Annotated in this window: 53 protein-coding genes (1 of these 53 only partly in view); 24 read left to right on the forward strand and 29 right to left on the reverse strand. The window is 36.3% G+C overall.

The features are described 5' to 3' along the window. The first annotated feature begins 31 nt into the window (after positions 1 to 31). The 5 genes from Fsol_RS03330 to Fsol_RS03350 all read left to right on the forward strand — a co-directional run bounded on the left by Fsol_RS03330 (position 32) and on the right by Fsol_RS03350 (position 6,729). Complete coding sequence (locus Fsol_RS03330) at positions 32 to 1,408, forward strand: M23 family metallopeptidase (protein WP_108673465.1); 1,377 nt, start codon at positions 32 to 34, stop codon at positions 1,406 to 1,408. A gap of 27 nt (positions 1,409 to 1,435) precedes the next feature. After that, entirely contained in the window at positions 1,436 to 3,316 is a 1,881-nt protein-coding gene (mnmG, locus tag Fsol_RS03335; RefSeq protein ID WP_108673466.1) for a tRNA uridine-5-carboxymethylaminomethyl(34) synthesis enzyme MnmG, read from the forward strand. A 112-nt stretch (positions 3,317 to 3,428) separates the two neighbouring features. Continuing rightward, on the forward strand, positions 3,429 to 4,439 hold the full coding sequence (locus Fsol_RS03340) for an NAD(P)/FAD-dependent oxidoreductase (protein ID WP_108673467.1): 1,011 nt from the start codon (positions 3,429 to 3,431) through the stop codon (positions 4,437 to 4,439). Further along, positions 4,436 to 5,137 (forward strand): ribonuclease III, encoded by a 702-nt coding sequence (rnc, locus tag Fsol_RS03345; protein ID WP_108673468.1) that lies wholly within the window; start codon positions 4,436 to 4,438, stop codon positions 5,135 to 5,137. The genes Fsol_RS03340 and rnc overlap by 4 nt, the downstream gene beginning before the upstream one ends. Before the next feature lie 242 nt (positions 5,138 to 5,379). After that, positions 5,380 to 6,729: a hypothetical protein gene (locus Fsol_RS03350; RefSeq protein WP_145958136.1), complete on the forward strand. Its 1,350-nt coding sequence runs from the start codon at positions 5,380 to 5,382 to the stop codon at positions 6,727 to 6,729. Positions 6,730 to 6,882: 153 nt separating this feature from the next. On the opposite strand, the gene fusA is transcribed toward Fsol_RS03350, so the two are convergent. The 5 genes from fusA to Fsol_RS03375 are packed head-to-tail and all read right to left on the reverse strand — an operon-like array spanning position 6,883 to position 11,647. Further along, positions 6,883 to 8,982, reverse strand: a complete 2,100-nt coding sequence (gene fusA / locus Fsol_RS03355) for an elongation factor G (protein WP_108673470.1) — start codon at positions 8,980 to 8,982, stop codon at positions 6,883 to 6,885. 41 nt (positions 8,983 to 9,023) lie between these two features. After that, on the reverse strand, positions 9,024 to 9,497 hold the full coding sequence (gene rpsG / locus Fsol_RS03360) for a 30S ribosomal protein S7 (protein ID WP_108673471.1): 474 nt from the start codon (positions 9,495 to 9,497) through the stop codon (positions 9,024 to 9,026). Between the two features lie 27 nt (positions 9,498 to 9,524). Beyond that, the gene (gene rpsL, locus Fsol_RS03365) at positions 9,525 to 9,902 is read right to left on the reverse strand and encodes a 30S ribosomal protein S12 (protein WP_108673472.1); all 378 of its coding nucleotides are present in this window, start codon (positions 9,900 to 9,902) and stop codon (positions 9,525 to 9,527) included. A 9-nt stretch (positions 9,903 to 9,911) separates the two neighbouring features. Next, positions 9,912 to 10,403: a hypothetical protein gene (locus tag Fsol_RS03370; protein WP_108673473.1), complete on the reverse strand. Its 492-nt coding sequence runs from the start codon at positions 10,401 to 10,403 to the stop codon at positions 9,912 to 9,914. A 41-nt stretch (positions 10,404 to 10,444) separates the two neighbouring features. Continuing rightward, positions 10,445 to 11,647 carry a cation:dicarboxylate symporter family transporter gene (locus Fsol_RS03375; RefSeq protein ID WP_233485212.1) on the reverse strand — a complete coding sequence of 401 codons (1,203 nt, stop codon included), beginning with the start codon at positions 11,645 to 11,647 and terminating at the stop codon, positions 10,445 to 10,447. 106 nt (positions 11,648 to 11,753) lie between these two features. Between Fsol_RS03375 and cutA the strand changes: the two genes are divergently transcribed. Genes cutA through lnt form a run of 3 tightly spaced genes read left to right on the forward strand, consistent with a single transcriptional unit; the run spans position 11,754 to position 14,328 of the window. After that, positions 11,754 to 12,086: a divalent-cation tolerance protein CutA gene (gene cutA, locus Fsol_RS03380; protein WP_108673475.1), complete on the forward strand. Its 333-nt coding sequence runs from the start codon at positions 11,754 to 11,756 to the stop codon at positions 12,084 to 12,086. Between the two features lie 21 nt (positions 12,087 to 12,107). Further along, positions 12,108 to 12,716 (forward strand): recombination mediator RecR, encoded by a 609-nt coding sequence (gene recR / locus Fsol_RS03385; RefSeq protein WP_108673476.1) that lies wholly within the window; start codon positions 12,108 to 12,110, stop codon positions 12,714 to 12,716. A 4-nt stretch (positions 12,717 to 12,720) separates the two neighbouring features. Beyond that, complete coding sequence (gene lnt, locus Fsol_RS03390; RefSeq protein WP_108673477.1) at positions 12,721 to 14,328, forward strand: apolipoprotein N-acyltransferase; 1,608 nt, start codon at positions 12,721 to 12,723, stop codon at positions 14,326 to 14,328. Here lnt and Fsol_RS03395 read toward each other — a convergent pair. The 3 genes from Fsol_RS03395 to pdxY form a co-directional block, all read right to left on the reverse strand. Next, positions 14,291 to 15,385, reverse strand: a complete 1,095-nt coding sequence (locus Fsol_RS03395) for an RluA family pseudouridine synthase (RefSeq protein WP_108673478.1) — start codon at positions 15,383 to 15,385, stop codon at positions 14,291 to 14,293. The two genes, lnt and Fsol_RS03395, sit on opposite strands and share 38 nt — an antisense overlap. Before the next feature lie 3 nt (positions 15,386 to 15,388). Further along, positions 15,389 to 16,960 carry a glutamate--tRNA ligase gene (locus Fsol_RS03400; protein WP_108673479.1) on the reverse strand — a complete coding sequence of 524 codons (1,572 nt, stop codon included), beginning with the start codon at positions 16,958 to 16,960 and terminating at the stop codon, positions 15,389 to 15,391. Between the two features lie 62 nt (positions 16,961 to 17,022). Then, positions 17,023 to 17,901 carry a pyridoxal kinase gene (gene pdxY / locus Fsol_RS03405; RefSeq protein WP_158521646.1) on the reverse strand — a complete coding sequence of 293 codons (879 nt, stop codon included), beginning with the start codon at positions 17,899 to 17,901 and terminating at the stop codon, positions 17,023 to 17,025. Positions 17,902 to 17,973: 72 nt separating this feature from the next. Here pdxY and Fsol_RS03410 point away from each other — a divergent pair, with 72 nt between their 5' ends. The 3 genes from Fsol_RS03410 to Fsol_RS03420 are packed head-to-tail and all read left to right on the forward strand — an operon-like array spanning position 17,974 to position 21,565. Next, positions 17,974 to 19,122, forward strand: coding sequence for a cation:dicarboxylate symporter family transporter (locus Fsol_RS03410; RefSeq protein WP_108673481.1), 1,149 nt, complete (start codon positions 17,974 to 17,976; stop codon positions 19,120 to 19,122). Beyond that, complete coding sequence (gene dnaQ / locus Fsol_RS03415) at positions 19,104 to 19,781, forward strand: DNA polymerase III subunit epsilon (protein WP_108673482.1); 678 nt, start codon at positions 19,104 to 19,106, stop codon at positions 19,779 to 19,781. The genes Fsol_RS03410 and dnaQ overlap by 19 nt, the downstream gene beginning before the upstream one ends. Before the next feature lie 47 nt (positions 19,782 to 19,828). Beyond that, on the forward strand, positions 19,829 to 21,565 hold the full coding sequence (locus tag Fsol_RS03420; protein WP_233485213.1) for a M24 family metallopeptidase: 1,737 nt from the start codon (positions 19,829 to 19,831) through the stop codon (positions 21,563 to 21,565). Here Fsol_RS03420 and Fsol_RS03425 read toward each other — a convergent pair. Next, positions 21,562 to 22,038 (reverse strand): ClpXP protease specificity-enhancing factor SspB, encoded by a 477-nt coding sequence (locus Fsol_RS03425; protein WP_108673484.1) that lies wholly within the window; start codon positions 22,036 to 22,038, stop codon positions 21,562 to 21,564. The genes Fsol_RS03420 and Fsol_RS03425 overlap by 4 nt on opposite strands. A 185-nt stretch (positions 22,039 to 22,223) precedes the next feature. On the opposite strand from Fsol_RS03425, the gene Fsol_RS03430 reads away from it, so the two are divergent. Together Fsol_RS03430 and mnmE are read left to right on the forward strand one after the other, a co-directional pair. Further along, positions 22,224 to 22,928, forward strand: a complete 705-nt coding sequence (locus Fsol_RS03430) for a ComF family protein (protein ID WP_158521647.1) — start codon at positions 22,224 to 22,226, stop codon at positions 22,926 to 22,928. Between the two features lie 15 nt (positions 22,929 to 22,943). Then, positions 22,944 to 24,335: a tRNA uridine-5-carboxymethylaminomethyl(34) synthesis GTPase MnmE gene (gene mnmE, locus Fsol_RS03435; RefSeq protein ID WP_108673486.1), complete on the forward strand. Its 1,392-nt coding sequence runs from the start codon at positions 22,944 to 22,946 to the stop codon at positions 24,333 to 24,335. A gap of 43 nt (positions 24,336 to 24,378) precedes the next feature. Here the strand turns inward: mnmE and Fsol_RS03440 are convergent, their stop codons facing one another. Next, entirely contained in the window at positions 24,379 to 24,981 is a 603-nt protein-coding gene (locus tag Fsol_RS03440; RefSeq protein ID WP_108673487.1) for an ATP-dependent Clp protease proteolytic subunit, read from the reverse strand. Between the two features lie 157 nt (positions 24,982 to 25,138). After that, positions 25,139 to 25,543, reverse strand: coding sequence for a preprotein translocase subunit YajC (gene yajC, locus Fsol_RS03445; RefSeq protein WP_108673488.1), 405 nt, complete (start codon positions 25,541 to 25,543; stop codon positions 25,139 to 25,141). Positions 25,544 to 25,679: 136 nt separating this feature from the next. On the opposite strand from yajC, the gene pheT reads away from it, so the two are divergent. The 3 genes from pheT (at position 25,680) to Fsol_RS03460 (ending at position 31,109) form a co-directional block, all read left to right on the forward strand. After that, a complete protein-coding gene (gene pheT / locus Fsol_RS03450) occupies positions 25,680 to 28,172 on the forward strand; it encodes a phenylalanine--tRNA ligase subunit beta (protein ID WP_108673489.1) in 2,493 nt (830 codons plus the stop codon). Between the two features lie 58 nt (positions 28,173 to 28,230). Continuing rightward, positions 28,231 to 28,890: an O-methyltransferase gene (locus tag Fsol_RS03455; protein WP_108673490.1), complete on the forward strand. Its 660-nt coding sequence runs from the start codon at positions 28,231 to 28,233 to the stop codon at positions 28,888 to 28,890. A 116-nt stretch (positions 28,891 to 29,006) separates the two neighbouring features. Next, on the forward strand, positions 29,007 to 31,109 hold the full coding sequence (locus Fsol_RS03460) for an AAA family ATPase (protein WP_108673491.1): 2,103 nt from the start codon (positions 29,007 to 29,009) through the stop codon (positions 31,107 to 31,109). A 93-nt stretch (positions 31,110 to 31,202) separates the two neighbouring features. On the opposite strand, the gene uvrA is transcribed toward Fsol_RS03460, so the two are convergent. The 8 genes from uvrA to rpsQ all read right to left on the reverse strand — a co-directional run bounded on the left by uvrA (position 31,203) and on the right by rpsQ (position 39,468). After that, entirely contained in the window at positions 31,203 to 34,169 is a 2,967-nt protein-coding gene (uvrA, locus tag Fsol_RS03465; protein WP_108673492.1) for an excinuclease ABC subunit UvrA, read from the reverse strand. A gap of 165 nt (positions 34,170 to 34,334) precedes the next feature. Further along, a complete protein-coding gene (locus tag Fsol_RS03470; RefSeq protein ID WP_108673493.1) occupies positions 34,335 to 35,075 on the reverse strand; it encodes an ATP-binding cassette domain-containing protein in 741 nt (246 codons plus the stop codon). Next, positions 35,059 to 35,913 carry an ABC transporter permease gene (locus tag Fsol_RS03475; RefSeq protein ID WP_108673494.1) on the reverse strand — a complete coding sequence of 285 codons (855 nt, stop codon included), beginning with the start codon at positions 35,911 to 35,913 and terminating at the stop codon, positions 35,059 to 35,061. The genes Fsol_RS03470 and Fsol_RS03475 overlap by 17 nt, the downstream gene beginning before the upstream one ends. 1 nt (position 35,914) lies before the next feature. Beyond that, entirely contained in the window at positions 35,915 to 36,838 is a 924-nt protein-coding gene (locus Fsol_RS03480) for an ABC transporter substrate-binding protein (RefSeq protein ID WP_158521648.1), read from the reverse strand. A gap of 54 nt (positions 36,839 to 36,892) precedes the next feature. Beyond that, complete coding sequence (locus tag Fsol_RS03485) at positions 36,893 to 38,143, reverse strand: PD40 domain-containing protein (protein WP_158521649.1); 1,251 nt, start codon at positions 38,141 to 38,143, stop codon at positions 36,893 to 36,895. Between the two features lie 300 nt (positions 38,144 to 38,443). Beyond that, entirely contained in the window at positions 38,444 to 38,785 is a 342-nt protein-coding gene (gene rplX / locus Fsol_RS03490) for a 50S ribosomal protein L24 (RefSeq protein WP_108673497.1), read from the reverse strand. Positions 38,786 to 38,821: 36 nt separating this feature from the next. After that, positions 38,822 to 39,193 carry a 50S ribosomal protein L14 gene (rplN, locus tag Fsol_RS03495; protein WP_108673498.1) on the reverse strand — a complete coding sequence of 124 codons (372 nt, stop codon included), beginning with the start codon at positions 39,191 to 39,193 and terminating at the stop codon, positions 38,822 to 38,824. 32 nt (positions 39,194 to 39,225) lie between these two features. Continuing rightward, positions 39,226 to 39,468 (reverse strand): 30S ribosomal protein S17, encoded by a 243-nt coding sequence (gene rpsQ / locus Fsol_RS03500; protein ID WP_108673572.1) that lies wholly within the window; start codon positions 39,466 to 39,468, stop codon positions 39,226 to 39,228. Positions 39,469 to 39,795: 327 nt separating this feature from the next. Between rpsQ and Fsol_RS03505 the strand changes: the two genes are divergently transcribed. After that, entirely contained in the window at positions 39,796 to 40,353 is a 558-nt protein-coding gene (locus Fsol_RS03505; protein WP_410519424.1) for a NuoB/complex I 20 kDa subunit family protein, read from the forward strand. 12 nt (positions 40,354 to 40,365) lie between these two features. Here the strand turns inward: Fsol_RS03505 and Fsol_RS03510 are convergent, their stop codons facing one another. Further along, positions 40,366 to 41,688: a TolC family protein gene (locus tag Fsol_RS03510; RefSeq protein WP_108673500.1), complete on the reverse strand. Its 1,323-nt coding sequence runs from the start codon at positions 41,686 to 41,688 to the stop codon at positions 40,366 to 40,368. A gap of 338 nt (positions 41,689 to 42,026) precedes the next feature. Here Fsol_RS03510 and Fsol_RS03515 point away from each other — a divergent pair, with 338 nt between their 5' ends. Then, a complete protein-coding gene (locus Fsol_RS03515; protein WP_108673501.1) occupies positions 42,027 to 42,794 on the forward strand; it encodes an enoyl-ACP reductase FabI in 768 nt (255 codons plus the stop codon). Between the two features lie 80 nt (positions 42,795 to 42,874). On the opposite strand, the gene Fsol_RS03520 is transcribed toward Fsol_RS03515, so the two are convergent. Continuing rightward, positions 42,875 to 43,162: an HU family DNA-binding protein gene (locus Fsol_RS03520; protein ID WP_108673502.1), complete on the reverse strand. Its 288-nt coding sequence runs from the start codon at positions 43,160 to 43,162 to the stop codon at positions 42,875 to 42,877. 537 nt (positions 43,163 to 43,699) lie between these two features. Between Fsol_RS03520 and Fsol_RS03525 the strand changes: the two genes are divergently transcribed. The 5 genes from Fsol_RS03525 to Fsol_RS03545 all read left to right on the forward strand — a co-directional run bounded on the left by Fsol_RS03525 (position 43,700) and on the right by Fsol_RS03545 (position 48,653). Beyond that, on the forward strand, positions 43,700 to 44,005 hold the full coding sequence (locus tag Fsol_RS03525; RefSeq protein WP_108673503.1) for a hypothetical protein: 306 nt from the start codon (positions 43,700 to 43,702) through the stop codon (positions 44,003 to 44,005). A 201-nt stretch (positions 44,006 to 44,206) separates the two neighbouring features. After that, positions 44,207 to 44,920: an adenylate kinase family protein gene (locus Fsol_RS03530; protein ID WP_108673504.1), complete on the forward strand. Its 714-nt coding sequence runs from the start codon at positions 44,207 to 44,209 to the stop codon at positions 44,918 to 44,920. A gap of 33 nt (positions 44,921 to 44,953) precedes the next feature. After that, positions 44,954 to 45,928, forward strand: coding sequence for a methionyl-tRNA formyltransferase (locus Fsol_RS03535; protein WP_108673505.1), 975 nt, complete (start codon positions 44,954 to 44,956; stop codon positions 45,926 to 45,928). A 95-nt stretch (positions 45,929 to 46,023) separates the two neighbouring features. Further along, complete coding sequence (locus Fsol_RS03540; protein WP_108673506.1) at positions 46,024 to 46,854, forward strand: adenylate kinase family protein; 831 nt, start codon at positions 46,024 to 46,026, stop codon at positions 46,852 to 46,854. Between the two features lie 296 nt (positions 46,855 to 47,150). Continuing rightward, positions 47,151 to 48,653: a peptide MFS transporter gene (locus Fsol_RS03545; protein ID WP_108673507.1), complete on the forward strand. Its 1,503-nt coding sequence runs from the start codon at positions 47,151 to 47,153 to the stop codon at positions 48,651 to 48,653. A 226-nt stretch (positions 48,654 to 48,879) separates the two neighbouring features. Here the strand turns inward: Fsol_RS03545 and ssb are convergent, their stop codons facing one another. The 8 genes from ssb to Fsol_RS03585 all read right to left on the reverse strand — a co-directional run bounded on the left by ssb (position 48,880) and on the right by Fsol_RS03585 (position 57,588). Continuing rightward, entirely contained in the window at positions 48,880 to 49,308 is a 429-nt protein-coding gene (ssb, locus tag Fsol_RS03550; protein ID WP_108673508.1) for a single-stranded DNA-binding protein, read from the reverse strand. Positions 49,309 to 49,449: 141 nt separating this feature from the next. Continuing rightward, the gene (glyS, locus tag Fsol_RS03555; protein WP_108673509.1) at positions 49,450 to 51,105 is read right to left on the reverse strand and encodes a glycine--tRNA ligase subunit beta; all 1,656 of its coding nucleotides are present in this window, start codon (positions 51,103 to 51,105) and stop codon (positions 49,450 to 49,452) included. Between the two features lie 111 nt (positions 51,106 to 51,216). Continuing rightward, positions 51,217 to 51,891, reverse strand: coding sequence for a bifunctional 2-polyprenyl-6-hydroxyphenol methylase/3-demethylubiquinol 3-O-methyltransferase UbiG (gene ubiG / locus Fsol_RS03560; protein ID WP_108673510.1), 675 nt, complete (start codon positions 51,889 to 51,891; stop codon positions 51,217 to 51,219). Between the two features lie 28 nt (positions 51,892 to 51,919). Beyond that, positions 51,920 to 53,320 carry a hypothetical protein gene (locus Fsol_RS03565; RefSeq protein ID WP_108673511.1) on the reverse strand — a complete coding sequence of 467 codons (1,401 nt, stop codon included), beginning with the start codon at positions 53,318 to 53,320 and terminating at the stop codon, positions 51,920 to 51,922. 123 nt (positions 53,321 to 53,443) lie between these two features. Next, positions 53,444 to 54,439, reverse strand: a complete 996-nt coding sequence (locus Fsol_RS03570; RefSeq protein WP_410519420.1) for a pyruvate dehydrogenase complex E1 component subunit beta — start codon at positions 54,437 to 54,439, stop codon at positions 53,444 to 53,446. Between the two features lie 51 nt (positions 54,440 to 54,490). Continuing rightward, complete coding sequence (locus Fsol_RS03575; RefSeq protein ID WP_108673513.1) at positions 54,491 to 55,489, reverse strand: cytochrome d ubiquinol oxidase subunit II; 999 nt, start codon at positions 55,487 to 55,489, stop codon at positions 54,491 to 54,493. 7 nt (positions 55,490 to 55,496) lie between these two features. Beyond that, entirely contained in the window at positions 55,497 to 56,156 is a 660-nt protein-coding gene (locus Fsol_RS03580; protein ID WP_108673514.1) for a thioredoxin domain-containing protein, read from the reverse strand. Between the two features lie 88 nt (positions 56,157 to 56,244). Next, entirely contained in the window at positions 56,245 to 57,588 is a 1,344-nt protein-coding gene (locus tag Fsol_RS03585) for an alanine:cation symporter family protein (protein ID WP_108673515.1), read from the reverse strand. 64 nt (positions 57,589 to 57,652) lie between these two features. Between Fsol_RS03585 and Fsol_RS03755 the strand changes: the two genes are divergently transcribed. Beyond that, positions 57,653 to 57,671 carry the 5' portion of a tyrosine-type recombinase/integrase gene (locus Fsol_RS03755; protein WP_158521650.1) on the forward strand. 959 nt of this gene lie beyond the right edge of the window, so the window shows 19 of its 978 coding nt (coding positions 1–19); the start codon lies at positions 57,653 to 57,655; its stop codon lies off the right edge, out of view.

A 57,671-nucleotide genomic window follows, 5' to 3' on the forward strand; every position in this document is an offset into this window, starting at 1 on the left:
TGACAAGCGGAATAAAAATTTACTCGAGGTAATGCTGAAGACTAATCATGGAAATAGCGCTTTTTATGGAATATTGCTTTCCGTAACGCTTGCAATTTGCGTATCGATCGCACTGATGTGTGAACAGGTCAATACTGCAGATCGCGCAGTTCAGCAGCCTAGTCATGTGAATACAGAGTTACAGTCTGTTAGTACGAGAGTCAATCTATATAAACTTGGCGACGATCGTCACTTAGCAAACATCTTTCAAACTTTAGGAATATCGCATGATTCGTCTCAAAAGTTGGAAAATGATATTTTCAAAAAATACAAAAAAACAAAATTCAAGATAAATAGCAGCATACTGGTACAACAGCATGATTACGATAATAGCGGCACAAAGCTCTTAGAGGTAAAAAACGGGAAGGATCAAATCTGCGCAATGTTCAATGAAAAGCAGCAGATACATGTCGTGAAACACTTCAAAAACGTCAAAGCGACTTGTAAATTGCATAAAGACTTCCTCCTTCATGAATTTTCTAAAGTTGCAAAAAAAAGAAGACTACCTAAAGAATCGTCAATTTTCTTAGTAAATTGCAAATTAGATGGAAAATTACCATTTTCTCAGAATCTCAAAAAAAGCGGACTTTCTGATAAAGTAGTATATCATTGCAATAGTCTTATAAAGAATATCGGATGTACAAAGAAGCTCCAAGGAGATTTCAAAGTGGCGTACTCTTATGCAAATAATGGCTCTCCTACGATCTTGTATATCTCTCTCCAAAAACATCTTAATAAACCTCCGATTGAAGCCTTCTTTTATAAGACTAGCACTCAAAGCGGATACTTCTTTAAAAATGGGGCATTGATCAATAAATCATCTCAAGCACGAAGTACGTTTATATCTCCAGTAAAAGGTAAAATAACATCTTCTTATGGACGGAGAAAACATCCGATTTTTGGCACATATCGCATGCATCGAGGCGTAGATTATGGCGCACCACGAGGCACTTTAGTAGTTGCGTCAAATCATGGTACTATAGCAGAATGCTCATATAATAGCGGCTTAGGTAGATATGTCAGAATACAACACGATAATGGATATTCCACGGTATATGCTCATCTATCACAGTTCAGTTCTGGTATAGCAGTTGGGAAAAAAGTATCTCAAAAACAAGTAATAGGATATGTTGGTAGTACTGGCACTTCTACTGGCTCTCACTTACATTTTGAAGTACGAAAAGGCAGAACTGCAATGAATCCACAGCTCGTATGTGGTAGTGCTACACATGGTATTGCAAAACAAACTAAAAACATACTGACAGCAGATTTTAAGTTGCATATGCATAATATTAAGAAATTGTTCTCAGCGCAACAAATGCCACATATTCAAACTGCACTTATATCACTGCCATATACGTTTTGGTAATGGCATTGGCAACTTATTGAATCTCTCATGAAAGATTTTGATGTAATAATAGTCGGCGCAGGACATGCTGGAATTGAAGCTGCTGCCGCTGCTGCAAGAAGAGGATGTAATGTATGTTTGATTACAAAATCTAATGCTAATCTTGGAGAGTTATCATGTAATCCATCAATAGGAGGAGTTGGTAAAGGCACTATCGTTAGAGAAATTGACGCATTAGATGGAATAATGTCTCAAGTTGCTGATATGAGTAGCATACATTTCAAAGTACTGAATTCTAGCAAAGGCCCTGCAGTATGGGGATATAGAGCGCAAATAGATAGAGAGGCGTACAAAAAGCACATGTCGTACGTGCTTTCTCAGTATTATAATATCACAGCAATATTTGGAGAAGTAACAGATATTCTACTTGATAATCACTTAAATACAGTACAAGGCGTATCTGTTATTGAAGCAGATTCTTCCAATCGTCATCAAATATTATCTAAGAGTATAGTAATTACCACCGGCACTTTCTTAAACGGAAAAATGTACATCGGTAACTCCATCTCAGCAGGAGGGCGGTACGGGGAAAATGCTTCGGTAGAATTATCACAGTTATTTAAGAAGCTTAAATTTTCGACTGGTAGACTCAAAACAGGTACACCTGCACGAATAGTTAAAAATTCAATTAACTATAAAGATCTTGAAGAACAGCATGGTGATATAACGCCACGAAAGTTTTCGACAAAAACGCTTCCATTCTCACAACAACAAATTAGTTGTTTTATTACTTATACAAATAATCTCACTCATGACATTATTAAGGAAAATATTCACAAATCTCCTATATATTCTAACCTCATACAATCGACAGGGCCTCGATATTGCCCTTCAATAGAAGATAAGATAGTAAGATTTCACCGTGATAGGCATCAAGTTTTTCTAGAACCGGAAGGTCTGGACAGCACTTTAATATATCCAAATGGCATCTCTACTTCCTTGCCGCAAGATGTTCAAGAAAGCTTTATAAGAACTATAAAAGGACTAGAGAATTGCGAAATAGCGCGATACGGATATGCTGTAGAGTATGACTTCGTAAATCCACGAGAATTATATCATAGTTTAGAAACGAGAAGAGTAAGCGGATTGTTCTTAGCTGGACAAATAAACGGCACCACGGGATACGAAGAAGCAGCAGGACAAGGCATTATAGCAGGTATTAATGCGGCAGCTTATGCAAGAGAAGGCAGTAACTACAAAAGATTCATACTCTCCCGCAGCGAAGCATACATAGGAGTGATGATAGATGATTTGATTACAATAGGCATAAAAGAACCTTATAGAATGATGACAAGTAGAGCTGAATTCAGAATGGTACTCAGACCAGATAATGCAGAAAAAAGACTAACTGCAAAAGGTATAAAGTACGGCGTAGTAAGAGAGAAAAAAGCAGCGCAATACTATACGGAAAAAAATGACTTTAATAGCGCAACTCTCATACTACAAAATACAAGAATCGACAAAACAATTATCGAAGCGCATCCATCTTTAGAAAAAAGAGTAGGAAAGTCATTATGGGATGTAATAGGATTACCGGAAATAGAGTGGAAACATATACTAGACAATATGCAAACTATGAATCGCTATGATGACAACATAAAAGAACAGATACATATTGAAAGCTTATATTCTCACTATGTATCAAGACAAGAAAAGGAGATCTCCATTATGAATGATGAAGCAAATACCGTAATTCCAAAAACATTAAACTACAAACTCATACCATCACTATCTGCTGAGATTTCCTCAAAGCTAACAGCAATTAAACCGCAGAATATGAGTGAAATAAGAAAAATAGAAGGCATTACTCCAATAGCGTTATTTATTATAAAGCAGTACATCGCTAAAATGGCTACAGCAGTACAATAGCATCAGTAGTATCAATCAGAGTGAGTACAACAAATATAAAATTACGTCTCTTGATATTATTGCAAACATTTTTTTTATCATCTAGTTTTTCGTAAACGAAAATAATCAATATATGTATGAAGTCATTATCATCGGTGCAGGTCCTGTAGGACTTTTTACAGCCTTTGAAACAGGTACATTAGGCCTTAAAACAGCAATTGTAGATTCACTTAGTTACGTTGGAGGACAATGTGCAGCGCTATATCCTGAAAAGCCAATATATGATATACCTGCACATCCAAAAATCTCTGGGAAAGCACTGACTGATAACTTACTTCAGCAGATACAGCGCTTTGAACACGACATTTTTCTGAGCTATCCTGTGATTTCTCTTCAAAAAGATAAGCAAAATGAATGGATTTTAAAAGCAGAAGGTAGAGAAGATATACACGCTAAAACCGTTATAATTGCTTCCGGTGGCGGAATACTAGAACCTAAAAAACCTATTTTAGAAGGCATAGAAGAATTGGAAGGTAATAGTGTGCTATATAGCATCCAAAATACCGATATCTTTAACGGAAAAAACGTAGCTATTGCTGGAGGTGGCGATTCTGCGGTAGATTGGGCAATAATTCTCAGTGATATTGCGAATAAGGTATACTTTATACATAGAAGAGATACCTTTCGCGCTATGCCATCCAGTGTAAATGAAATGATGGAGAAGTGCAAAACTGGCAAAATAGAAATGGTAATACCGTATCAACTGGACAAACTCATTTCTGAAGATGGCAAATTAAAAGGTATCGGACTAAGTAACATCGCTTCTGAAATCGATAAAAAAGAATTAGATGTGCAATATTTATTGCCATTCTTCGGATTATCAATGGTCAATACATTCATTCATACTATCAACGGTATTACTCTTACTGCAGATAGTAAGCAAATAAAAGTAAATCAATCTAGTATGTCTACAGCAATAAGCGGGTTATTCGCAGCGGGAGATGTATGCTACTATGATAATAAGTTAAAGCTCATTCTGACAGGCTTCGCAGAAGGCGCTACAGCAGCGCACGCAGCATTCAAAATAGCAAGACCAAATACAGAACTAAGAACGAAATACTCCACTCAGCAATTTCATTCATGAAGCGTAACATAGAAGATATACTAGGCTATAAATTTCAAAACATCTCGTTATTACAAGAAGCTTTGAATCATCCAAGCTTAAACACTACAAAATGGAAGAAGATCAGCACATATCAAAGATTGGAATTTCTAGGAGATGCGGTAATACAACTTGTACTTTCTCATTACGTATATACTCTTACACCTCAGTACAGCGAAGGAGATCTTTCTCTTATGATGTCTAATTTAGTAAACGGCAAGGTGTCAGCACGTATAGCAAAGGACATACATCTAGGGCAATACATAGCCATGAGCGCATCAGAGGAAAACGATCTTGGAAGAGAAAAAGACAGTAATCTTGAAGATGCATTGGAAGCAGTAATAGGAGCAATTTATCTCGATGGTGGATTAGAAGAAGTAAGGAAAGTAGTTCAAAATTTATGGAAGAAAATGATAGATACTGAAAGTATTCACTCTCTGATTAAGAAAAATGAGAAAACTGAACTACAAGAAATTTTACAAGAAATGAAGATTGAGTTACCGCAGTATAAATGTATAAATATCGAAAAAATGGATGGTGAAGAAGTATTTATTATCGAAGTCAGCGCTGGAAAATGGAAATGCAAAGGAAAAGGAAAAAGTAAAAGAGAAGGAGAACGCCGCGCCGCTAAAGAGATGTTAAATCTCATAGCAAAGAAGAAGCAAGGAATCGATATCTAAAAGTTCAACATCTTTAATCTTTATACTTATAATCAGATAGCACTGCACAATCTGCAAAAAGTAATTGAGTAAGAATCGGAAATAGCATTAGCAATAAGTATATTCTTTTATATCCTCGAAGAGTGATATATACACTGCCATTAAGATCTTATGAAGTTAGCTGCAATATTTATCACTTTAGCGCTTGAAGTCGTATACTAAAAAAAGATATACAAGTAGATAAAGATTATATGAAGAAAGCTATGGCATTGAATAGAAATAGAGAAAATATCGGAAGAGGCAATGATGGCATCAATGCGAACATGCTGTCATTTATAGGTAATCTCTTTATAGGAGTAATTGGTACAAGTATAGTATCATTAATAGGAAATAGCATGCGTAGTCTCGGCAAAGCAGAAGTAGGATGCGTGAACAAAGTGGAAGAGTACTTTAAGAGAATATGCAAGAAGGATGAGCTGCAGAATTTAGAGAATAAGAGGGAGAAAAGAGATGATAAAGTGGAGAAGGTAGTGCAAGAAGTGGCGAAGGAAGAAGAGCCGGTAGTGCAAGAAGGTAAAGAGAGAATAGTAGAGGAAGAGAAGAGGAGAGAAAGATGGGAAGGATTAAGTGAGGAGCAGAAGAAGGAAATGGAGAAGCTGCAGCTCTCAGAAGAGAAGATAAAGAACATTATAGAGACGCGGCAAAAAAAGATTGATACATATCAGATCAAAGATTACGACGACAAGATGATGTTCATTCGGGAAAGATTAGCTAATGAATCATCTCGATATAACTTACTAGTGAATCAGATAAAACAGAAGAAGTTGCTAGGGGAGTTAGATTCTATTCTGGAAATGGAAAAACAAAAGAATGAGAGAGAGTATGAGCAATGGGTAATAACAGAAGAGAGAAACCGTGATCAGCTGAAACATGTACAAGAGCAGGAATTGCCAAAGTTTATAATCACTGAAAACGATAGAAGAGCAATTGTGTGGAAAGAAGCATCGGAAAAGCTTCTTCAAGCAAGTGTAATAGCAGCTCAAGCGTGGCAAATGGAATTAAAAGGAGATGTAGGAGGCGCTACTGCACTTCGAAAACAGTATCATTCTCCTCTCATGGAGGATGCTTATAAGATCAGCATGAAATTACACTCTCTATACAGTATTGCACCGTTTGCTCCTGCTAGATTAGAAGATAAAGATGTTGTGATGAAAGGAGGTACGAGAACAGATTACAGGACTTATACCTCTCCTAATAATCCAAATGTGTTATTCACTCACAGTTCAAAGAAGTTTTATAATGCATTTAAGGACGTTATACATAAGATACATTTCTGTAAACCTATGAAAGTAGGAGACTTCAATTCTTCTATATTCGAAGGTGATAGAAAAAAGGAAATAATGGTCGCTCCTATGTGTACTTCTCCTCATTGTTGTCCAGGAACATCAGAGTTAACTCCTAGAGAGTTTTTCGTCGCAGATGATCATTACAACAATGCCGATGTATTTACCCTCTCTACCAATGATATGTTATACACTACATACGACGGTGTAGTTCATCACAATGGCGGCATCGATTCCTCCATACTTCATACAGATAGCGTTATATCTTAGTTCGTCCTCGCTTCCAAGTACAATACACGTATTTGGAAGCTTTCCATCTTACTTCTTCTTAGCTCCTCGATACGTTCTTATATTACCGCCACACTTCACCCTTCATCTTACTTCCGAAGAAAAAGAGATAAAGCAACGAATAATACTTCTTACCTATACTCCTTTTTCTTTGTTGATTATAGCATCACTCACTGCCTGTGGTACGAACTCATACGAATCAAATACCATCGTATAATTTGCCCTCCCCTGTGTAGCCGATCTCAAAACACTCACAAAGCCGAACATACTTCCAAGCGGCACTTTTCCAGTAATCACCTTACCGCTATAATTATCTTCAATCTCTGTGATCTTTCCTCGTCTACTATTCAATAATCCCATCACATCACCCATAAAATCGACAGGAGTTACTACCTCGACTTTCATTATAGGTTCTAACAGCTTTGGACATGCTTTCATCATGCCTTCTCTAAAAGCCGCTTTTGCAGCTATTTCGAATGCTAAAGCACTAGAATCTACATCATGATACGCGCCATCAGTAAGCACCGCACGAAAGTCCTGCAACTTATATCCTGCAAGCACTCCATTCTCTGCTGCATCGTATATACCGTGCTCAATTGCAGGAATATATTCTTTAGGAATGGCACCTCCAACAATCTTATTCTCAAATTTTATCCCTGTCTCTCCGTCTTCTAATGGTGCAAATGTAATGATAACACGTGCAAACTGTCCAGCACCACCCGTCTGCTTCTTATGTAAATAATCTACAGTATAACTTTTAGTAATTGCTTCGCGATAAGCAACTTGAGGTTCTCCATGTCTTACTTCTAATCCGAATTCTCTCTTCATTCTATCAAGAATAATATCAAGATGTAACTCTCCCATACCCGCTAACACGGTCTGCCCTGTCTCATGATTGACCTCAATTCTCAAACTCGGATCTTCATTACTGAGTTTATTGATGACCAAGCTCATCTTTTCTTGATCTCCTTTATTTTTTGGCTCTATGGATATCTTTATTACACTTTCCGGTACTTCGATCTTTTCCAAGATCACTTTAGTGCCAGTTTTAGAACACAATGTATTACCAGTACTGGTATTTTTGAGACCAGCAAGCGCTACTATATCTCCTGCTTTAGCACTTTTTATATCCTCTCTTTCATTCGCATGCATCAGCAATATTCTACCAACTCTTTCATCAGAATCCTTAGAAGTATTAGTCAATGCAACACCACTCTCGATAGAACCACAATATATTCTCACAAAGGTAATTGAACCGACGAATTTATCATTCATTATCTTAAATGCAAGCGCTACAGTTTGCTCTTTGTCTGAATGAGAAAACTCAATTTCCTCACCTTTTGCGACAGTTAATGCTTTAATAGGAGGTAAATCCAAAGGACTCGGAAGATAATCAACGACGGCATCTAGTATCATTTGAACTCCCTTATTTTTAAAAGCACTTCCGCAAAAAACTGGAAATATTGCACACTTAATTGTCGCATGGCGTATACATTTCTTTATCTCTTGAGAAGTAATTTCCTGTCCATTCAAATACTTTTCAAAACACTTTTCGTCATACTCTACAGCACTTTCTATAATTAAATTTCGAAACTTCTTTGCTTCTTCTAGCATATGATCTGGAATCGGAATTTCTTCAAATTTTGCACCATTATCATCACCTGTCCAACGAAATCCCTTAAATTCTACTAAATCTACTATACCTACAAATTGATCTTCCGTTCCTATAGGAAGTTGCATAAGCACTGTCTTTACTCCAAATCTATCCTTCATCATATCAATACAGCGCATAAGATTCGCGCCTATTCTATCCATTTTATTTACGAAGCATATTCTCGCCACATTATGCTTATTCGCTTGCCTCCAAACAGTTTCTGATTGAGGTTCGACACCACTTACAGCGTCGAAGACGGCTATTGCACCATCCAAAACACGCATAGATCTCTCTACCTCGATAGTAAAATCCACATGTCCAGGCGTATCTATGATGTTAATTCTATAATCAAGATTGTTCATTCTCCAAAAGCATGTAGTCGCTGCTGAAGTTATAGTAATTCCTCTTTCTTGCTCTTGCACCATCCAGTCCATAGTCGCGCTTCCATCATGCACTTCGCCGATAGAGTGAGACTTTCCAGTATAGTAAAGTATCCTCTCGGTAGTTGTGGTTTTTCCAGCATCGATATGCGCTGCTATACCTATATTTCTATACCTTTCAGATGGGACGTTAGCACTCATTATAATAAAAAATTAAAACTCTTGTAGTCTCTTAGAAACGACTACCACTTTAAATGAGCAAAAGCTCTATTAGCTTCAGCCATTTTATGTACTTCTTCACGTTTTTTCAATACAGTACCACGAGATTCTACAATTTCAGTAAAACATGCTGCAAGCGATGCTGCCATTCCGCCTCTTTTTCTATTATTTCTAGCCTCATTAATAATCCATCTCATTGCAAGCGCAACACCACGACGCAAACTAACTTCATGAGGCACTTGATACGTAGCACCACCTACTCTTTTAGAGCGCACTTCTACCAAAGGTCTAGATTTCTCTATACACTCCGAGAACATCGTTAATGGCTGTATCTTCTTCGATTCTGCCACTTCTTCTATTGCTTTGTAAGTGATAAACTGCGCTTTTGCTTTCAAGCCGTCATGCATCATATAATTGATGAATCTCTGAACTACAGAATCAGAATATCTGTGGTCTTTTGATATCTGTCTAATCTTTGCACGAGAACGTCTTGACATAATAATGAGAAAATCTATTAAAAAAAATTAACCTTTAGGACGTTTTGCACCGTACCTGGAGCGAGATTGCATCCTACTCTTCACACCTTGCGTATCCAATGTACCACGCTCTACATGATACCGTACTCCGGGAAGATCTGGTACACGTCCTCCTCTCACAAGTACTACAGAGTGCTCTTGTAAATTGTGCCCTATACCGCCTATATAAGCTATTACCTCAAAGCCTGTAGTAAGGCGCACACGCGCTACCTTACGTAACGCAGAGTTAGGTTTCTTTGGAGTGGTAGTATACACCTTTGTACAAACGCCTCGTCTCTGAGAACATCCGCACAAAGCTGGCACCTTAGACTTCCTTCTCTTATCCACTCTTCCTTTGTTCTTTATAAGCTGATTAATCGTTGGCATAATACTTATTTACTTTCGTATATTGTCCTTTTTCAAAACGACACCGCTACCAAAGTCCCAATTTTGCTTATCTTTATAAAACATTGGTATGACGTGTAGTTTACCGTCAAGAAAAAATATCCTCTTAAATAGGTAATACATCATTACAGTGAATGTCAAGCCTAAAATACTGGTAAATAGCATTATAAGCACGCTATTTGCGATCTTATAAGCAATGATCGACATAAAGATAAATGCAAGTCCTGCAGCAAAAGCTAAATAATTCATGACTTGAATTACAATACTCGATCTGTATGAATACACTCTATCAAGTTCTTTTTGTCTTTGCACATTTTGCAGAATCATTTGTGCGAGTATTCTTGATATACCAGGGCAGACTTCTTCGTAACTTTCCAAAAGCGCCGGAGATGGAAAAGCGCCAAGATTAAGCCTCTTTATCTCATATACTATTCTATCTATGTCCTTGGCATTACATTTGCTATCGCGATATGTTTTTCTCATTTTTTTCTATCTTTATTTATCTACTAATATGCTACTGATAATTAATATTCACTAACTGCCTTACGCTTCTTTATTAGGGAAAATACTTTATCTAAGTACAGTATAAAAATGTTATTTGCAAAAACACTACACGCAGTAATCAAAGGATCTAGTACTATATATAGCATAGTAATCATCATGCTTAGTGTTTCATCAAAACAAAGATAATGCTCTAGTACTGGTATCATCACAATAATAGTACCGCCAGGCACTCCTGCGCCAGAAAACTTCGTTAAAACAAACCATACAGTGAAAAGCATATAACTGAAACACGATGGCATTATAGCGCCATTTGCTGATAATATTGCAATAGCTAAAAGCGGTATGAATACAGCATCTCCAACCATATGAGTAGTAACAGTTGCATTAGCAGAAGCGATGCACAATTCCTTATTACGAGTGCCATTTTCTACATTTCTTATTGTAAATGGCAAAGCGGCTAGACTAGACATTGTACAAAATGCAGTTATCGCGGGCATAATCGTACCTGCTAGATTTTTCTTCCAGTTTCTTAATGAGTTCAATAATAAGGTACCTCCAAACATGACAAGCAAATAACAAGTAATACTGATACCACTTACTACAAGAAATTTTCCACTAAAACGCACCAAATTATAAAATGTTTTTTCATATACCAATTTCATAACGAATCCACCGACGAACAGCGGTAATAACTGAAAAAATACGTTACGCAAAAAGAATAAACATGCTTTCCCCATGTAAGTAATTACTCGAACAATAAGAGTATTTAAAATGATATACCATTTTCTTTTTATACTTAATTTTCCGAAACAGACGCATAAAATACTTAATAAAAAAGCAGTGCCATTGGAGATAGTACACATCATAGGTACTATAAATGCCGGTCTTAAAGATTCGTTACTCGATATTTCTTGCAATACATCACCAGCACTAGAGGTAAAAAATGAATACCCTATAACACCGGAAAACGTTACTGCCAAGAAGTTGGATGTCACTATAGCAAGCAATATTATAAAAATAAAAGTAATGCTTTCAGCGGCTATTTTGGAAAAAGCTTTGTAAATGGAAGAAAATATCACAAAAGGTATCGTACTCATTAAGATATTTTTAAGAGTCATACTAATACCAAGCAACGTCTCTTTCCAACTTAGAGGGATCGTGCTTTCATATACCGTTATCGCGACACACAACAGGATAGTTGCAAAAATCGGAAAAAACTTCAAAAACAACATATGGCAAATATCATATAAAACATTATGATGAATATTCTAGATAATCTAAATTTCTAAAGCACTGTAGTCTATCTGCTTTTTGAATCTATTTTTCAATATGATATCCATTATTTATACTACCTTTCAAACAACACATGATGCAAAAGAGATTGCAATGAAGATATTGCATGAAAAACTTGCCTTCTGCGTTAATCTAATACCAGGTGCTCAGTCTTTTTATCTCTCTGAAGGTAAAATGCAAAATATTGAAGAAGTAGTACTTCTTATAAAAACCGTAGAGAAATGCGAGGACAATCTTATGAAATTCATTTCCGTACATCATCCTTATGACATTCCATTTATAGCGAAAATAGCATCAATCCCTAAAGATAAGTGCAATGATTTATACGTAAATTGGCTTCAAACATCAGAACAACATAACTTCTCTTAATTTGTATCAATTACTATAACGATGAAAGCAACACATCCATTTAATGAGACCATCGCCCTTATGCGAAGATTACCAACATTCGGTAATAGATCTGCGCAAAGAGTACTTTTACATCTCACAGAAAACAAAAAGCTACTCAAAGAAATGATTTCTGCACTGCACATCATAGATGAGAACGCGCAAAGATGTGATATATGCTGCAATATTGATGTAGAAAATCCATGTTATATATGCAGAGATGAACGGAGAAGTGATGCGATAATATGCATAGTACAGGACGTTAATGCTCTCTGGGCTATGGAAAAAGCACACGCTTTTAAAGGAAAGTACCATGTCTTAGGAGGATTATTATCGGCAATTAATAACGTTACTCCTGCATCATTACCGATAGAACAATTGCTTCATAGAATCGCTGATAAATCGGTAAAAGAGATAATAATTGGTATAGGTGCAACACTAGATGGACAGGTCACTTCGCATTATATATCGAATACTATAAGTAAGAATAATCAGGATATTAAAATATCGAAAATCGCATTCGGCATACCAATGGGAGGAGACTTGGATTATATGGATGAAAGTACTTTGAAAGTAGCATTGGAAATGCGCACAAACATAACATCGGTATAAATATATGAGAAATAGAATAAATTACATAAGATATATAATATGCTTTACTGCTGGCATATTACTGATACTCGGATTTGCACCATACTATTCTCTTACAAGTACTCCATTAAGTTTTTTCACGCTCTTTTGCTGCGTTTATTTTTACGATCGAAGCTGCATCGAGGCATTTAAAAGTGGCTTCTTTTTCAACTTAGGATATCTATACATCAGTCTATCGTGGATAAAAGAACCGCCATTCTTAGCAATACCGGAACAAAAATTGATATGCTATTTACTTGCTGCCGGATTATTTACAATAGCTATTCCTGCATTAGCCTTATTTCAAGGGCTATGTACCGCTACCTTTTACTATTTTGAGAGACGTGTAACGAAAGATTCTAAACAAATAACAATTAGCGCGATAGCAACATTCAGCCTTCTATCAGTAGCGTTTGAAGATCTCAGACACTTTATTTGCGTAAAATTTCCGTGGAATCCGATTAGTCATACTCTACTAGGTAATAGACTTCTTAGACAATTTCTCTCATCGGTAGGAAGTTGGGGAAGTGGATTATTAGTGATATTTTTCTCAATTTTTATACCAGCTTTGCTTTTCGGCTTGCTTAATAAAAAAGAGAGTAAAGCATGCATGCTCATAATAGGATTGCTAATTTCATCACTCTTATTGAATCATGCAGGTATATCGCAATATGAAGAAAATCATACTAATTTACTTCAAAATGCTAAGATCCACATTATACAACTAAATAATCGTAAAGGCGTTAATGTATCAAATTATGAGTTATTGTATAAATTCAATAGCGCAATACACGCGGCACTGAAAAATAATACCGACAATCATAATATTGTTATTTTCTCTGAAAGCGCTTTCCCTTTCTTGCTATCGAAAGATACACCATTTCTAGAATGTATGGAATATCTGCAAAATAAATTCGATCTAATAGTTGGTGCAGATACGTATATAAAATACCAAAAAGATCAGCATATACGGTATATGCATTACAATTCTATGATATATGCAAATCATTTAGGCAGAATCAAAACAATATATGATAAGCGCACTCTTGTGCCATTTGGAGAGTATAATCCGCTAAAATTCATGCTACAGTCCGTATATCCTCTTGTATCCATAAACATTGAAGAATACACAGTAGGCACTAGCAGTAGTCGAATCGTTATGGAAAGAGGTAATATAAGAGTCGCACCGTATATATGTTATGAAATCATTTTTGATCGCTACTACCTCAATAATACTAAAGGAGATGAAGACGTCATATTAAACATCACAAACGACATATGGTGTTCTGGCACTATCGGAATGCAACAACATTTTTCACATGCAATAGCTAGAGCTTTAGAATATGGAAAATCTGTAATCAGAGTATCCAATAATGGCATTAGCGGCATTATCAATCCGCTAGGAGACGTAATAAAAGAAACTGAAATAGATAAAGAATGCACAATTTCTACCGATTTTATACCACCTACAAGAGATACTTTATATCCACAAATCGCATACCTTCTCAGAATAAGCTTATATACTCTTTTAGCACTTAGATTGCTTACATATTCTTCTAAAATTCGCTATACGATGGCGAAATTGTACAAGTAGCTAGTTTTAGCATATCGTCTCTTAGTTGCGCTTTTATTATCAAGTGTTGATGAGTAATCGGATGTACGAAAGATATCGCTTTTGAGTGTAAAAGCTGTCTTCTTACTCTTGTTAATTCATTGATCGTCTCATCTATTATTTCTGTAGCATTCATATCACTCATATCACTTTTATTCGCGCACTTCTGTAGTTTCATAATAAGGTGCTTTATACATCTCTCCTTTGAGTATATGAGATCTCCTATAATAGGATGTCCATGCTCACTCATATGCACTCTAATTTGATGCGTACGACCCGTTTCTAATTCACATTCAATCGCACTCAGTACATCAAATATACTTCCTAATAGCCGATAATTTGTAACAGCGTATTTTCCACTTTCATCATCTGTACTTTTCATCTTTACACTACTTGCACATCTATCTTTCGCAATATAACTCGTAAGTTTCATTACTGGAGGAATCGGCATACCATGAACAAAACATATGTACTTTCTCCTTACTTCTTTATTCTGTATTTTATCGGAAATTTTATTATGAAATACTTCTGTCTTGGCAATAAGCATTACTCCGCTTGTATCTTTATCCAAGCGATGCACTATACCTGCACGAAAAGACTCATTAAAAGATAATTGCAAATCTGCAACATGAGATAATATATCAGTTAGAGTAATAAGCTTGGAAGTTCCAGCACCATGATGCACTACAAGGTTAGCTGGTTTATCTATAGCAAGAAAATGTTCATCTTCATAAAGCAGCCGTATATCATATTCTGCAAAAACATCATTTATACTTTTCTTTGCAGTGACTATATTTGCAGCGTAATCTTTTGCCGTAAAAGAAATTTGTATTACATCGTTTTTTCTAACTCTGTAAGATGATTTGAGAATGACGCTCTCATTACATGATACACATCCATATGCAATTAGATTCTGTACTGAATTTCTCGAATAGAGAACATTATCATATGCCGAAAGTGCTTCAATATTGTGAAATATAAATGTATCAATCCTCTCTCCAACACTGTCGTCATCCACACATAATCTACATACACTCATCTACTAAATCGATTCAAGCTTATATTGCACTCTTTGCTTACCAAGCGCTACAAGGATCTTCCATACTTCAGGGCCAACTTCTCTTCCTATTAAAGCATGTCTGAACGCTTTGAAAAACTTCATTTTATCCAAACCTACAGCATCTTTTAACTCATGTGTGAATACTTTTGCTTTCTCCTCATCAAAAGACTCATACTTCTGCATTAATGCCAATGCTTTATCCGCGAATTCTTTATCGATAGAAGATAGTTGTGATTCTGCACTTCCATACAGCGCTACTAGCCATTCATATACATCCGGAAATGTATTAACTTCTTCTCTCACAATTCTCCATAGCATATCATTATCACTCTCTACTTTTTCAACTAAAGCATGATTCTGTACACTTCTTTCAATACCATTTTTCATACACATATCATGATATTCTCGGAAAGCTTGTATAAAAACATCATTACTCATGTTGCGAAATAAAGCAGCATTTAGAGATATAAGATTACTTTTGTCATAACAAACATTACTTTTATTATAACATTCTATACCAAAATCATTAATCAACTCATTCAATGACATAGAAGTATCTATCGTCATTGAAGTATTAATCTTTGCTAAGAAACTATTTATAGCCATCGGATGAATGCCATCCTCTCTTAAACCTTTTATATCAAATCCTCCAAGACGTTTCGAAATCTCAGCATCATGTCCATAAAATAATGAAAGATGTGCAAAAACTGGAATATCTTTGTTTTTTCTTCCGTCATTGAAAGACTGAAAGTCTTCTTGCGGTCTATACCTACAATCTACTTCTTTGAATTTCGATAAACTACCTTCTTGCTGCTTCAGTAAGCAAAACTTTCTATGCTTCAACATCACGTCATCGGTAATTCTGCTCTCTTCTTTCCTTTCAATCGCACCTAATGCCTTAAACAACAGTATTTGAAAAGCGGTATTGGTCAGATGATCTTCTCCTCTAATGATATGAGTCACTCCATAATCGTAGTCGTCTACGACTGATGCAAAATTATATAGCGGGTGCTGATCTGCAGTCATCACTATTGGATCACTCAAAGAATTACTAGGAACGGAAATTTCACCTTTTATTTCATCCATCCAGGTGATTTCGATATCATCTGGTATCTTGAAACGAAAGTAACATTTTCTACCAGCAGCTTCAAATTCACTTCTCTGTTCATCAGTGAGATACAGCGATTCTCTATCGTAGATTGGTGGCTTCTTCTCTATTAAATTTCTCTCTTTCTTAGCCTGTAACTCACTCTTAGTTTCATAACACTTGTACAGGAAGCCACTTGCATACAACATCTGCACAACTTCTTGATATCTACTTCTCCGCGAAGTCTGAGTAAATTTATAATCCCAATCTATGCCAAGCCAAGACAAATCAGTAATTATTTGTTCAGTATAACGCTCCTCTGAGCGAGTAACGTCCAAATCATCAATCCTTAGCAACATATACCCCTTATGCGAACGCGCAAACAGCCAGGTAATTAGCGCAGCACGCGCATTTCCAACATGTATGTAGCCCGTTGGAGACGGTGCAAATCTTACAACTACTGCCACTAGAAATGAATCTCAAACAAAAAGTATTTACCTATCATGATAGCACCATCATTTTTCATGTTCTACATCTTTTTCACCACAAACTTATTACTCTTCCGCATCATTCCAATTTTCTCCTGACAGCCAATAATATCTAATTCCCCTCTTTTCTTTTGAAAGGTATTTTCTGTAATTTCAAAAATACTATTTGTAGCATTTTCTAGCGCAGCTACTGCGTCTTTCGTGGTAATATAATGACTTGAAAATAAAGCCATGAAAACATCACCAAATCCACCTGGTACGCGCATATTGTGCATTGCGAAATCATACGACTTGGTAGTGATCACAAAATACTCACTACCATTAAACATAAGATTTGATAATTCGTTACCTACATCATGTAAAATGCTTTTTATTATCACTAATCTTCGACTATCTCTACTTTTCATTCCATTATACAAACGCACAGCAGCTTTCTTCGCGTCTTCCATATTTTCTATCTTCATTTCTGACAGCAATTCAGCTTCAAATTGATTAGGAGTAATTACATCGGCATATTTTAAAACATTCTTTTTAAAGAAGCTTACAACATCATCTTTAACAAATACTCCTCTTCCGACATCTCCCATTACTGGATCCATAAATACAGGTATTTTCAATGAATTCTCTGCGGATTTTTCTATCATTTCAAGCAAGGCGTTGCCATTCATTTCAGAACCGATATACCCTGATACAACAGCATCGATATTTTGCCAAAATCCCATCGTCCATAAACCATCTAAAACAGTTTTTATATCTTCATGAGAAACGATTTTACCGAATGATTTTCCATAGCCAGTATGATTAGTAAAATATACCGTATGTACTATAATTGTCTCCAAGAAATATCTTTGGAAAATGAAGGTAGCAGCGCTATTACCTGCATACCCGTAACAGACGTGCGATTGAAACGACAATATCATGTGCATTTATATAATTTAAATTTTTATAAAAATAGTATAACCTGCCTCGTCTATAGTTAGTAACAAAGTATAATGAATAGAATATTTCAGCTAATCTTTTTCCTCACAATTATTTTTATAGTATTGGATGACGGAAAGCATATGTCGATACATCTCAAAGAGATGTTATATACGATCAGCATAAATGCAAAAGAGATTATATTATTTGTATTACCATTTGGAGTAATCACCCTTTTTGTCAAAAATACTGCAAAAATAGGTATGAATATGACAAGGCTTGTAGCGCTTACAATAGCATTCATTATATTATCAAACACTCTCAATACGCTTGCAGCATACATCTTCAAAGGCATGATAAACACCACATTCATAGCTACAACGAATATTGGTAATGCTGAAAAATTGAATGTTCTTTATCGTATGACGTTACCAAGATTTATTCCTATAAGCTTAACGATAGTACTCGGCATCGTTATAGGAATATTTGTCAAAAATAGAGGTGGTGATAAAATAATAGAACGATTAGATATCGCTTTAAAAGGCTTTTTCATCTTTATAAGATGTATGATCCCTCCTTACGTAATAGGCGCAATATCACAATTACAACATGATGGATTACTTACCACACTTTCGGCAAACTTTCCTAACGCAATAGTATTTCTACTCATTACGTACGGTATATATTTGTCTGCGATAAGCGTGATATGTTTTAGAGATCCTGACGAACTGTTTCAATTCATAGGTAAAGTAATACCAATTGCGCTACTTGGAGGAATAAGCATGTGCAGCATGATAACATTACCAGCGTTACTACAAACTCTCAAAAAGAAGTACAACGCTTGCAATATTGCTGAAATAGCCACTCCAATAAGTATTAATAATCATCTTGTAGGAGATTGTATTACAATACCAATTATCAGTTTTATAGTAGGGAAAATGTATGGATTTCCACCAATAGATCTTTACTCATACATCGTTTTTACCATTTATTTCGTCATAACAAAATTCTCAGTATTGGCAATACCAGGCGGCGGTATCATAGTAATGTTACCAATTCTTCAGCATTGCTTCGGATATGGAGAGAGAGAACTCTCAACTATCACAGCGTTATACATATTGCTAGATTGTCTCATTACTTTCATTAATGTATTTGCTAATGCGATGTTTATGGTATTTTTAAATAGAATTGTTATAAGAACGGGTTGGAAAGAATTGCAGTGAGAGAAATAGTATTGGATGTCGAAACTTCAGGTCTAAATCCGGAGAATGGCGATAAGATAATAGAGATTGCATGCATCGAAGTTTTAGATCGTAAAACTATTGGGCAATCCTTTCATACGTATGTTAATCCTAACGTTACAATATCGGAGGAAGCTTTTAGAATTCATGGTATTTCAGCCGAATTTCTGAAACAGTACAAGGAATTTTCGAAGATCGCAGACGAATTTTTAGCTTTCATAGAAGATTCCGTACTAGTAATCCATAATGCAAAATTCGACATCAAATTTTTGAATCATGAACTTGGGCAGATGCCGAATAAAGTGCAATTGTCTTACGACAGAGTAATAGACACACTACAAATCGCACGCGCAAAGTACCCCGGGGCGCAAAACTCCTTAGATGCTTTATGTAAAAGATTCTCCATCTCGCTAGATGAAAGAGAAAAGCATGGCGCTCTTATAGACGTCACTCTCTTAGCACGTGTTTTTATGAACATGATGGCGCCAACGCAAAATGAAATTTTTCTTACGAGAACAGTGCGTCCGGAAACATCTATTGATGCATATAACGTAACAGAAATTGCTCTTTCAGAAGAAGAAAAGCAAAAACATATCGCTTTAATAGAAAAATTGAACTTAAATCTTTGGCAAATAAAATAATTCTCATACTCAATATGGAAAACTTTCTATCTTCGTTCAGAAAAAAAATGCAACATCATTGTGTTGATTGTGCAATTATTACAAATAAGAAGGACGACGTTTTTTCATCCGCACAAAGCTATATCCTACCGTATATTGTTTCTCATACCATAAATTTTCAATCTTCGAATTATATTCTTCTTGTTACACAGAAAGAACTTATCGTAATGGTAGATGGAAGATATCTATCGTATGCGGAAAAACACTTTCAACATCTATCGCACGTAATAGTACGCAGTATAATGACATCTTCTCTTTTTGAGACGCTGAATTTATTACTACTTCAAGACCAGGCTATAGTATGGTACGACGATCATAATACTACTATCAATGAACTTTTCTCTTATCAGAATTTTTCTAAATTCGAATTTGTAGCAATACCAGATAATGTATTACGCGCCTTTGAACACAGAGATCAATTTAAAAAAGACATACTTTTACTGAATAACAAAGCAGATATCAGAATTGCACAAATACGAAGCGTGAAAAATGCAAAGCTTATTTCATCTACAGAATCTGTATCATGGCTACTAGGCATTAGAGATACCGAGAATGGATATAGCATGGCATTAAACGGCATACTGTTAGTAATGCCTGCCGAATATGACAAAAAAGATATCCTCTTTCAAAACAATAATACAACTGACATTTTCAATATCTTGTATGATATCAAACATATATCAGAGTTACCGCAAAGCATTATCACTTTAGCGGAAAATAATATTAAAATAGAAATAGAATATCGCTCTCTCTCCACTAACTTGTACAACAAATTCGCCACTATAACACATAACGCCGAATATTCTGAAATCTTTCTCGATACTATCGATGCTTCAAGAAAACTAAAGGCGATAAAAACGCAGGAAGAATTAGAAAATATAAAAATAGCACATCAAAATGATGCTATAGCGTTTGACAAGTTTTTCGAGTTTGTCAGCACTTTCAATGGTAGCAATGCTACTATCGAAGAAGACTTTTCGAACGCTCTTCATAAATACAAATCCGCACAACAACACTACATTAAAGAAAGCTTTTCAACGATCTCAGCACTTAATGAAAATGCTGCAATGCCTCATTATAATCACAAATTTTCCTCTGATATTTCTCCTTCTAGCACTGCTTATAATAATCAGTATAATCTGTATCTCATAGATGCAGGCTCTCAATATACGTGCGGCACTACCGATGTAACACGTACTATATTAGTGCAATCTACTAATGGAAAATTCTCTGAAAGCGATTTGATAGAAGTAAAGAAACATTTCACTCTCGTACTAAAATCTCACATCATGCTTGCAAGCGCTATTTTTCCTAAAGGTACTACTGGCGCGCAGTTAGACTCATTAGCACGATATCATGTATGGCAGCAGCATCTTGATTATCAACATTCTACCGGGCATGGCGTTGGCTTCGCTTTAAATGTACACGAAGGGCCGTACTACATATCGTCAAACTGCAATGAAGCTATTACAGAAAACACAATACTATCGATAGAGCCAGCACTGTACTTTCCGCAAAAGTATGGAATCAGAATAGAGAATCTCTACTATGTGAAAAAGTGCGCATCTCTATCTACAACTGAAAAGAGCATGCTACAAGAACAGATACATGATTCTTATATGTGTTTTATCCCTCTTACCATAATACCATTCGATGCGACTCTCATAGAATACTCGATGCTTCATGAAAACGAAATTGCCTGGCTTGAAAGATACAACAAATTCATCAATTTGATGAAAATTTAACGTGTTTTGATGAAAATATTCCTCGCATCTAATATGGCTACTCCATCGCTATCGGTAAATCGATTCAAAACACTTGTATCTATATCGCTTTGGTAATTAGCTGGTCTTTTATCGATGCTTCTTAGCGCTTCAAAATCAACGCTAATACCGGCAATAACATCTTCGAATCGTTTCAAAGCTGCTAGTGGAATAACTACATGCTCCGTTAATTCATCAAATGCAGCAGTTACGGAAAGTTTTTCATGAGAGACTTTAAAATCCTTGCATGGCGGCTGTAATGTAACTTGCACTTCATATGGATATCTCTCTCTCAAAACAGACGATACTACTACACCACGATGATAAGTATCACATGTAAGATGAATGCAAAAATCTAAAGCACTTTCTTTCTCCTCTATCATTCTCAATGCATCAGTAATCATAAGCCGTACTATACTCGGATATAACTTACCGTACTCAAGTTTTTTCTTCATTGTCTCTTTTTTTATATAACAAGCTTATCATAAGCATAAAAATCTCAGCATTGCAATTTCCTCATACATTACCATACTTCGATCGGTACTAAAATTTTAAAGCTGAAGTATTAGTCATCAAAATGTTTTACCCTCTGCTGAGAATAATACGATTTCTTTCGACTTTCATCAGTCAACCATCGTGCATGTGCTGTAAAACTGAAGTACTAGAGTATGATACTTTATGCGCTGATTGTTGGAATAACGTCCATTTTATATGGAATTCACATTGTGAGTATTGCGGAGAGATCACAGAATATAATAGTCCATCTTACTGTTTATGCGAGAAGCAACACTTAAAACAAAATAACAAAGAAGAGGTATTCATTCCATTTGAAGAGTTATATGAAAACAGAGAGAGATATACAGTAATATGCATTACTTTATATACTCACGTTGTAATTAATCTGATGATGTCATTTAAGAACAATGCGCAATACTTCATTCATCGCATGCTTTCTAGGATATTTCTCATACATAGAGAAAGATTTGAGATGACTTCATTAGTAGTGCCAGTACCGATGCATAGCAGCGCAATTCGTCAGAGAGGATATAATCATGCAGCTGTAATGGCAAAGGATATTAGTTTATCCATCAAAAAGCCGTATTTAGCTAATATTCTTATAAAGCAATATAATAAAATACAGAAAAATCTATCAGAAAAAGAGAGAGTGGAAAATGTAAAAAGTGCTTTCACAATCAACAAGAAGTTATTACATCGCATAAAAAATGAACATGTGCTGTTAATAGATGATGTCATGACAACCGGCGCTACAATGCAACAATGCACAAGCTTACTATTAAACAATGGCGCATCTTTTGTTACAATTCTGTCGTTTGCTAAAACATAGTAATATGATTGTATAATGGATGATACAATTTACGGACTTTCTACCCCATTTGGAAAGTCAGGCATTGCTATTATTAGAATTACTGGAGAACGTGCTATCGAAGCAATAAAATTACTTCAATGTACTGTGAGTTCAACTGCTAGAGTACTTTTTCGAACAAAGCTCTTTTCACAATTTGACGGTGCACAACTCGATGACTGTATGTGCGTGTATTTTTTAGCGCCTAATACATTTACAGGAGAGGATGTAGTAGAATTTCACGTACATGGCAGTGTAGCGGTTATTAATGGAATTCTTGAAGAATTAGGGAAAATACCCTTTTTAAGAGAAGCTGAAAGAGGCGAATTCACGAAACGCGCCTTTAAAAACGGTAAAATGTCATTATCGGATGTAGAGGCATTATCCGAGCTTCTGCAAGCAGAAACAAGCATGCAGCGACGTACGATACTGGCACAAATGTCAGGTAAATTACATAAGACATATAAACGATGGCGTGCCGCAGTCATAGAGTGTATGTATAAGATGGAAGCACTAATAGATTTTTCTTCAGAAGAAGTACCGGAAGAAGCGCTAATGTCCGTAGAACATGCAATTTTCAGCTTACGAAATGATATGCAAGCACATTATATGCGTAGTAATGAATGTCGTGCTATATTCGAAGGAATAAAAGTAATTGTGATCGGAGTACCGAATGTAGGAAAATCTTCCATCATCAATCTTATTACTGATGAAGATATCGCTATAGTTTCTGATATTTCAGGTACAACTAGAGATATCATCTCTGCATCAAAAGAAATTAACGGCATAAAATACACATTTTATGATACAGCAGGACTTAGAGACGGAAGCTTGGATATTATCGAAAATCTTGGCATGCATCGAGCAGTAGAGTGCGTAACATCGGCAAACATAGTACTTATCGTCATAGATACAACTGCTGACATTACAGACCAATATCAACAAATAGAATCTAAGATATCTTTAGAAAAGATAGAATTTTTACAGAAAGTAGTACTTCTATATAATAAAAGCGACTTATCTTGTACTCAAGAATACAACACAGATATAATCGAAGCGATAAAAGCACGCGTAAAGAATCATGTGGAAGTGCATGCTATCACGTTTTCTGCTAAAACTGCTACAAAAGTGCATACATTAGTGAGTCTCCTCGAGAAAACGTACATTGAATACGATGAACTCACTCTTACAAGCAATCTCCGTCAGCTGAATATTATAAAAAACACCCTTGCAAAAATAGAAGAATACATAACTCTTCAAAATGCATACCTTGACATCAAGGCACACGTAATAAGAGAGATTGCGCAATCTCTCGCGTTATTAATCGGCGAAGTAGACGTAGAGGAAATACTTGACAACATATTCAGCAATTTCTGCATAGGAAAATAACAGAATAGCGAAAGTCTCATCACTCGCTTCTCTCAGAAAGCAATTACAAGAGAAGTCCGCTTTTACTTTCCAACACTTTATCTACTATGTTGAATTTCATAGATTCGTCCGCTGACATAAAATTATCTCTTTCCATTGCATTGAACAAAACTTTTTCACTATGTCCAGTATGTTTCGCATATAGCTGAATCAAAAGCTTTTTTATTTTTGCCATTTCAGCAGCATGAATCTGTATATCTGTAGCTTGTCCTCTATAGCCTCCTAACGGCTGATGTATCATAATTCTTGAATTTTTTAATGCATACCGTTTTCCTGGCGCACCTCCAGCTAATAACATCGAACCCATAGAACAAGCTTGCCCTATACATACTGTCATCACATCTGACGTAATGAATTGCATTGTATCATATATAGCCATACCTGCCGTCACTACACCACCAGGAGAATTGATATACATCGATATAGGCTTATCAGATGCTTCAGATTCTAAAAACAGCAATTGCGCAACTATAACAGAAGCCATGTGATCTTCAATCTGCCCGTTTACAAATACTACTCTATCTCTTAGTAATCTTGAGTAAATATCAAAAGCTCTTTCACTTCTGCCTGATTTTTCTATAACGATCGGTACAAGAGTATTTTCCATACTAAATATGCAATTTTCTCAATATCTTAGAGAGTAATCAAAAATACATCACGATACAATACAAAGGAGTATAAATCGCTGTTTAAAGCGAAAATTTGATACATACTGTCTATGAATAGAGGGGGCAAAACGCTATATAAGACAGAATTATGTAAAACTACTTATTATTATTCGTTCTAAATCTTGGCTTTCTTCTAGTAAATTCTCCTTCTTTCTTTACAGCGATCTTCGCTTTATCGCGTTGTTCAACTTTCACAGTCTGATCATTCTTGTAAGATTCATCATCAGTAATAATATGCGTTACTGACTCTGCAATCGCCCCTACTACAACATCTCTCGCTATTTCAATCATTAAAAACTTCTCTCCCTCTCTTCTCAGAAAAACGCCTCTAATACCATTTGCAAATATCACACCAGTACCTTGCTTCATTTCATTTACCGCTTTTTGATGTTCTTTTGCCTTCTTCTGTTGCGGTCTCACAATGAACAACCAAAACATCAATATTATAATTACCAAAGGGCCGAGATTCACTAAAATCGTCGTCAATTCATTCGATGACATAATCTTATTGCACTTATACTATAAAGCTTCCATAACTGCGGAAGATTATACCATATTGGTAATTATTGCAATTGTGTTCTGCAAAAGCTAAGTATTACGATATCAGCACTTAGTAAATGTAAACTTCGAGACTACCATGCTGTTGACATTGAATTGGTTAAAGAAGTATGGAGATCTTCTCGTACAACACGATGAATTAATAGATCGGCTAAGCCGCATCGGATTCGAGTGTGAAATACGAGAGGAGTATAAAAGATTGTACGATAACTTTGTTGTAGGAGAAGTCATTGAATGCACAAGGCATCACAATGCTGAAAGCTTAGCAATATGCTCAGTTCTCACTTCACGAAATGAACCGCCAAAGCAAATCGTTTGCGGCGCAAGTAATGTTAGAAAAGGCAAAGTGATCGTCGCTAAAATAGGCGCAGTCATCTCCGCTGATTTCACTATTACAGAAAGGGTAATTCGAGGCGTAGAAAGTAGTGGCATGTTATGCAGTATAGAAGAACTCGGTATTCCTCAATTTGCCTTTGAGACGAAAGTGCAAATGGAAGATAGCATCGATGGTATTGTGATAGTCAATGATCATATTGACATAGGCACACCGCTAGTAAAGTTACTTGATATCGACGATGTATTGATAGAGATTTCGGTACTGCCAAATAGACGAAGCGATTGTTTGAGTATGATCGGTTTACTAAGAGAGATGAATACTGCAGGATTAATCAAATTACACGATGAATATCAAAAAGTATCCTCTTATTTTGGAATTGATGACATAGTCGAAGCGAATGAGATATCAAAAATTCACGAAGTCGATAGAGAGACGTGCAAAAGTTTTACCGTAATATCATTAAAGAATGGCGTAATACCTCAAGGAAGCTTCAAAATACATGACATAAGATTGCTTATGTTTTGCATGAAAGCAGCTACTGATAATCCAATCGTCGATGTAGGAAACTTCTTCATGATGGAAAGCGGCATTCCGATACACATGTATGATGCAGCAACAATATCAGGGAAAATTTCCGTAAAAAAAATCGAAAAGCCTCAAAGATTCAAAGCTTTAAACGGCAAAGAGTACGATGCTATCGACTGCATCATAACGGATGAAAATAAAATTATTGCACTTCCTGGCATCATAGGAGTAGATAGTACAAAGGTCACATCTAATACTTGTAATATTCTTGTGGAAATTGCAGAATTTGCACCTTCTGTCGTACAAAAAATTGCTAATTCAACAGGTATAACAAGTGACGCATCTTTGCGCTTCATTGGAAAAAAAGCCTGCTATGAATATCAAGATAATGAAGAAAGTGTTTTTCGAAAATCTGCTATCAATCAGTTTGTAAACTTTCTCAAAAAAGAGTTTCACTTCTCCGTAGAAGGAATGCAAAGCGTAGAATATAAAACGCACGAATCTCCTAAAAAGACGATCTCATTTTCACTTACAGAGATTGAAAGTATCACGGGAGTAAAATTATCTAAAAAGACAATTTTCGATATTCTTAATCCGCTTGGTTTTCACATAAAAAATGTTAAGGAGGACGAATTTGAACTACTCGTACCGTACTATAGAGTAAGTGATATTTCACATGTTGAGGATGTAGTTGAAGAGATAGTTAGATTTCTGAATTTAGATAATATCTCAGGGAAATTCGAAGGTATTAACGTACAATTAACTTCTGAGTATCTCGCTGCAACTACGAATAATAATGAAGAAACAGTAAGAAAAACATTACTCGCACGCGGTCTGAATGAAGCTATCACGTGGAGCTTTATAAGCAAAGAAATAAGTGAGTTTTTTTATAATAATGATCCACTCGAAATACTGAATCCTATTAATAAGGACTTTGCCATAATGCGGCATAATATTCCATCTAGCATGCTGAGCATGATAGTGAAAAATCTTAGCAGAGATAACAAGAATATGTCACTCTTCGAAATAGGAAACGTTTTTGAACAAAAACAAGAATGTAAAATGATCAGTGGCATGAGAATTGGCGGTAATTCTCATAGAAAGTATGATTTTTTCGATATAAGAGATGATATAATGGCAGTCATCGGTAAATTCATGAATCTTGCGCAGTCCTTATTAAAAGACGGCGATATGCTGCATTATAACTGCGAGGTACGCAATACAGGCGCGCCACAATACTATCATCCTTACCAAAGCGCAGCGATAGTAAAAGATTCTATCATAATCGGGTACTGCGGTGCATTACATCCAACGATAGCAGAACAATATGAGATCGATGTCGACATATTTCTATTTGAAATCTTCTACGAAAAATTATGCAATTTGCAAACTAATACTATAAGCGATAAAAAGAATTTTTCAGAATTTCAGAAAGCAACAAGAGACTTATCTCTTGGAGTTACTTCTATGATAGAATCTGCTTTCGTAGTGCAGAAATTACATTCCTTTTGTAAGAACTTCAGCATTATCAAGGAGATAAAATTGTTTGACATATATCAATCACAAATGTCGGATATCAAATATTTTGGTATAAAATTTGAATTGCAGAAAGATGACGGTACACTCTCTACTGAAGAAATTGACTCCGTTCTTGGAGAAATTATCGCCTTTTCAAAAGATCAATTTTCAGCAGAAATAAGAGGATTATAGTAAATAATCAATCACAACTTTACTATGGAATACTACAAGCTAATTTCATGATGTTTTCATGTCAAAAATCAGATCGTCTTCGTCATCTCAGTACGAATATATCTCAAAGTTTATTCAAAACGTTTCAGAAGATCATTTCGAGGAAATTAGAAACTCAGCGCCTACTGAACTTCAACATATGCAAATTACAGCCGTAGAAGGCTCTATACTGCGATGGCTAATCGCAACACAGCAACCAACTTTTGCACTAGAAATTGGCACATTCGTTGGATATTCCACCGCATGGTTAGCAGCAGGTATGCAACATGGTAGTACTCTGATTTCCGTGGAAAAATCACATGAGAGACTTGCAATCGCTAAGAATAATCTTGAGAAGTACAATTTTAAGTGCGAGGTAAAGTTATACCTAAACGATGGTAAATCTAAAGAAGAAAGAGATATCAATCTTCAAAAACTTCTAGCAGAGTTTGGAGTTAATTTCGGCTTTGTATTCTGCGATGGTGCTAAATCAGAGTATATGCACTGCTTTCAAACTACGTCGAAATACTTGAAAAAAGGCGGACTATTCGTAGCGGATAATGTTACATCATTTCACTCTAACACCTCTAATGTTGGAAATGCTATAGATGCTTTCAACTCACATGTTTGTACTAACGACGCATTCGACACAACTATTATTCCAACTTGTGATGGATTGATGATTGCTAGAAAAAAATAAGCTGGTACCACGTGCTACTTTTTGGCAATTAAGAAAATTTTATTTAATATGGACACAAATGGAAACATTTCTATACTGAGAAAGTGCAGCATTTTCCTTCTCATAAATAGCGAAAAATGAGTACTTTCCTCAAAGAACTTAAAATAACAAATTATAAATGCTTCGCGAAAGAGATTTCAATCGAGTTTAACGTGCCTAATAATAAAGAAAAAGGCTCCGGACTTACGGTACTTATTGGAAATAACGGCATAGGAAAAACTGCAATACTAGAGGCTATCGAATACTTAACATTAAATTACTTCTCCTTGCAGAATAAATTAGATGTCAACGACTTTTCTGATTACAGCAAATCAATTGTGCTTAGAGCTTCTACGAACGAAGCGAAGGAATACTCAATTGGAATTAGCGCAAGAGACAAGGGCTCTAGAAAAGCATTTACGGCACCATTTATAGTACAGCTAATGTCAGATGAAAAAAAACATATGACAAAGGAAGAACAGTTCAACCGAACGGATGAAACTTCGCAATCTGAACTACAAAAAAAAGTGGAAATTTTCTTCTTTAAGCATGATAGAGCGAAAGAAATATCAAGTACAGGATATAGAACGGCATTTCAGAAAATAACAGATGAACTAAATTGGCGCTTCTTAAGAAATATTAAGCAAAATGGCACTAATGCTGACGAACGACATGACAGTACTGCCGACAATGAAGAGACACTTAAAGCTCTAGTAGAAGAATTAAAAGAAACTTTTTCTGGGCATGAAAGGCCTCTAAAAGAATTCTTCGAAATATTGGAAAAACGCAAAGAGAATGCCTTTAAAGATGAAAAAGATGAAAAAGGTAAAAAAGGTGAAGAAGATAAAAAAGATGAGAGAGGAAGGCAATATCAAGCGTACTGTATAAACTTACTGATGATGATAGCATCTGCTGGCGATGATTCGCTACAAAAATGCGTCGCCACTCTCATAAAAAATGATGGAAGGCAGAGAAAGCTGGCGATAAAAGAAGATCCTGCCGATGATGATTCGCTACAGAAATGCGTCGCCACTCTCACAGGAGATGAGGCGGAAAAAAAGCTTAAGCTACTGCAGTATGCATTAAAATTTATGAATATTTCGCTATCAGAACGTTACTGCGAGTATGCAGATGAGCTAAAAACGCTACTTTCTGAAGGTAGTACTGAAAAGAGCCACATTCAGTTACGCCGCGCATTCGATGAATTGCAGAAGTATTTTCCAAATAATGAAGAAGTCAAAAATATAAATATCTCACCGTTCAATCTCTTACAGCCGTTTTCGAATGCATCTATCACATCACGCGCTGAGAAGTCACTATCACAAATAGATATATCAAGCTTAGGATCTGGTATTCAAATGATGATTGCGTTGCTTATATTGCGAGAGATTGCAGAAATGTCGCAAAACAACACAGCAAAGAGTACGAAAGAAACAGCACAAACAGAAGAGACAGAACAAACGCCAGGTCTTATTTACTTAATTGACGAACCAGAACTACATTTACATCCATCAGCACAGAGAAAATTAATGGAATTACTCCTCGAAGAATCAAAGACGAAGCAGATAATCATCGCAACTCACTCTACAGAGCTAATACATCCGATATTCTGTAAGAAAGAAGAGCCAGAAAAACACCATAACGACACGCCACAAACTGAAGGTGAAAACAAAAGCGAAAGGCAAAATGCTCCTATAAAACCATACTTCCGCATCTTCAAAAGAGAGTCACAGGAGATAACAGTCACTGCTGATGCAGTAAAGCTTCTGCTTCCCTTTCCATCACGAGAAGAAATAATTTTCCGCGCATTTGACGTATTTACTACAGATTTTCACAATGAGCTTTACGGCACACTTTATAGTAAGTTGGAGAAACAATTTTATGACGAGCAGAAGAATAAGAGATTTATTGCAGAGGAATTTGACAAGAAAGTTGCCGAACTTAAAGAGAATCTTAAAGAAGGAGAGCATATACCATCACCCGCAGAGAAAGAATGGAAAAAGTACAATTCAAAGAAAGGTGAAGTAATAGCAGAAAAAGTAACGATACATACTTACATAAGAAATTCAATACATCATCCTGAAAATACACTTAATACCCTTTACACAGAAAAAGAATTAAAAGAGTCGATCGAAACACTAATAAAGTTATTAGGAGATTTTCTCAAGAGAGAATCAAAACACAGAAGATTGAGATATTAGACTTTTTCAAGCGCTTACAAATGTACTTAAAATACACGACGTTCTGCGATAAATGGATCTGCTTTAATTTGCAAATCTCATTTTCGCAAAAAGTCACGCTTCTATCGTGCGAGATAGTCTACTAAGATACTCTCTTAAATACAGTCCAGTAACACTCTCTGGATGCTTGCATATATCTTCCGGACGTCCTACACATAGCACTTTACCACCTTTAGGGCCTCCTCCAGGGCCAAAATCTATCACGTAATCAGCCTGTGCCACAATACTCATATTATGTTCCACTACAACTACAGTATCGCCTCTATCAACTAATCTGTTAATCGTGGCAATCAACTTTGTAACGTCTTCTGGATGTAATCCTTTGCTTGGCTCATCCAACAAATATACTGTATGACTTCTAGAGAATTCTTCTCCTCCTTTCTCTAAGCTGAGAGTGGTGATATGTGCTCTTTTAGATAGTTCTCTAGACAGCTTAACGCGTTGCGCTTCACCACCGGAAAGTGTTGTTGCTGATTGCCCCATCTGCATATATCCTAATCCAACTTCTTGTAGTAAAGATATCTTTTCTCTTATTGCGGGCACATTTGCGAAAGCTTCCATCGCTTCATCAACAGAAAGTTCTAATATATCTGCTATAGAGTATCCATTCCACTTTATCTGCAATGTATCTTGATTGTAGCGTTTTCCTCCACACGCATCACATTGTATATACACATCAGGCAAAAAATACATTTCTACCTTAATCACGCCATCACCTTCGCATACCTCGCATCTTCCGCCTTTGATATTAAATGAAAATCTCGCTGCGGTATAACCATTACCGATAGAATCGGGAAGATTCGCGTATAATTCTCTAATTTGTGTAAACACGTTAATATATGTCGCAGGATTTGAACGTGGCGTTCTACCTATTGGCGACTGATCTATTCTTATTATTTTATCTACATTTTCTACTCCTGTGATTTTCTTATATAAACTTGAGTTAGTAAGTACTCCGTTGATTTTATTACTTATTGCTCTATAAAAGAGTTCTACGAAAGTGGACTTACCACTTCCTGAAACTCCAGTAATAGCCGTAAGCACTCCACACGGAATATCGATATCGACATCTTTGATGTTGTATGCTGTTGCGCCATAGATAGATAACATATCAGTATTGAGAGTTCTTCTGATACTTGGACAGCCAATATTTCTCTCACCTGAAAGATATAGACCAGTAATACTTTCCTTACATTCTGCAATCTCATTCGGAGTACCAGTAGCCACTACATAGCCACCTGCTTTTCCCGCGCCTGGCCCTACATCAATTACATAATCAGCTCTTCTGATAATATTCAAATCATGTTCTACTACTAAAAGCGAATTACCCATTTTTATCAGCGAACATATAATATCTATGATCCTATGTTTATCATGTTCATGTGCACCGGCACATGGCTCATCCAAAACATATACTATTCCACTCAAACTTGAACCTACTTGTCGCGTAATTTTCACACGTTGCCCTTCACCTCCAGAAAGAGTTTGCGCTTGCCTATCTAAGCTTAAATATCCAACACCAATTTCTTCTAACAGCAGCAGACGTTTTATAACCTCTTCAATCAATTGCTCAGCAATCTGCTTTTTCTTTTCATCTAACTTTCCATCTAATACTTTGAACCATTGTATTGCTTCCGTAATACTCATCTGACACAACTCGCCAATATGTATCCCCGCAATTTTCACGTGAAGTGCCTTATTATTTAATCTGTATCCCTTACAACATTTGCAATTTCTCACATCTCTATACTTTGTTAATTCATCTGCTAAATGCGTATTTGTCTGCGCATCTGCTCTTTTCTCAAGAAATGGAATGACTCCTTCGAACTCTTCTTCAATCATTGTGTATCTCGTACCATCACTATACTGAATTCTCAGAAGTTCTCCTCTTGAACCATCGAAAATAATATCCTGTACTTTCTGTGGTAAATCACAAAACGGCGTTGCAAGATCGAATGAGTATTTTTCAGATAATGCACGAAAGACTTGTACGCACTTTTTACGGAAACTTTCTGGTACAATCTTACTTTCTGCTGACCATGGATGTATTGCACCTTCCATCAAACTAAGACGAGGCTGAGGCACTACTAACTCTCTCGAGAAAAAGGATTCTTTACCTAATCCATCGCACTCTGGACATGTACCTTGAGGCACATTAAACGAGAACATCTTTGGAGTAGGCTCTTCAATTGTAAATCCGGAAACTGGACAAGAAAATCCTTGAGATAGTATCATCTCATATGGTTGTTGCGCAGGTGAAGCAATATGTAACTCTAATATTCCTCTACTAAGTCTCGTAGCTGTATTAACAAAGGAAAAAATCTGCTCTTTTAAACCATGATATGCTGTTTTATTTTTTCCCGCTAATGATACTTCGGAAAGAAAAAGATTACCTATAACAGCTTTGATAGTATGCACTACATTTGACTCAAGTATAGGTAAATGATCTACGTCATACTGAGTACCATCTATAGTAAATTTTCTATAGCCATTCTTCTTTAGAAGCGCTAATTCCTTTCTAAAATCTCCTTTTTGATTTTTCGCTATCAGTGCATGAAATGTAATATTCGAATCAGGAGGTAAAGATAGCACTTTTTCCACTACCTCAGTTGCTGCTTGTCTTTTTATTATTTGTCCTGTAGCGGGCGAATGCGGATCTCCTATAGAGGCAAACAACACACGCAAAAAATCGTATATATCCGTAATCGTAGCTACTGTAGAACGAGGATTTCTAGAGAATCCTTTTTGATCTATCGCAATAGGAGCGCCCATCCCGCATATACTTCCAAGCTTAGGCTTTGCTTGCTCTTCAAACTGCCTTGCATATGTACTAAGACCTAGATAAAGCCTCTTTCCTTCTGCATTTAACACATCCATTGCTAACGAACTCTTGCCAGAGCCGCTAACACCGGAAAAAACAACGAACTTCTCCTTCGGTACTTTTACGCTGACTTTTTTAAGATTGTTTTCAGATGCATCTGAGATAATGATATATTCCACTTTATTAGAAGATGTTGACATGCTATGCACACAGTAAATTCCATTTTTCAGTTAGCTGCTTCGCCATCCGACACTATTGATAATACCACAATTCGGAAAAAAATCCATTCAGATTCATCTTGATTATATATTTGTCTTATGCTTTTAAGCATCAACATAAGAAAATAAGTTCTGAAAACAGATGCATTATCCTTCTCCTAAAAGCTTGATTAATTCTAATGGTTTCAATGAAGATTTCTCTTTTTCTTTGAACTGATGCATTACGCTACCATCGTTTAAAATAATCAGCCTATCTCCATATTCTATAGCATGATGCATGTCATGCGTTATCATTAAAACTGTCTTTCCTCTTAGAATTTTCCTTGTGAGTTTCATTACGTTATCGGATGTTTTCGGATCAAGTGCAGACGTTATTTCATCCATCAGTAATATCTTAGATTCGGAAAGTAACGACATTACCACACTAAGAAGCTGTCGCTGCCCTCCGGATAAAGTAGCTACAAATTGATTTAACTTTCTCTCAAGACCTATATCCAATTCTTTCAGCTTTTCCATAAAAAAGCTTCTCCTCTCCTTTGTATTGTATAATCTCATCCCTCTTCTTTTCCCTTGCATATAAGCAAGATTAAGATTCTCGAATACTGTCATATCGCTAACGGTATTACTATCAGGATATTGCGTTACATACGAAAAAAGCTTTTTTCGCTGAGAAGAATGCATTGATTTGACACTATGTCCATCTACTGTTGCGCATCCGGTAAAATTTTTTATTTCGCCATTTATAAGGCGCAAAAAACTCGATTTCCCTACACCATTACGACCTACAATCATAATGAATTCATTTTCCATAATATCGATTGTGAGATTGTGAAATATGGAGTAATCATCAGTGTGCGCTTTTAAGCAGACATTACTTATCTTTATCATGCGATATACGTACTTTTGTGAGATAAATTACTATTGTCACCACAACGCCGGTAATCAGATTTACATCGTATACTTCCAAATGCAGCAACTCCACATGCAAAGCAAAAGCAATAATCAGCCTGTATATCACAGAGCCAACTATGCATGAAAGTATCGAAAAAATTACCGACTTCCTTTTAAATACCTTTTCTCCAAGGAAAATACCTGCGAATCCTACTACTAATGTACCAATTCCTTGCGATGTATCGCATAATTGCTGGTACTGTGCCATTAAACTTCCGCTTAACGCTATTGCGCCATTGCTAAGCCCTAATATCGCCAATGTAACGCCACTAACGCATATATTCACCGTTTTACATACAGCTTTATTGTACCCTATTGCGCGTGCAGATAATCCAAAATCGGTATTTAATACATAAGAAAAAGTACATAATACAAATACCAAAATGCATAATAATACCAAGATTGGAGAAATATTAGAAAATAGCGTATCATATCCTACTAATGATATATTGGAAACTCCCCCCATAATACGCATATTTACAGAATACAACATAAAAGCGACTAGTATTCCAGCAAGTAAATTCTGTACCTTACAATATATATGTAAGATTCCGGTAATAATCCCTACTACTACTCCAACAGCAAAAGCAGAAACTGTCGCTAGCACTACCGAAACTCCATTTGCAATTAAAGCGCCTGATACCGCAGCGCCACTCATAAAACTTCCATCACATGTCAAATCAGGAAAGTCTATTATTCGAAATGTAAGGTAAATCCCTATAGCTACTATGCTATATATCAGTCCTACTTCTACAGCAATTAAAATCTCTTCCATATCATCTCTTATTAACGATTATAGAAGCTTTTTGCAACACGTCAGACGGTACGGAAAAACCTATTTCATTACTCGTGAGTTCATTAATGGCAATTTCAATCTTCTCCGGATATAGAACTACGCCGCTTACTTCCTCATTATTAAAAGATTTTTTCAGTAACTCTCCTGTCATAACGCCAATCTTATATTGATTAGGCCCTATAGCACCTAAAACTCCTGCATACACCGTATCTACGTCTGTACAATACAACGGTACATTATTTTTCTTGCAAAATTCAGCTATATTTGAAATAGCACTTAGCGCGGTATTATCGTTACTAATTATCACTGCATCGACTTCTTTCATCATAGAAGATAAACAAGAATTTACATCAGTAACCTTCAACAAAGCACGCTTCACCAATTTTATGTTAGATCGTGAACACGCTTTTGACAGATCATCTACTATATATTGCGAGTTTATTTCACTTGGATTGTATAATATTCCCAAACTTTTTATAAGAGGCTGCATTTCAGTTATTATCGCAAGGTACTTTTCTGATCGCAAGAAATTACTCACACCTGCTACATTCTTGCTTTTTAGCAAACCTGCTTTATATGGCTCAGTGACGGATGAAAAAACAATAAGAGTATCACGCTTCTTTCTTGCGTTTAATAGCATCTGCGCTGCCATTGTACCGACGCCTACTACTGCTTTCGGATTTGACGAAAAGTACTGCGAAGCAATCTGATGCGCAAGTGCAATATTGCCTTGTGCAGATTTTATGCTTACTGATGCGAAATCTTTTACAGTATCTTGAATAGCAGAAGCTACAATATCTAGTGCTGGATGATCCGCAGATTTCAGAATTAATACCGTATTTTCTGCCGCACAAGCGATAAATGCATAACATACAAATACTTTGAGTAGTACATATCTAATCATGATGCATATAGATGAATAACGGTACATTTTTGCATATCCATTTTTTATAAGTTACTACCTCATTCTATTCCATGATAAAGAACTAGCATGAGTCGCTACTACAGATTCTTTATTTCCATTTATATCGATAAAATATATGCTGCTGATACCTCCATTTCCCTTACGTGCGCTAAACATCATACCAGAACCATTCGGTGCCCATGCAACATTATCAACTAGCAATGCACTATTTAAAAGCTTTTCTTCACTGCCATCAGCATTCATGATACCAAGATAGAACATACCATTTAAGCGCTTACTGAATGCTATATAATTTCCATCTGGAGAATACGATGGAGTAAAGTACTGTCCACTACCAGTACTAATCTGATTGATCTTTCTCGTAGCTGAGTTAAGAGAGTAGATTCTATTGATACCACTATGATCAGAGGTAAATACCATTCTCGTACCATCATATGAATATTGCGCATTCGTAATAATAGCGTTTTTCACGGATAGTAAAGGTACCGTCTTACCACTACTCAAAGAGTACTCATATAAACCAGTAGTCCCCATATACGCTATGGAAAAGATCATCTTTCTCATATCCGGAGAAAAATTTATCGAAAAAATAGTGCCTTTTAGTGAAAGAATTGGTTTCACACTACCATTCTCAAGATCTAGTCTCATAACGACTGTTCTATGATTCCAGTACTCTATATAATACAGCTTCGTACCACATGGACTAAATTGTGGATTATGTACTATATTTTTACCGTTTGTTACGTATACAGCATTATCGCCGTTATAATCCGCTATCACCAGCTTCGTAACTTGCTTTTTAGCTTTTTTCAGTTCTTTCACAAACGCCACTTTTGTAGCGAAGTAACCATTCTGACCAGTGATGTATCGATAAATTCGATTCGATATCGCATGCGAAACTTCTCTCCAACTACTTATTGGTACTACTTTAGAAAAGGTATCAACTTGCTTCTTAAGTTTTACATCAAATAACTTATAAGATACCAATATTGAGTCAGCTGCTTTGTTACGCTCTACCCGTCCGAGTATTATAAGTGACGTACCACTCTTTTGCCATAAATGAAAGTTTGGCACATTCGTGAATCCTACATTTTCTAAGAATCCTCTAGGATCTGAAATACTAAAAATTCCTGAAAAAGATAAATCTTTCGCAATTGCTGTAGAAATTTTCTGCGATACCGGAGACGCATCACCGTGAAACGGAAAAATCGCACAATCTACGAAACGTACTTTATTTTGGGAGATTTTCAGTTCCAAAACAGCATGCGATGTATTCGCAAGCATCAGAGAGAATACAGCAAAAAGAAGGTAGGCTACTATGCGCCTAGAAGCAGAGAGACACATCGCAGAAATTGGTTAATTCTCGTATAACTCGAGTCTGTACACATGCGATGAAAATGTCAACGATTTCAATGTCTCTTTTCTACGATAAGTTACTACTGCACCGCAAATAGATATATGCAAGAACGACAGAAGCAATGCAAATATGCTTTCTGCACTTCTTACACTATCAAAGCGAAATCATTAAAGAACGTTTATAAACATCTTTCGGCAAATAACAGCGCATTAAGCGCATCACACCACCTAAGCCTTTTCTATACTTGTGCTTTTAATGTACTCAGGAGACTGAATATCTACGCCACTTCTCTTACTATACCTTATTTTCTTACCATCTGACACTTTAAAGCCTATACGGCATGGCTTTCTATCACTTGGATCGATATGCATTACCTTAGATAAAGGAAGTGGAAATTCTATATTTTGATATCCACCTGCATTAGCTTTCTGTTTTTTGCTTCTGATATTCACACCTGCAACTACCACTTCGCATTCACTTGCAAGTACAGCTAATACCTTGCCAATTTTTCCCTTATACTTTCCGGAGATTACTATCACTTCATCACCCTTTACAACTCTAGCAGCCATAGTCAAAAATAAATTAATTCAACAATTAAACAATCATTACAACACTTCTTGTGCTAGAGAGATAATCTTTGTAAATCCTAACCCTCTTAATTCGCGTGGCATCACGCCAAAAACCCTAGTTGCAAGAGGTTCGCCTGCTTCATTTATTATAACAGCAGCATTCACGTCGAATTTGATATAACTACCGTCCTTTCTTCTAACCTCTTTTTTCGTTCTTACAACTACAGCTTTATACACTCCACCAGCTTTTACTAACTTTGGATTCGGTATCGCATCCACTACGGATACCACTATTCTATCACCAATAGAACCGAATCTTCTCTTCGAGCCACCAAGCACTTTTATACACTTAGCAAATTTAGCACCAGAATTATCGGCAACTAATAGTACCGTACCAGGTATAATCATAATAAAGAAACAGTAAAAATTTTATAATCCGATCAATTAGCGATTTTATCGTATAACACCATCCATCTTTTTAACTTAGATATTGGCCTCGACTCAATGATAGAAACTGCATCTCCACACTTAAAAGCAGAGTTAGGATCGTGCGCATGATATTTCTTTGTAACTGAAACTATCTTTCTATACTTTGGATGCTGAAACTTTCTCTCCACCTCAACGACAACGGTACTCTGTTGCTTATCACTCACAACAACACCTTTTAGTATTCTTTTTGGCATTTCCACACTATCATATACCGATAAACTACGTCGGATGCTAGATAACTCATAAGTAAAAGTCAAGCTGTAACGAATATGATCGGTACTCTCTTCAGTATCGAAAATGATAGTAATAAGCGTATTCAAGAGAGAATTCATCAACTTGAGTGTATTGATAAATTGCACCGAATTATTTTATGATACCTTTATAGTCATCGAGATGCATTAATTCACAATCTCAAATTTGCTTCATAAACAAGTCACTTGTATCACTTATCACTCTTAAACATAATCGATGAATAGATGAATAACAAAAAGAACGATGACATACTATGTAATTATCACGGTATAAAGCATATTGCTGTCACAGATGAAGAGTGTTTAATCAAGGAAATTTCAGCGCAATATTCAAAGACTGGCTTTGTCAAAGCTAAATTCATGGAATTGCTTGCATGGGCGAGAGTAGGCTCTCTGTGGCCAATGACATTTGGTTTAGCATGCTGTGCTGTAGAGATGATGCATGCAGCAGGAAGTAGATATGATATGGATAGATTCGGAATGCTCTTTCGCGCAACGCCTAGACAATCTGATGTCATCATAGTTGCTGGCACTCTGACAAATAAGATGGCTGCAGCGCTACGTATGGTCTATGATCAGATGCCAGAACCGAGATGGGTGATATCAATGGGTAGCTGTGCAAACGGTGGAGGATATTATCACTACTCATACTCTGTAGTGAGAGGATGCGATCGAATTATACCAGTAGATGTGTATATCCCTGGTTGCCCTCCAACTCCGGAAGCACTACTATACGGATTCATGATTTTGCAAAGAAAAATCAAAAGACAGCATAGAGAGGCGGCGTACGACAAACTGAAGCAGAATACCGCGCCACTCTCAAATTAAGCTTTTCGATATCTAAGCGTCATCACCATATCCTGTAGGTTGCGTCCACTCTTTACCTATAAGAATTTTAGGAGAAAGATACTTGAGAGTACCCATATTACCAAGCATTTCAACAATCGATGACGTGTAGTAAAAAACGCTATCATAAAACGCTATTTCTGCTTCATACGCATCAACTTGCGCTCTCATAGAATCAGTAAAATTCTTCGTACCTACCTCGTACTCTATTGCTGTATCCTTAGCAAGCTTCACACGATGCATCAAGGCAGCTTCACGTGCTTTCATCAAGACCACATTACTCTCCATTCTTCCCCATAATTTCTTCGCTTCTTCTATTGCTACCGCTTTAGCATCTCTCCAGGCAATTTTAGTACGATTTTTCTCACTATTTTGAGCATATATTCTAGCGTAATCCACTGGTACGAATATAGGCACCCTAACATTAAGAGAGAGTGTTTTACCTCCGAATAAGTAAGCACTTGTCTCAGAATCATATACACTTTGTGAAGTATCCGGTGCAATGTTATAAGATACATCGACGGAAGCACCAAGCCTTGAAAGTGCTGCTACAGAATGCGCTTTCTCTCTTTTGTAAGAAAAAGAACTTTGCATAATAGCATCATTATGTTGCATTGTAACATCAATCACAGCATCCAAAGAAGCAGGCATAGAAACATTGTGAAAATCAACATGAGAGAGTTTTATGTGCTCATCTGGAAATTCAGTACCAGTCAGATAGCGGAATTTTCCTTTTTCTTCTTTTAGCGATTCTTCTGCTGCTGTTAACTGACTGACTGCATTCGCCATCTGATATTCTGCCTCTGCTAAATCGGAAGAGGCAATCACTCCAAGAGAAAACTTCACTTTTGCTTTATCTAAAGCATCTTCATAGTACCTTTTTTGTCTTTGCCTAATCACAACTACATCTTTATCATGAAGTACCTTTTCATAACTTAATATCACCTGTGCAGTAACTTTAGTAACGGTATCGTAGAACATGTATGTGTCAGCATTTTTGTCGGCATTTGAAGAAACGATATCCATCATATCTGCACCACTTTTAAAGATGTTACAGCTTATCTGCAATGAAGCATTCTCGCTGATGTTACGTTCTACTTTCTGCCCCGTAAACGTCTTCGCGTCCTTTACAGTAGAAATAGAATATCCCCAGTTCGCTGTAGGTAATAGAGTAGCAAGCGCCATATTTTCCCTACCGGATGATGCACTCACCTTCTCCTTCGCAGCAGCTATTTTCTGATTATTCTGCAAAGCGGCATCTATAGCCATCGAAATATCATACGCTTCAGACTTGATAAACGAAAAACATGACGACATGAACGTCACTACGATGAAAAAGAATCTTAACACTATCTATTGCTACCCCTCTGTTCGAATTTTCACTAGTGGATTTTGAAGAGATAGCACTACAATGTCAAGGATGACTTAACAATATGTGTATCCTTTGAATTAGTAGCAAGAAAATCACACACATCCGTAAGTTTCAAGCTATCAAAAAAACAGTTTAATACGGACATTTTTGATACTGAATTTTATCGTCGTATCACGATACTATTGATCATTTTTACTCACAACTATAGATTACGGCGAGTATTCGGCTATTGGATATCTTCAATCGCTTTGCTTCGATATTAACTAATGCATTTTACACTAGCATGCTAAAGAATAAAATAGGTCTTATAGTTGGTCTCTCAAATGAGTACTCAATTGCATATAAAACGGCTGTACAATGTTACAATGCCGGTGCTACTCTAGCACTTTCGTGCCAAACACAACTTGCATCTCGCGCAATGCCACTAGCACAGAAAGTACAGGGAACGCTGTATGAGTGCGATGCTACCGATACCGCATCTGTTGATTTAATGATTCAGCATGTTAAGGAAAAATTTGGAAAATTGGATTTTGTGATACATAGCGTCGCATTTGCTCCTAAAGAATGTCTGTCAGGGCGCTTTTTAGACACTTCACATTCTGACTTTTCGCTCACTATGAGTGCTTCGTGCTTCTCATTTATCTATCTTGCAAAAGCTGCATCAGAATTAATGCACGACGGAGGCAGTATAATAACGATGACATACTACGGCGCGCAAAAAGTTATACCTAATTACAATGTAATGGGAGTGGCAAAAGCAGCATTAGAAGCCTGTGTAAGATATGCTGCTCTAGATCTTGGTACAGAAAAAATACGCGTTAACGCTATCTCTGCAGGCCCTATCAAGACTCTTGCAGCTTCCGGCATAGGCGGATTTAGCAAAATGCTTCATTGGGTTGAAAAGAACTCCATTATGAGAGAGAATGTAAGCGGCGCAGATGTAGGAGATAGCGCTGTATATCTAGTCAGTGATATGAGTAAAAACGTCACGGGACAGACTTTATTCGTTGATTCAGGCTATAGCGTAGTAGGTATGAAACTGGAAGAGTAAGCAAATTTTATCAGGAGATCGTGAAGAGATTTTATACAGCACTGCAAAATATCTTCATTTTCTCCTCTCTTATATATCAATTAGCCTAATTCGTTCTTTGATTTGAAAAAGAAATGATCAAGTGACATCTTATTCTCCATCATCTTGCTGAGTATGAAGTTCGTAGGAGTAAATTTGAGAATCTCATGCACATCCTTTTCATCTACGGAAATGGTACCAAGATACTTTATGGTCAACTTCTTCTCTTCTACAAGAGTCTCAATCATGGCACTTACTACTGTCTTTATGCACTTCGAAGCCTTCTCAGGGCTATAACCTACATCACTAGATACTTGCTGCAACAACAGTATAGAATTATTTAGTTCCATTTTAGATATTAGTATTTGTTATTACTTACTTTTAGATTGTAGCTAATGCACTAACAACACAATAGGCAGATATATCAACATACGCATGTAAATTGCACGTAATGCTACCATAATACTAAAAGTTTCGCTTTGGAGGAGGATACTACAATCATCTATTCATAACAAGAGAAATGTTATGCAGATATAAATTAAAAGCATAGAATATGTATATATTCGTGTGAAGCAGTATCGCTTGTCTTATTTTTTTCTCTTCATCTAACCGAAAAATCCACAAGAATTACCTAATATATCACATTAATAGAAGAGATGTTAATATTCATAACTCAGTATGAACAAAAATCCAACATAGATTAAACATACTTGTTACGAAGCTATACTAAAATTCGATAAATATAAGATTCATAATATTGCAATGTTTTTATTTCTTTAGAATAAGATTCGTCATTCAACATTAAAAATAAATTTAATTATTATTGATATATTAGGGTAATATATATTATCATTAAATATATCTCTTCATACTTGTTACGTTTCACAATGCAAATTCATAATGATATAAATCCGAAAGTCTTCGAAGCAGTAGGAGATGAAGTCTCAAAAAACATCGCAATGTCGTTAGCAAAATTCAGCAATTCGAAATACAAAAAAATACAAGGTAGGCTTTTTATCAAAGCTACACCGAATATGGAGGAAAATATTACAAAAACTACCGCAGAAATTGCAGCGCTCACAAAGCGCGAAGTCGCAATTTCTCTCAAAAAAGGTATTGTAGAAAAAATGAAACACGGAGTGACATCATTCAGAGACAGATTACTTCGCAGTAGCAAAGAAAAACAAAGATAACAAAAATGCAATTCACATAATATTTCCTCCTTTATCAAGACAATAAAGTTTAACATTTGAATACTTCATATGCGGCATATTTAGCCTTTTCTTTTCTCGCTCCGATTCTTCAAATCGCATCAGTTATCGAACTTTATCAGCCTTGCACATTAGATTAAATCATAGTACATTCTACAGTTGTTATACGAATATAAGTTCTTCATGCTGAACTCTGTTAAAGCAATCCTGCTAGGATGTCCAGGCAGTGGTAAAGGCACTTTAGGAAAGGAAATATCGAAATTTCTTTCGATACCGATCCTTTCTACTGGAAAATTGCTCAGGAAGCTTTTTGCTAGCAAAGAACAGAATGGAAATAAAATCAACGGAGGCGCACTACTGGAAGACGATAAGATGATGCATATTCTGCAAGAAACATTAGTAAAAACAGAGTATACCAACGGAGTTATACTAGACGGATACCCTAGAACGATAACACAAGCAGAGTTATTAGATAACGAGATAAAAAAAAAGGACGACACTATAATACTCGATATAGCAGTTAAGCCTGAAATCGCCATTAAGCGGATTGTAGGAAGATTTATGTGCAGTCAATGCGATAGTATATACAATCTCTTCTTTAAGCTACCTTATATCAACAATATCATTCTAACGCAGGATATAACTGTGAAAGATCTGCTATCAAGTAATAATTCATCGTGTAAATGCGATCACTGCGGTAGCGAAACATTTTACAGTCGCGAAGATGATACCGAAGAAATAGCGTTAAAAAGGTATAAAGAATACGTCAAAAACACATTACCACTTACTGACTACTATAAACACAGAAAGTTCTATTTTCACTTCGATGGCAATAACTCATCTCAGCACTTATTCGATGAAGTAAAGAATGTGCTTCATGCAAAGAAAGATAACTAGTATATTAATTTCTTAAGTATTTATTAAAGCTACATGACATTGGTATTCATGGGTTCAGGAGAGTTCGCTTTATATCCATTGTTAAAGCTCCTTAAAAGCGAACATAAAGTGAGTGCAATATATACAAAAGGTGAAAAAAATAATCCGATTCTGAACTTAGCGCATGAAAACAGTATTCAAGTTTTTACTCCAAATTCTCTCAAAAGCGAAGACCATGTTACACAACTGAAAATGCTCGCTCCCACCATATGTGTAGTAGCATCGTATGGACTCATCATTCCTTCATCAATGCTTAATATTCCAGTAAACGGATTTATTAATATACATCCATCATCATTACCAAGATGGCGCGGCGCTGCTCCAATTCAACGTGCGATAATATCTGGAGACAGACATATCCACGTATGCATTATGCAGATGGATAGCGGACTTGATACAGGAAATATAATACTATCTCAACTGGTAGAACTCAAAGACGAAACATACTCTGAGATTTTACCGATTCTTTCCAACATAGGTGCAAATTTACTGCTTGAAGCATTAGAATTAATAAAAAAAAACACAACAATCTTCATAAAACAAGCTGAAGATGGCATTACATATGCTGATAAAATCAAGAACACAGAATGCATGATAAGTTATGATAAAACAGGATACGAAGTACATAACCTTGTAAGAGGACTCTCTAAAATAGCATGCGCTTTTCTACTATTTCAGCAAAAAAGATTAAACTTGATAAAAAGCACTCTACTAAAATTTGGAAGTACTGAATATCAACAATACTTATGCACCGCTCAAGTTCTCTGTAATCTGCAATCTTTTTCAAAAGTCCATACAAAACATAGAATAGAGTTGCAAAATGCCGATCTGCTATTCGCTAAGAAAAAAGGCATAGGAATCTATTTTGCAGGCGATAGAAGTATACTAATTCTCGAAATAGTACAACTCGAAGGTAAAAAGATTATGTCTGGTGCAGATTTCTCAAACGGTCTATTGGTTAAAATATAACCCTCTTCAGTTTTACTTACTTTTTTTGAGATAAAGATTGCTTATTTCATACCTTTGAGTAATATCAACTCCGAATATGAAATTTTTTATTGAGAATGAAGAAATTTTTAACAGCAGTACTGCTCTCTGCGGTCGTTTTCATTAGCGCGTGTAGTCCGCAACATACTAATCTTGATAGCACTACTCAAGAAAATCCTATCTCAAGAGTAAAGATAATTCTCTTAGGTGCGCCAGGTAGCGGCAAAGGCACTTTCGGTGCAATGCTTTCCACTCAACTTAATGTTCCAATATTGTCAATGGGTGATGCAATACGAGAGTATTTCAAATCCTCTTCCGATCCTAAGGCTGCACAACTACAAGGCGGCAAACTGTTAGATGATGAAACTACTATTCAGATTTTAAAGAAAAAACTGTTAGAGCCACAGTATGCAAATGGTGTCATATTAGACGGATATCCACGTACAGTAGCGCAGGGACTTATGTTAGATGAGGCTTTAGGCGCTAGCAACTCTCCAATCATTATCAACGTTCATGCTTCTCTTAATGTGATAGAGAAAAGAAGTGCTGGTCGCTTTATGTGCGCTGAGTGTAATGCAATCTACAATCTATACTTCAGCTTGCCAAAGATACATGATAAGTCTCTCGATAGCGGCAAAGTCACAAGAGCACAGATGTTAGCACGTGATAATATGTGCACTTGCGATCATTGTGGAAGCAAGAAATTCTATGCGAGAAAAGACGATACACGTAAGGTGATATTGCATAGATATTGCGAATATCGGAAGAATACCTTGCCGCTTATAAAGCACTACCAAACGTATCCTGCTTTCTTCACTGTTGATGGCAATTGCTCCATTTCCCTTCTCTCTCAGCAAGCTATAACTCTTGCAGAGAAGCTTCGCCCTCTTCTCGCTGCTAGAAAATAGAAGCATCTAACTTTCCAAAAAGTGGCTTTTGCTCTTTTTGGAAAGGAAGCTGTTTTCTAGTAATCACTGCACTCAGCTTTGAGTATCCTCCTCGTCCGTGTTGCTGCGGCTAGCGATATAAAAAGCGTAAAAAGATTAGATACAGTAAAGTGCTACGGTTTTTCACTGCATTACTATAATACAGTACTTTCTATTTACTTCTTGCATCTCAATCCTTACAATCATTGCCTTAGGTAGGTATATTTTTTCTTTGTCAAATAACACTTTAATTATCTTATAAAGTCTTCATTTTTCTTATGAGTAGCACGAAATCTCTTACAAATGACACATTTCCTAATTTCTTATGCCTTCTCTTCTTCGTCGAAATGTGGGAACGCTTCAGTTATTATGGAATGCGTGCTTTGCTCGTACTATTCTTGACATCTTACATTGGAGTTACAGATAAAAAAGCGTACGTTATATACTCTCTCTTCGCAGCAATATCGTATGCAGTACCGATCATAGGAGGCTATCTTGCCGATCGAGTCATGGGATTTAGAAAAATGGTCATAATAGGTGCTCTCGTCATGACATTTGGACATACCGCACTAGCACTCTCTGGCACTGATCTATGCGCAATATTTCTTGGATTAAGTTTAATTGGAGTAGGCACAGGGTTATTTAAAGGTAACATCACTAATCTTCTTGGAGAATGTTATCGTCATAAAGAAGAAGATAGAAGTACAGGCTTTGGATTATTTTATGTAGGAGTCAATGTAGGTTCATTTTTAGCTTCCATTTCATGCGCAATCGTAGCGCATCAATATGGATGGCATTACGGCTTTGGATTAGCAGGATTTGGCATGTTATTAGGATTAATAACTTTTATTAAATTTCAATATGTCTTAGGAGATACTGGAAGAAGTCCTATAAATAGCACAAAGCTCATGAACATCATGCAATTCTCAGGAGTGATAATTTTCAGTATCATTTTATCTATCATATGCACCGTCTCGTTTGAAAATTCAGAGTTATTTGTCAACGTGCTGCAATACTTCGGATTTGCTCTCCTTATAATCTTCGGATATATCACGTATAAAACAGATGAACGTTACAGAGAAAATATGTACATTATAGCGATAATGACAATTTTCTTAATGCTATTCTTCGCATTAGAGATGCAGCTTGGGTCATTGATCAATTTATTCACTGAAAGAAACGTTACTAACAGCATCTTAGAAATACAAATTCCTGCAGCAATTTCTCAAGCAATTAATCCAATCTCTGTTATTCTATTCGGTCTTTTGTTCAATACCTTCTTTAAGCTACGTAAGTCGTTAGATACGTTTAGAATGCTGCTGGGAATACTTGCAATTGCAGCATGTTTCTTCATACTTTACTTCGGTTGTATAAATGCTGATACTACAAGCCGCGTGCACTATGTATACCTTATAGTGAGTATATCAATCATGGGACTTGGAGAAATTTTCATCGCTCCCGTAGTACAATCATATGTATCCTTACTTGCGCCTCAAAAATATAAAGGACTCATTATGGGCATAATGCTACTCTCACTTGCATTTTCTAATTTAGGAGGGGTAGTAATTGCAGAATTTATGTCTATACCACACGATAACGGAATATCTACAGCATATAAATCTCTTCAGATATATAAAAAGGGATTTTGGGATATAGCTATTTTCAATCTCTACATAGCTATAGCATTTATTCCATTCGGTCTATATATCCACAGAAAGCTCTCAAAGAGAAACAGCACTAATGAGAGTGATACAAACGATCATAGCGTAAGCACACACTAGTAGCTGTAAGTATAGATTTGAAGAAACGCATTTAATCTATTGTTCTTCATAAAGGGTAGTGATAAGCGCAGAGGACGTATATCGCCATGAATAAAAGAAATGCAAGAGAACTTTTTAGAGAGGTCATTTTCCACTTTATGAAGCAGTACTATACTCTGTCTTGCCCGCTACTTCCAAACAAAATACACAACTGCTCAAATATTAGGTACGATACGAGAGATATCATTTAAAAATTGATTACATCGTCATCATTATCATCTTCTGCACCATGTTCCGTCTTTTGCTGATGCCCTACATGTTCTAACTTTAGTAAAGACGATGAGTTACTTTGCAATACTATTTCAGTTACGCTTCTCTTCTCGTCCTGGCTACCTTTCCACAATCTTGTATGCACAGAACCTTCTATATACAGCGCATCTCCTGCACGTACATTCTTTTTTACAAAGCTAACAATCCACGGTACAAATACACAAATCCTGTGATACTCCTTCTTCGTCACTTTAGTTCTATCTCTTGTAATCCAGTGCTCTACCGTATACAGGGTAAAGTTTATCACTTCTTTTTCCTCTCCAGTTCTATCAGTTCCTGACGTTTTTCTCACTACAGGATCGCGATCTACTATTCCTACTAATGTTATTTTATTCTTTGTTTTCATGTTACACAGCAACTCACTAAAAGATTTATTGAGTCTGATGGTGTTATGAAAGAAAGTCAATATACAAAATAAAACAAGTGCCACACTTTATACAAAGCAGCATACTTATCTTGAGAGTCTCTATATTAGATAGTGCATGATTTACCTCTTCTCGCGCAGAAATTCTATCACATCCGCTCGCATAAAGTTCTGCATTATGTCATCTTCAATAATACCATAGCATGCCAATATTCTATTTATCGATATTGCAGCTCTTCTCAAAGCATATGGATCTTTAGTGCTAGATGGCTTTATTCCAATTTCAAACATCTCATTAAGAGTATCTAATCTATCACTCAAACTTAATACAATACCTAAAGTAGATACAGGTAGCATTGCATCTCCTTTACCTAAGGGGTGATAATGTTCTTTAATTGCCATTACAACATCATCACTCTCTCCATGAAGTTTTGCATAATATGCTCCTATAATTCCTTGCAATTCTGGAAATTCGCTTACCATTTCCGTAGTTAAGTCCATTTTTGATAAATAGCATGCTCTTTCAATAGAATACGACTCTACTGTAGTAGCAAAGTAGTGCTTAATTTTATCATAGAGTTGCATGCCGATGTTTTTCATTCTTTCAACTTTCTGATACATTGAGCCTATTTTTTCATGAAACATTAGCCCCTTTAACTTATCAATTAGTACATCAAGCGATGTGTTGCATTCTTTAAGAAAAATGAAGCGCGCATCTTCTAATCTTGCTTGTACCACTTTCTCGTTACCTCGAATGACACTATCTACATCATAGTGTGCTGAAGCTATATCATTCACTATAATAAAGTATGGGGCAATTTCTCCTTCACTCTTGTATTGTAGCATCATACATCTTTGATGATGCTTAACAGTCGTGATTAACACTTCCCTCGGTAACGACATGTATTTCTCTGATATTGTACCAAGCAATACACTAGGAAATTCAGTCATTGCGCTATTTGTGTGCAGAAGCATTTCATCTTCTATCATTACGGTAGAATCAGGTATAATAGCTGATATGTTCTCTCTAATACGACTCACACGTTCCATGCTCGACACAATTACACCATATTTTTTCAAGATATTCGCATAATCAGAAGCGTGAGATATTGTAATACATTCGCCAAAGTAATTTCCTACAAGATTATCAATACCACTCTGTAATGTCGTAATAGGGGGGATATATCCATCATGCCGTTCACTATATATTCTATGTCCAACTGTTTTATTAGACGAATGCAAATGTCCGAACGTGAATGGTATCACATCTTCATTGTACATACATAATACCGAATATAGAGGCCTTACCCACTCTATTTCATAACTCCCCCATTTCATTGATTTCTCCCATCTATATGAAAGAATTGCATCGCGTATTATAATACCGAGATTTTTCAAGATCTCCTTTTTGCCACATATTTTCTGATGATATACATAATTCACACCATCTTCTATCAAATCAGCCTTATTCGTTATCTCATGCTTTTTCATGAAAGCGGCAAGTATTTTATCATCGCAATCAATCTTCGGTCCTTTAATAATACTCTTGATTAAAACAAGTTCTGAATGAAGATCCGGTAAATTGTTGATAAATAATCCTATTCTTCTAGCAGAATACAAATCGTACGATACAATGATATCTTCTTTGCAGAAGTTGTTGTAATTCTTGTAATAGAGTGTCACAGCGTCCACTACGTTTTTACCTATTTCCTCTGTAGCTTTTTTCTGCATACTCATCGGTATTTCACCGGATAAAAGCTCTAGTAACAAAGCAGCCATGTATCTTCGTAAATATAATACGGATTCTACTTAGATACCATTTTCTACATTCGATGTCATACAATATTTCCAAGACTTCGTGTGTTAGCATCAAGCAGTTAAGCGACGCTTTTATCTAATAAAAGATATCACGTAGTTGGAATCTATCTTATCATGGAGAAGCCAACTTTTTTTAATAAAATCATATTGCATGCCGTGAACATCAGAGATTCGATATGATGGATACATAATATCTACTAACTCCGAAGGCTTGACGTAATTACACCAATTATGAGTACCTCTAGGTACAAAATTCAAGACGTACTCTCCTAAAAGAATAGTCTTGATGTATGAAAGCACTGTTCTATTGATGGAAGAGATAATGACAAGCTTTGCTATACTATCTCTCACTTTTTGTAATAAGATCTTCCACTCATCTATATGCTCTATACTTTCCATCATCAATATCACATCGAAGCAGCGCGCAGTATCAAAGAAAGTCACAGCACTTTCGCATATAAAATCAACTGCTACATTCTCCTTCTTCGCTAACTTTGCAGCGTAAAAAACGGCTTTCTCACCATTATCTACTCCAGTTACATTCATGCCAAGCTTCGCAAGTGGCACGGATAAAATACCACCTCCACAACCTAAGTCCAATACCTTTAATCCTTTCAATGCAGGAAAAAACTTTCGTAATGTCTGTACTATATACTCTAACCTTACTACATTCATGCGATGGAGCATTTCGAATGCACCATCGCTTTTTTCCCATTCTTGAGCGATATCGTCTAAATAGTTGTACATTGCATCACTTCAAACACTAACGTCATATTTAAAACATCGCCAACGCGCGTATTCCAAATGTATAACTTACCTGATGCGCTGTTTGTCCATCTACTTTCATTCTTACAGTATCGTTATACGTAGCTTGATATTGAGCATACTGATTATTACTACCTTCATATACATAGTATGAATAGCCATTACTATTTCCTTGCATAGGTGTAGTGCCTACATTCGAAAATACCGCTTCTTTTGTATTGGTATTATTCAACTCAGAACAATCTGCAATCTCACAACTACCACTGCTTGGCGCATATGTATACTGAGCTGGTACTGCATTTACGCTTACCGTATTAGTACTACGTGATAATTTAGCACCAGGAGAGACGTATTGATTATCGGAGCTGAAAGTTATAGGTGATGTCGCATTTATAGTGCCGAATATTTCTAGCTGTATATTACCAAATTTTGTTGCAAAACCTCCAGTCAACGCAGTCACTATACGCAGATCGTCAGGCGTAGTAATCTTTTCTTCAACGTAATCAGCTATCGATTCTTGTACTACCGTTTCGTTTCCAGAAAAAGCAACAGCGCCATACTCTCCAGAAATGCAACCACTAGCTGAATACGTGCAAGTAGGTTGCGTTGTAAAGAATGCTCCGCAGCCTGCGCCTGTACAGTACTCAGTAGTACTTCCATTATCAGACCAACATGTTGAAGGTGTACTTACCGAACCAATTGCGCATCCTTGCACTGCTGATGCCGGAGTACAAGTGTTACTTGGAGAGCTATAACTGATTGTGCCAGCAGTGCTAGTACACGTACCACTTGCAGAGCTTATTCCAGAACATACCGAAGTAGCATTCACATACTCAGTTTGCCCTAACGCGGATACTACAAATGATACATCTTCTCCACTCGGTGCATTCCATCCGTTATCAATAGCTTTAGCGGTAATATCAGTAATCTTTCCGCTACTATCCATAACTTTTATGCCAGAGATCTCATATGTCTGATCCAATATTCCTATCGTTACTCCAACAAACGGCTTTATTTTCCTTTGACCGAAATACTTATTCACTCCAATACTCGTTGTAAAGCTGTTCACCGACAGCTGCTTGGCAAAGGTAAGCGCTTCACTTTCTACTTCATTATTGAAAAAATCTATCCCTATAAATGCTCCGAGCGAGCCAAACATACGACCTACTCCAAATGTAAGACCAGGAGAGGCAACATAGTCATTTGTCACCTGTTCGATTTCACTATCTCTAGTACGTGTAGCAGTTGTATATTTCAGATTGTTATCCAGTTCTATTGCTGGTGTAAAGTTTACTATACCTCCGCCAAAAGCAAAATTCTTCCTCACTTCTGAAAGAGAATCTTGGATACTGATAGCTGAAACAGCATTAAACGGCAATAGTAATAATAAAAGTAATCCTACGACGTACATAAAAAATTGCTAAATAAATACTTATAACTCAAGAATAAAAGTAATAAATAAAAAAGAAAAGAAAAATTATACGCACATAATTGAATGACAGTAAAATTTATAATACATACTGCATTTTGCACTCTATTTAGTGCACTTATTTAATACGCGCAGTACATTTTTTATAATTTCCTTCTCTTTTGGCAAAGTCGCTATCTCTAGGTTTTCCGCATACGGAAGTGGTATGTCTACACTAGCTACGCGACACGGAGGCGAATCAAGAAAATCAAAAGCGTGCTCAAGTACGCTCATACTGATCTCAGCACCAATACCGCATTTTGCCCATCCTTCTTCTACTGTCACAAGATTATTAGTCTTTTTTACTGAATTAATTATCGTTGCGGTATCTATAGGACGCAACGTAATGAGATCGATAACTTCGCATGATACACCGTATTCTGTTTGAAGAATTTCGCTAGCGCGTAAAGCTCTTCCAACTTGAATGGAAAACGTCACTATCGTAATATCCGTTCCCTGTCTTACTACTCTAGCCTCTCCTATTTTTGGAGGTATATAGTCTTCTAATACGGCATGTTCTTCATTATAAAGAATTTCATTTTCTAGAAATACAACAGGATTTTTATCTTCTACCGAAGCCTGTATTAGAGCTTCAAAATCGTACGAGAAATACGGTGCAATCACCTTTAATCCTGGAATGTGCGCATACCATGCTGCATAACATTGCGAATGCTGCGCTGCCACTCTAGATGCCGCACCATTTGGCCCTCTAAATACAATCGGACATGTAATAGTACCTCCTGACATGTAATGCAATTTTGCGCATGAATTTATAATCTGATCCATCGCTTGCATTGCGAAGTTGAAAGTCATGAATTCCACTATAGGCGCCAATCCACTCATCGCCATCCCTGCGCCAATACCTGCAAAACCATGTTCTGTTATCGGTGTATCTATTACTCTTTCTTTGCCAAATTCTTGAAGGAGTCCGCTGCTCACTTTGTAAGCGCCTTGATATTCTCCTACTTCTTCTCCAAGCAGCACAACATTGCAGTCATTACGCATACTCTTAGCAATACCATCTCTTATGGATTCTCTGACAGATTTCATGGAGTGAGTCATAAGATCTCAAAAAAACTTAGTTAAAGTAGCAAAATAACCGAGAAATTCAACTTAATAGTCTATGTTATGAAGCTTTCCCCTAAACGCAATATGCACTACCATCGTATAAATTAAAAGCAGAGGCACAAATATCAGCGCTGATATCAATATTGCTATAAGAGATTTTTCATGCGCAGCACCATCTACAAGTAGAATACTGTACGGAGAAATATACGGATATACTACCATTGCAGAAAAAATAAAGAATGCCGCAAAGAAACAAAACATAGACACCAAGAATAGAAAATTACTCCAGCGATATAGCAGACGCTGCATATACACAGCAAGGAAACCGCAAATAAAGTTTAGCATAATAGGAATAGCACTATAATAGCCAAGCTTTAGCAATCTTCCAAACATTACTTCATCTTCATGAAACAATATTGCGTATGCTAACATTGAAAATAATGCAAAACCATACAATAAGCCACTAACGTCATTTTCAATCTTTCGAGGATACTCACTACTCACTCTTATCTTCTGCGTAAGAGATATCCACATCTCTCCTAAAGCAGAGAACCCCATTATAAACGCCATCCCTCCCGCACAACAACTGACAAATTGCGTTATACCGTTACTGAATCCACTAATATAGTAGAATATCATATGCCCCATAGTAAAACTCATTCCAAACGAGGATATCATGAAGATATTACTCCACAATGAATAGTATGATGTTTTTAGCCGTAATTCAAAGGATACACCACGTAATATGAGGAGGAAAAGTAGCATAAATACATGAATGTAAAGCTTTCCTAATATCTCGCCATGCGCTTGAGGAAAAGCTATTGTAATAAGTCCTACCCATAACACTAGCCATGTTTCATTAGCATCCCAAAAGGGCGCAATCGAACCAATGATGCTATCTCTTTTAGCGCGAGACTTATAGCGCACAAGCAGCATGCCTACTCCTAAGTCGCAACCATCAAGCATGCAGTACATATATAGCGCTAACGTTACAAGAAATCCAAAAATATCAGCAAGATGATTCTGCAGTATATATGCGATCATATGCTAATTATTTAATTAATTTTTTATCGATCATCTCAAGTGATAATTCACTTTTTAACGGCGCGCCATTAAGTATCAAGTATGGCGTATATTCTATCTTCAAGTCTTGCTTTCCTTGAAAAGACTGCTTTATTACTCTTCGTTTAAATAAATCACTTGATTTACAGTGCTCTATCTTACTTTTCGAGATATTATTAAACTCCAGTATTGAAATCATTTTCTTTTTATAGTCTCCAAAAAGCCAGGAAAGTTGATTCTTGTATAATACATCTATCACTCTGAAATAGAGATCATAATCATCATGACCAATACATAATGAAAGTGCTGCAGCATCAAGAGACTGCGCATCAAGCGGAAACGGACGATATATGTACAGCATCTTACCAGTTTTGACGTACTTCTCTAATATCTGAGTAAATAAAGAAGCATGGTAGTGCGCACAATGAGGACAAGTAAGTGAAGAATATTCTATCATCACATTCTTCGCTTTCAGATTTCCGATGTAATAGTCATCATGCATTTTACTCAGCAACGGAGAATCAGTCACTATAGCATTGTCTTTTACTGGCGCATTTACAACAGAGTAAGTATTACTATATGGAAAAAGAAGACATATAAGACAGAATATGAACGTCAAAAAGCAATGTAAATCCCTTGAAAAAAGCATACTTCGAGATAAAGCGCCATTAATACTAAGTAACAGTATCTAAACTCTAAACAGGAAATTCAATAGAAATTTCTCATTTATAACTTTACTAATCTTGAAATTTTATGCGCGCTCTCAAACGCAGAATGGTGATAATATTGACGATCATTATGATTCCTCCTGAAATACTCATGATCAGCATCACGTCTTCTTGTTCCTGAAATGCAAAAATACTAAAGGCAAATATCGCATATATTACGTATATTACCCTGCCATACTTTGCGTGAATATAAGATGCTGCCTTTTGCCCTACTACAAAATATCCTATGATAGTGCTAAAACCGGCAATCACAATCACAAGCGTAATATAACATTCTACGAAAAAAGAAGGTAGAAATTTTTCGAGAGAGAAAGATACATACTGAAAGTGACTCAATCCCTTTTGCTGAAAAGCGCCACCAAGCTTTGCAATCAAGAGACTGATCATCGATATAACAGTATCGGTAAATAATGAAAAAAACGTCGTTCTCGCATAAGAAGCAGGAGATGTCATTATCTTCGCTTCACTATGTACAACCGAATCATACCCCATTCCTATATCTCCAGAATATATCCCTCTCGCGAAACCATAATGCATTGCTATTATCACACCTACTATATTCCATCTATCATTATGAAAGTCATAAAATTTCGTCCCTTGATATAAGATTTCATACAATATCTCCGGAATGGCAGCATAATTTATCGCTATCACATATAATCCAATACCAATATACGATACTAGTAACACTGGCATTATAACAGCGCATATCTCACTCAGCCTTTTTACTCCTCCAAGTGCACTTGCCATCACACAACATAGCGTAGCTGCTACTATAATTGCTTTATCCACTCCAAGTAACGTGGAAATACTATCGGTAATAACAAGAAATTGCACAATCTCCACTCCATATATGCATAACAGTACAGATATCAGTAAGGGTAATACCGTCTTCAGCACACTACTTTCCTTAAAACTACCAGCGATATAATACATCAATCCGCCATCATATCCATCGCCATTCCTTTTCTTCACTCTATACTGTATTGCAAGATAAACTTCGCAATATTTCACAATCATACCAATAAAGGAAGCGAGCAGCATCCACAAAATACTCCCCATTCCTCCAAGCGTCACCGCACCCATTATCGTCACTATATTACCTACTCCTACCATGCCACCAATTGAAGAGAAATATAACTTCCATGGAGGTAATCCGTAAGACGAATTTGTTTTATGAGAAGCTATGCCGAAAATTTCAGATACATTCTTAATAGGATTTTTTAATGTACGTATCTGTAAGAAGTGCGCTTTATACGTGAGATATACGCCTCCGATTAAAATGACGAATATTCCAAGGTACTCCCATATAAAACGATCTATCCATGCGAAAAATGAAAAAATATACCCCATAAATCTACCACGCCAATCTTATTCTTTTTCTATCACTTATACCTTCGAATATAGTATATATCAAATGTGCAATGACATATCTC

This window comes from Candidatus Fokinia solitaria (assembly GCF_003072485.1).
GTDB classification, from domain to species: Bacteria; Pseudomonadota; Alphaproteobacteria; order Rickettsiales; family Midichloriaceae; genus Fokinia; species Fokinia solitaria.

Coding starts and splice junctions, on each gene's coding strand:
- Fsol_RS03440 (WP_108673487.1), bottom strand. CDS start 24,981: ATGGAAAATACTCTTGTACCGATCGTTATAGAAAAATCAGGCAGAAGT.
- rpsG (WP_108673471.1), bottom strand. CDS start 9,497: ATGTCAAGACGTTCTCGTGCAAAGATTAGACAGATATCAAAAGACCAC.
- Fsol_RS03370 (WP_108673473.1), bottom strand. CDS start 10,403: ATGAGAAAAACATATCGCGATAGCAAATGTAATGCCAAGGACATAGAT.
- Fsol_RS03475 (WP_108673494.1), bottom strand. CDS start 35,913: ATGGAAGAGATTTTAATTGCTGTAGAAGTAGGACTGATATATAGCATA.
- ssb (WP_108673508.1), bottom strand. CDS start 49,308: ATGAAAACAAAGAATAAAATAACATTAGTAGGAATAGTAGATCGCGAT.
- cutA (WP_108673475.1), top strand. CDS start 11,754: ATGATATCCATTATTTATACTACCTTTCAAACAACACATGATGCAAAA.
- ubiG (WP_108673510.1), bottom strand. CDS start 51,891: ATGTACAACTATTTAGACGATATCGCTCAAGAATGGGAAAAAAGCGAT.
- Fsol_RS03350 (WP_145958136.1), top strand. CDS start 5,380: ATGGCATTGAATAGAAATAGAGAAAATATCGGAAGAGGCAATGATGGC.
- Fsol_RS03585 (WP_108673515.1), bottom strand. CDS start 57,588: ATGGGGTATATTTTTTCATTTTTCGCATGGATAGATCGTTTTATATGG.
- rpsQ (WP_108673572.1), bottom strand. CDS start 39,468: ATGCCAAAAAGAATACTAAAAGGTGTTGTTGTGAGTGATAAGCAACAG.
- rplN (WP_108673498.1), bottom strand. CDS start 39,193: ATGATTATACCTGGTACGGTACTATTAGTTGCCGATAATTCTGGTGCT.
- Fsol_RS03430 (WP_158521647.1), top strand. CDS start 22,224: ATGTGCTGTAAAACTGAAGTACTAGAGTATGATACTTTATGCGCTGAT.
- pdxY (WP_158521646.1), bottom strand. CDS start 17,901: ATGATATTGTCGTTTCAATCGCACGTCTGTTACGGGTATGCAGGTAAT.
- Fsol_RS03470 (WP_108673493.1), bottom strand. CDS start 35,075: ATGATAAAGATAAGTAATGTCTGCTTAAAAGCGCACACTGATGATTAC.
- Fsol_RS03460 (WP_108673491.1), top strand. CDS start 29,007: ATGAGTACTTTCCTCAAAGAACTTAAAATAACAAATTATAAATGCTTC.
- Fsol_RS03545 (WP_108673507.1), top strand. CDS start 47,151: ATGAGTAGCACGAAATCTCTTACAAATGACACATTTCCTAATTTCTTA.
- glyS (WP_108673509.1), bottom strand. CDS start 51,105: ATGGCTGCTTTGTTACTAGAGCTTTTATCCGGTGAAATACCGATGAGT.
- mnmG (WP_108673466.1), top strand. CDS start 1,436: ATGAAAGATTTTGATGTAATAATAGTCGGCGCAGGACATGCTGGAATT.
- Fsol_RS03565 (WP_108673511.1), bottom strand. CDS start 53,320: ATGTACGTCGTAGGATTACTTTTATTATTACTATTGCCGTTTAATGCT.
- Fsol_RS03540 (WP_108673506.1), top strand. CDS start 46,024: ATGAAGAAATTTTTAACAGCAGTACTGCTCTCTGCGGTCGTTTTCATT.
- lnt (WP_108673477.1), top strand. CDS start 12,721: ATGAGAAATAGAATAAATTACATAAGATATATAATATGCTTTACTGCT.
- Fsol_RS03535 (WP_108673505.1), top strand. CDS start 44,954: ATGACATTGGTATTCATGGGTTCAGGAGAGTTCGCTTTATATCCATTG.
- yajC (WP_108673488.1), bottom strand. CDS start 25,543: ATGTCATCGAATGAATTGACGACGATTTTAGTGAATCTCGGCCCTTTG.
- Fsol_RS03525 (WP_108673503.1), top strand. CDS start 43,700: ATGCAAATTCATAATGATATAAATCCGAAAGTCTTCGAAGCAGTAGGA.
- pheT (WP_108673489.1), top strand. CDS start 25,680: ATGCTGTTGACATTGAATTGGTTAAAGAAGTATGGAGATCTTCTCGTA.
- uvrA (WP_108673492.1), bottom strand. CDS start 34,169: ATGTCAACATCTTCTAATAAAGTGGAATATATCATTATCTCAGATGCA.
- Fsol_RS03330 (WP_108673465.1), top strand. CDS start 32: ATGCTGAAGACTAATCATGGAAATAGCGCTTTTTATGGAATATTGCTT.
- Fsol_RS03455 (WP_108673490.1), top strand. CDS start 28,231: ATGTCAAAAATCAGATCGTCTTCGTCATCTCAGTACGAATATATCTCA.
- Fsol_RS03510 (WP_108673500.1), bottom strand. CDS start 41,688: ATGTCGTCATGTTTTTCGTTTATCAAGTCTGAAGCGTATGATATTTCG.
- Fsol_RS03420 (WP_233485213.1), top strand. CDS start 19,829: ATGCAACATCATTGTGTTGATTGTGCAATTATTACAAATAAGAAGGAC.
- Fsol_RS03515 (WP_108673501.1), top strand. CDS start 42,027: ATGCTAAAGAATAAAATAGGTCTTATAGTTGGTCTCTCAAATGAGTAC.
- rnc (WP_108673468.1), top strand. CDS start 4,436: ATGAAGCGTAACATAGAAGATATACTAGGCTATAAATTTCAAAACATC.
- mnmE (WP_108673486.1), top strand. CDS start 22,944: ATGGATGATACAATTTACGGACTTTCTACCCCATTTGGAAAGTCAGGC.
- Fsol_RS03520 (WP_108673502.1), bottom strand. CDS start 43,162: ATGGAACTAAATAATTCTATACTGTTGTTGCAGCAAGTATCTAGTGAT.
- Fsol_RS03410 (WP_108673481.1), top strand. CDS start 17,974: ATGAATAGAATATTTCAGCTAATCTTTTTCCTCACAATTATTTTTATA.
- rplX (WP_108673497.1), bottom strand. CDS start 38,785: ATGGCTGCTAGAGTTGTAAAGGGTGATGAAGTGATAGTAATCTCCGGA.
- Fsol_RS03395 (WP_108673478.1), bottom strand. CDS start 15,385: ATGAGTGTATGTAGATTATGTGTGGATGACGACAGTGTTGGAGAGAGG.
- recR (WP_108673476.1), top strand. CDS start 12,108: ATGAAAGCAACACATCCATTTAATGAGACCATCGCCCTTATGCGAAGA.
- fusA (WP_108673470.1), bottom strand. CDS start 8,982: ATGAGTGCTAACGTCCCATCTGAAAGGTATAGAAATATAGGTATAGCA.
- rpsL (WP_108673472.1), bottom strand. CDS start 9,902: ATGCCAACGATTAATCAGCTTATAAAGAACAAAGGAAGAGTGGATAAG.
- Fsol_RS03480 (WP_158521648.1), bottom strand. CDS start 36,838: ATGATTAGATATGTACTACTCAAAGTATTTGTATGTTATGCATTTATC.
- Fsol_RS03575 (WP_108673513.1), bottom strand. CDS start 55,489: ATGATCGCATATATACTGCAGAATCATCTTGCTGATATTTTTGGATTT.
- Fsol_RS03425 (WP_108673484.1), bottom strand. CDS start 22,038: ATGAAGAAAAAACTTGAGTACGGTAAGTTATATCCGAGTATAGTACGG.
- Fsol_RS03530 (WP_108673504.1), top strand. CDS start 44,207: ATGCTGAACTCTGTTAAAGCAATCCTGCTAGGATGTCCAGGCAGTGGT.
- Fsol_RS03580 (WP_108673514.1), bottom strand. CDS start 56,156: ATGCTTTTTTCAAGGGATTTACATTGCTTTTTGACGTTCATATTCTGT.
- Fsol_RS03570 (WP_410519420.1), bottom strand. CDS start 54,439: ATGACTCACTCCATGAAATCTGTCAGAGAATCCATAAGAGATGGTATT.
- Fsol_RS03485 (WP_158521649.1), bottom strand. CDS start 38,143: ATGCTTGCGAATACATCGCATGCTGTTTTGGAACTGAAAATCTCCCAA.
- Fsol_RS03340 (WP_108673467.1), top strand. CDS start 3,429: ATGTATGAAGTCATTATCATCGGTGCAGGTCCTGTAGGACTTTTTACA.